This is a genomic window from Vibrio qingdaonensis (assembly GCF_026191675.1).
GTDB classification, from domain to species: Bacteria; Pseudomonadota; Gammaproteobacteria; order Enterobacterales; family Vibrionaceae; genus Vibrio; species Vibrio qingdaonensis.
The window spans coordinates 1-57671 of sequence record NZ_JAKRRY010000006.1 but is presented as its reverse complement, the minus strand read 5'-3'; the positions used below and the strand labels follow the sequence as shown (position 1 = coordinate 57671).

At 43.9% G+C, this 57671-nt stretch carries 44 protein-coding genes and 1 pseudogene (1 of these 45 running past the window's edge); 23 read left to right on the top strand and 22 right to left on the bottom strand.

Annotated elements, in window-relative coordinates; translation table 11 throughout:
- From MD535_RS06720 to MD535_RS06710, 3 genes are all read left to right on the top strand, one after another.
- Window positions 1-363 carry the 3' portion of a curlin subunit CsgB gene (locus MD535_RS06720; protein ID WP_265674113.1) on the top strand. Its footprint begins 300 nt before the window's first position, so the window shows 363 of its 663 coding nt (coding positions 301-663); its start codon lies beyond the left edge, outside the window; the stop codon is at window positions 361-363.
- A 91-nt stretch (window positions 364-454) separates the two neighbouring features.
- Window positions 455-1315 (top strand): hypothetical protein, encoded by an 861-nt coding sequence (locus MD535_RS06715; protein WP_265674112.1) that lies wholly within the window; start codon window positions 455-457, stop codon window positions 1313-1315.
- Between the two features lie 7 nt (window positions 1316-1322).
- Entirely contained in the window at window positions 1323-1649 is a 327-nt protein-coding gene (locus MD535_RS06710) for a hypothetical protein (protein WP_265674111.1), read from the top strand.
- A gap of 54 nt (window positions 1650-1703) precedes the next feature.
- Here MD535_RS06710 and malK read toward each other — a convergent pair whose 3' ends face one another.
- The gene (gene malK / locus MD535_RS06705; protein WP_265674110.1) at window positions 1704-2813 is read right to left on the bottom strand and encodes a maltose/maltodextrin ABC transporter ATP-binding protein MalK; all 1110 of its coding nucleotides are present in this window, start codon (window positions 2811-2813) and stop codon (window positions 1704-1706) included.
- Between the two features lie 728 nt (window positions 2814-3541).
- Here malK and malE (MD535_RS06700) point away from each other — a divergent pair.
- The 4 genes from malE (MD535_RS06700) to MD535_RS06685 all read left to right on the top strand — a co-directional run bounded on the left by malE (MD535_RS06700) (window position 3542) and on the right by MD535_RS06685 (window position 8747).
- Window positions 3542-4723: a maltose/maltodextrin ABC transporter substrate-binding protein MalE gene (malE, locus tag MD535_RS06700; protein WP_265674109.1), complete on the top strand. Its 1182-nt coding sequence runs from the start codon at window positions 3542-3544 to the stop codon at window positions 4721-4723.
- Window positions 4724-4823: 100 nt separating this feature from the next.
- On the top strand, window positions 4824-6395 hold the full coding sequence (gene malF / locus MD535_RS06695; protein WP_265674108.1) for a maltose ABC transporter permease MalF: 1572 nt from the start codon (window positions 4824-4826) through the stop codon (window positions 6393-6395).
- A gap of 11 nt (window positions 6396-6406) precedes the next feature.
- The gene (gene malG / locus MD535_RS06690) at window positions 6407-7297 is read left to right on the top strand and encodes a maltose ABC transporter permease MalG (RefSeq protein ID WP_265674107.1); all 891 of its coding nucleotides are present in this window, start codon (window positions 6407-6409) and stop codon (window positions 7295-7297) included.
- A gap of 523 nt (window positions 7298-7820) precedes the next feature.
- Window positions 7821-8747: a cation transporter gene (locus MD535_RS06685; RefSeq protein ID WP_265674106.1), complete on the top strand. Its 927-nt coding sequence runs from the start codon at window positions 7821-7823 to the stop codon at window positions 8745-8747.
- On the opposite strand, the gene MD535_RS06680 is transcribed toward MD535_RS06685, so the two are convergent.
- A complete protein-coding gene (locus tag MD535_RS06680; protein ID WP_265674105.1) occupies window positions 8725-8976 on the bottom strand; it encodes a hypothetical protein in 252 nt (83 codons plus the stop codon). The two genes, MD535_RS06685 and MD535_RS06680, sit on opposite strands and share 23 nt — an antisense overlap.
- A 100-nt stretch (window positions 8977-9076) precedes the next feature.
- Window positions 9077-9991, bottom strand: coding sequence for a LysR family transcriptional regulator (locus MD535_RS06675; RefSeq protein WP_265674104.1), 915 nt, complete (start codon window positions 9989-9991; stop codon window positions 9077-9079).
- Window positions 9992-10123: 132 nt separating this feature from the next.
- On the opposite strand from MD535_RS06675, the gene MD535_RS06670 reads away from it, so the two are divergent.
- Entirely contained in the window at window positions 10124-11776 is a 1653-nt protein-coding gene (locus MD535_RS06670) for a glycoside hydrolase family 13 protein (RefSeq protein ID WP_265674103.1), read from the top strand.
- Between the two features lie 132 nt (window positions 11777-11908).
- On the opposite strand, the gene MD535_RS06665 is transcribed toward MD535_RS06670, so the two are convergent.
- From MD535_RS06665 to MD535_RS06645, 5 genes are all read right to left on the bottom strand, one after another.
- Window positions 11909-12067, bottom strand: a complete 159-nt coding sequence (locus tag MD535_RS06665) for a hypothetical protein (protein ID WP_265674102.1) — start codon at window positions 12065-12067, stop codon at window positions 11909-11911.
- A 432-nt stretch (window positions 12068-12499) separates the two neighbouring features.
- Window positions 12500-13675 carry a maltose/maltodextrin ABC transporter substrate-binding protein MalE gene (gene malE, locus MD535_RS06660; protein WP_265674101.1) on the bottom strand — a complete coding sequence of 392 codons (1176 nt, stop codon included), beginning with the start codon at window positions 13673-13675 and terminating at the stop codon, window positions 12500-12502.
- Window positions 13676-13883: 208 nt separating this feature from the next.
- Window positions 13884-15662, bottom strand: coding sequence for an alpha-amylase family protein (locus MD535_RS06655; RefSeq protein ID WP_265674100.1), 1779 nt, complete (start codon window positions 15660-15662; stop codon window positions 13884-13886).
- 278 nt (window positions 15663-15940) lie between these two features.
- The gene (locus tag MD535_RS06650; protein ID WP_265674099.1) at window positions 15941-16426 is read right to left on the bottom strand and encodes an acyl-CoA thioesterase; all 486 of its coding nucleotides are present in this window, start codon (window positions 16424-16426) and stop codon (window positions 15941-15943) included.
- Window positions 16427-16683: 257 nt separating this feature from the next.
- Complete coding sequence (locus MD535_RS06645) at window positions 16684-17592, bottom strand: DMT family transporter (protein ID WP_265674098.1); 909 nt, start codon at window positions 17590-17592, stop codon at window positions 16684-16686.
- A gap of 99 nt (window positions 17593-17691) precedes the next feature.
- Between MD535_RS06645 and MD535_RS06640 the strand changes: the two genes are divergently transcribed.
- Window positions 17692-18480 (top strand): AraC family transcriptional regulator, encoded by a 789-nt coding sequence (locus MD535_RS06640; protein WP_265674097.1) that lies wholly within the window; start codon window positions 17692-17694, stop codon window positions 18478-18480.
- 188 nt (window positions 18481-18668) lie between these two features.
- Here the strand turns inward: MD535_RS06640 and MD535_RS06635 are convergent, their stop codons facing one another.
- From MD535_RS06635 to MD535_RS06605, 7 genes are all read right to left on the bottom strand, one after another.
- Window positions 18669-19232: a glucose-6-phosphate isomerase family protein gene (locus tag MD535_RS06635; RefSeq protein WP_265674096.1), complete on the bottom strand. Its 564-nt coding sequence runs from the start codon at window positions 19230-19232 to the stop codon at window positions 18669-18671.
- 1 nt (window position 19233) lies between these two features.
- On the bottom strand, window positions 19234-20361 hold the full coding sequence (locus tag MD535_RS06630; protein ID WP_265674095.1) for an AGE family epimerase/isomerase: 1128 nt from the start codon (window positions 20359-20361) through the stop codon (window positions 19234-19236).
- A 51-nt stretch (window positions 20362-20412) separates the two neighbouring features.
- Window positions 20413-21261, bottom strand: a complete 849-nt coding sequence (locus tag MD535_RS06625) for a PTS system mannose/fructose/sorbose family transporter subunit IID (RefSeq protein WP_265674094.1) — start codon at window positions 21259-21261, stop codon at window positions 20413-20415.
- Window positions 21261-22061 (bottom strand): PTS mannose/fructose/sorbose/N-acetylgalactosamine transporter subunit IIC, encoded by an 801-nt coding sequence (locus MD535_RS06620; RefSeq protein ID WP_265674093.1) that lies wholly within the window; start codon window positions 22059-22061, stop codon window positions 21261-21263. The genes MD535_RS06625 and MD535_RS06620 overlap by 1 nt, the downstream gene beginning before the upstream one ends.
- 81 nt (window positions 22062-22142) lie before the next feature.
- Window positions 22143-22637 carry a PTS system mannose/fructose/N-acetylgalactosamine-transporter subunit IIB gene (locus tag MD535_RS06615; RefSeq protein WP_265674092.1) on the bottom strand — a complete coding sequence of 165 codons (495 nt, stop codon included), beginning with the start codon at window positions 22635-22637 and terminating at the stop codon, window positions 22143-22145.
- Between the two features lie 11 nt (window positions 22638-22648).
- The gene (locus tag MD535_RS06610) at window positions 22649-23077 is read right to left on the bottom strand and encodes a PTS sugar transporter subunit IIA (RefSeq protein WP_265674091.1); all 429 of its coding nucleotides are present in this window, start codon (window positions 23075-23077) and stop codon (window positions 22649-22651) included.
- Between the two features lie 2 nt (window positions 23078-23079).
- Complete coding sequence (locus MD535_RS06605) at window positions 23080-24840, bottom strand: class I mannose-6-phosphate isomerase (protein WP_265674090.1); 1761 nt, start codon at window positions 24838-24840, stop codon at window positions 23080-23082.
- A 242-nt stretch (window positions 24841-25082) separates the two neighbouring features.
- Here MD535_RS06605 and MD535_RS06600 point away from each other — a divergent pair, with 242 nt between their 5' ends.
- Window positions 25083-26093 (top strand): LacI family DNA-binding transcriptional regulator, encoded by a 1011-nt coding sequence (locus MD535_RS06600; protein WP_265674089.1) that lies wholly within the window; start codon window positions 25083-25085, stop codon window positions 26091-26093.
- 400 nt (window positions 26094-26493) lie between these two features.
- Here MD535_RS06600 and MD535_RS06595 read toward each other — a convergent pair whose 3' ends face one another.
- Entirely contained in the window at window positions 26494-26874 is a 381-nt protein-coding gene (locus tag MD535_RS06595; RefSeq protein ID WP_265674088.1) for an MmcQ/YjbR family DNA-binding protein, read from the bottom strand.
- A 240-nt stretch (window positions 26875-27114) separates the two neighbouring features.
- On the opposite strand from MD535_RS06595, the gene MD535_RS06590 reads away from it, so the two are divergent.
- The 3 genes from MD535_RS06590 to MD535_RS06580 all read left to right on the top strand — a co-directional run bounded on the left by MD535_RS06590 (window position 27115) and on the right by MD535_RS06580 (window position 29541).
- A complete protein-coding gene (locus MD535_RS06590; RefSeq protein ID WP_265674087.1) occupies window positions 27115-27543 on the top strand; it encodes a VOC family protein in 429 nt (142 codons plus the stop codon).
- Between the two features lie 482 nt (window positions 27544-28025).
- Window positions 28026-28772, top strand: coding sequence for a hypothetical protein (locus MD535_RS06585; RefSeq protein ID WP_265674086.1), 747 nt, complete (start codon window positions 28026-28028; stop codon window positions 28770-28772).
- Window positions 28756-29541 (top strand): hypothetical protein, encoded by a 786-nt coding sequence (locus MD535_RS06580; protein WP_265674085.1) that lies wholly within the window; start codon window positions 28756-28758, stop codon window positions 29539-29541. The genes MD535_RS06585 and MD535_RS06580 overlap by 17 nt, the downstream gene beginning before the upstream one ends.
- A gap of 84 nt (window positions 29542-29625) precedes the next feature.
- Here the strand turns inward: MD535_RS06580 and MD535_RS06575 are convergent, their stop codons facing one another.
- The 3 genes from MD535_RS06575 to MD535_RS06565 all read right to left on the bottom strand — a co-directional run bounded on the left by MD535_RS06575 (window position 29626) and on the right by MD535_RS06565 (window position 32833).
- Entirely contained in the window at window positions 29626-30528 is a 903-nt protein-coding gene (locus tag MD535_RS06575; RefSeq protein WP_265674084.1) for a DMT family transporter, read from the bottom strand.
- 93 nt (window positions 30529-30621) lie between these two features.
- Window positions 30622-31251: a 3'-5' exonuclease gene (locus MD535_RS06570; protein ID WP_265674083.1), complete on the bottom strand. Its 630-nt coding sequence runs from the start codon at window positions 31249-31251 to the stop codon at window positions 30622-30624.
- Window positions 31252-31402: 151 nt separating this feature from the next.
- Window positions 31403-32833: a sodium-dependent transporter gene (locus MD535_RS06565; protein WP_265674082.1), complete on the bottom strand. Its 1431-nt coding sequence runs from the start codon at window positions 32831-32833 to the stop codon at window positions 31403-31405.
- 680 nt (window positions 32834-33513) lie between these two features.
- Between MD535_RS06565 and MD535_RS06560 the strand changes: the two genes are divergently transcribed.
- Entirely contained in the window at window positions 33514-34086 is a 573-nt protein-coding gene (locus MD535_RS06560; RefSeq protein ID WP_265674081.1) for a hypothetical protein, read from the top strand.
- A gap of 90 nt (window positions 34087-34176) precedes the next feature.
- On the opposite strand, the gene MD535_RS06555 is transcribed toward MD535_RS06560, so the two are convergent.
- Window positions 34177-34596: a universal stress protein gene (locus tag MD535_RS06555; protein WP_265674080.1), complete on the bottom strand. Its 420-nt coding sequence runs from the start codon at window positions 34594-34596 to the stop codon at window positions 34177-34179.
- Between the two features lie 581 nt (window positions 34597-35177).
- Here MD535_RS06555 and MD535_RS06550 point away from each other — a divergent pair.
- From MD535_RS06550 to MD535_RS06540, 3 genes and pseudogenes are all read left to right on the top strand, one after another.
- Window positions 35178-36751: pseudogene (locus MD535_RS06550) on the top strand (ATP-binding cassette domain-containing protein).
- A 487-nt stretch (window positions 36752-37238) separates the two neighbouring features.
- Window positions 37239-38633 (top strand): glutamate decarboxylase, encoded by a 1395-nt coding sequence (locus MD535_RS06545; RefSeq protein ID WP_265674079.1) that lies wholly within the window; start codon window positions 37239-37241, stop codon window positions 38631-38633.
- Window positions 38634-38742: 109 nt separating this feature from the next.
- Window positions 38743-40485, top strand: coding sequence for an aspartate:alanine exchanger family transporter (locus MD535_RS06540; RefSeq protein WP_265674078.1), 1743 nt, complete (start codon window positions 38743-38745; stop codon window positions 40483-40485).
- A gap of 190 nt (window positions 40486-40675) precedes the next feature.
- Here MD535_RS06540 and MD535_RS06535 read toward each other — a convergent pair whose 3' ends face one another.
- Window positions 40676-42118: a sucrose-specific PTS transporter subunit IIBC gene (locus MD535_RS06535; protein WP_265674077.1), complete on the bottom strand. Its 1443-nt coding sequence runs from the start codon at window positions 42116-42118 to the stop codon at window positions 40676-40678.
- A 371-nt stretch (window positions 42119-42489) separates the two neighbouring features.
- On the opposite strand from MD535_RS06535, the gene MD535_RS06530 reads away from it, so the two are divergent.
- From MD535_RS06530 to MD535_RS06510, 5 genes are all read left to right on the top strand, one after another.
- Window positions 42490-43479, top strand: a complete 990-nt coding sequence (locus MD535_RS06530) for a LacI family DNA-binding transcriptional regulator (protein ID WP_265674076.1) — start codon at window positions 42490-42492, stop codon at window positions 43477-43479.
- A 191-nt stretch (window positions 43480-43670) separates the two neighbouring features.
- A complete protein-coding gene (locus tag MD535_RS06525; RefSeq protein ID WP_265674075.1) occupies window positions 43671-45338 on the top strand; it encodes a glycoside hydrolase family 32 protein in 1668 nt (555 codons plus the stop codon).
- Window positions 45338-46261, top strand: coding sequence for an aminoimidazole riboside kinase (locus tag MD535_RS06520; RefSeq protein ID WP_265674074.1), 924 nt, complete (start codon window positions 45338-45340; stop codon window positions 46259-46261). Before MD535_RS06525 ends, MD535_RS06520 begins: the two co-directional genes overlap by 1 nt.
- A 283-nt stretch (window positions 46262-46544) precedes the next feature.
- A complete protein-coding gene (locus MD535_RS06515; protein WP_265674073.1) occupies window positions 46545-46877 on the top strand; it encodes a zinc ribbon domain-containing protein YjdM in 333 nt (110 codons plus the stop codon).
- A gap of 174 nt (window positions 46878-47051) precedes the next feature.
- On the top strand, window positions 47052-48596 hold the full coding sequence (locus MD535_RS06510; protein ID WP_265674072.1) for a glutamate synthase-related protein: 1545 nt from the start codon (window positions 47052-47054) through the stop codon (window positions 48594-48596).
- A gap of 110 nt (window positions 48597-48706) precedes the next feature.
- Here the strand turns inward: MD535_RS06510 and MD535_RS06505 are convergent, their stop codons facing one another.
- Window positions 48707-49687: a peptidoglycan DD-metalloendopeptidase family protein gene (locus tag MD535_RS06505; RefSeq protein WP_265674071.1), complete on the bottom strand. Its 981-nt coding sequence runs from the start codon at window positions 49685-49687 to the stop codon at window positions 48707-48709.
- Window positions 49688-49938: 251 nt separating this feature from the next.
- Here MD535_RS06505 and MD535_RS06500 point away from each other — a divergent pair.
- A partial coding sequence (locus MD535_RS06500) for an Ig-like domain-containing protein (RefSeq protein WP_265674070.1) occupies window positions 49939-57671 on the top strand: 7733 nt, incomplete at its 3' end.

Genomic DNA, 57671 nt, shown 5'->3' with positions numbered 1-57671 from the left:
GGAAATAAGTCGAGTGTTAATCAAGTGGGTGTAAGTAATACTGCTATTGTCGGCCAAATAGGTAGCGGAAATATTGCATATATCAATCAAGAAGGGGATGGAAATGCTGCCGCCATTGGACAGCTGGGTACGCGCAGTGAGGCTTTAATTAATCAAGATGGCAACAATAATCTGGCTGTAATTGGTCAGGCAAACATGCTTTATCCGTCAAGTAAGCTCAGTGTGAATCAAGAGAATGACAATAATATTGCATTTGTTGCTGGTTCCGGTGGTGCTGATTTGGGTATTTCTCAAGATGGAGGAGATGCGGCCATTGTAAACGCGTCGGGAGCGATGAGAATTTATATAAACCAGACTAACTAGTTTCATTTGGTCAGATATTGGTTTAGTAAATGGCTTCTTTTTATAGAAGTCTTAATCGACATGGAAACATAAAAGGAACAAGGATATTGATATGAAATTATTAGCACTATCGGTAGGCTTAGCACTAGTATCTACAGCTGCGTTTTCAGCAGGCCCACCAACAGGAAAAGAGATTAACTTTAATGGCTATGGTCTTTTGTCCGCCGCTGACAAAGACAATAAAAGTGTTGTTAAGCAAGCTAATGACCAAGGTACCGTTGTCAAAGTAACCCAAGGTCAATTGGGGGTATTTGATGGTAACCGTTCTGCGGTGGATATTCGCCTCCAGAGTCCTGGTAATAACAATAATGTAAAGATTACTCAGTCCGGCGATAGAAGTTACAATGACTCGCTGGTGAAGATAGCGGGTACAACAGGCGGTGCTGATGTAGACATTAATCAGCAAGGTCACACTAACGATTCTGTCGTATACATGGCAAACGATGAAGACAACTCTAAAGTTGATGTGATGCAGAATGGAGTTGATCACTGGTCACGAGTTAAATCGACAGGTAAGAGCAAGTTGAACCGCACATTTGTTGCACAAGAAGGCATTCAGAACGACTCTGAAATTAGTTATGCTGACGGTTCGTCTTCAAACTTGGTGAGAGTCACTCAGAAAGGGGCTGACCATGATTCAGACGTTCTGTTGAGCGCTGGCTCGTCTGAAAATAGAGTGTTTGTAGACCAAGGTAAAAATACAACGCGATATAACAATGAATCTATGATCGACTTGTACGCGAGTAATGAGAATACGATTAGAGTGAATCAGCGTGGTAACAATAACTGGTCAAATGTTGATTTAGACAATGCTACCAACAACACTATTAGTGTAACTCAGAGTTGGGGGGATGTCTCGAACGTCGTCCAATCAGGTTCTATGAACTCAACAGTGACAGTACTTCAAAACTAATTAAGGTATGAAGACTAAACTAAAATTCAAGACGGCATTAATTGCCGTCTTTTTGGGACTTCTAAGTATGTTTGCTTCGAGTAATAATCAATTGTTTTTTAATTGTGTAGAAGAAAATACATCAATAGAAATTACTTTTTTGACGGCTAATAAAGAAATGGCTGTGAGTATAAAAACCGCGACTCAGTCGGAGCTATTCGTTGAGCAATCGACAGGTGTTGCTACTTTTACTTTCGATAGAACAAGCTTTCCACTCCAAGTTATAGATAAAACTGGGCAGATATGGTTTGTTGAAAAAAACTGTCATATAGAAAGAATCCCCCAATCTGATTAGGACTGAGGGATTTTTAACAAGCAAAGGTGTTAGATAGGTTGTCTTAGGAGCGACTTATAAACCCGCTTCTTTATACAAACGGCGACACGCACGACCATCACTATGGAAGAGGTGACAGCGATGCGCAGGAATACCGATAGCGAATCTATCGCCTGTTTCAACAGATAGCGTATCAGGTTGACGGAAGATGACGTCCGCGTCTGCGCTTTCAAGATTAAGATAGACTTGAGTTTCGTTGCCAAGTTTTTCAACGATCATCACTTCCCCTTCAACTTTGGCGTCAGCTTCATCCGCGAGAAGAAGATGCTCAGGGCGAATCCCAAGTGACATGCGATCACCACGGTTAACCGTTGTACCATCAACGGGAATCCAGAAGGAATCACCGTCAGATAGCTGAACTTTTACTCGCTCTGGTTCAACATCGTCAATGAATACGCTCATGAAATTCATTTTTGGCGAGCCAATGAAGCCAGCGACAAAACGGTTTTCAGGGTAGTGATACAATTCTAAAGGCTTACCAACTTGAGATACCCAACCGGCGTCCAACACCACAATCTTATCCGCCATGGTCATCGCTTCTACTTGATCGTGTGTCACATAAATCATGGTGCAACCAAGTTGGCGTTGTAGCTTAGTGATTTGCGCACGCATATTGACTCGAAGTGCCGCATCTAGGTTGGATAGCGGTTCGTCGAGTAAGAATAGGTTCGGTTGAGACACCAAAGTTCGGCCGATGGCGACACGTTGACGTTGCCCACCAGACAGTGCCTTAGGCTGGCGCTCTAAAAGGTGACCAAGTTGAAGGATTTCAGCTGCGTGCTCGACACGACGATCAATCTCAGCTTTGTCAGCTTTGGCCAATTTAAGACCGAAAGACATGTTGTCATAAAGATTTAAGTGAGGATAAAGCGCATAAGATTGGAACACCATACCAACGCCACGCTTGGACGGTTCAACGTCATTCATGCGCTCGTCACCAATATACAAATCACCGGACGTGATGTCTTCCAAGCCTGCAATGCAACGTAGTAGCGTTGATTTACCACAGCCAGACGGTCCAACAAAAACAACAAATTCACCTTCGTTGATTTTTAGGTCGATGTTTTTGGAGATCAGTACGTCGCCGTACGCTTTACTAACATTTTTTAACGTGACACTCGCCATGTAGCTCGTCCTCGATTCGTTTTATTTCTTTTTGCCGGTCATTATAGAGATAATTGAACCGCTAATAATAGGAAATTGGTCAGTGAGTGTGGGAAATTTTGTGTTGCCACAGAATAATGCAATGCTTCGTTTTATTGCTCAAAGTCCCTGATGGAAAGAAAAAGGGGTGGCGTCGTACGATAACGCCACCCTCAACGCTAATAAGTCGTCAGTATCCCCCGACTCAGACTGAATGCCTCCCCCGTAAACTAAATTACTTATTGCATTTCAACCTGGGTCTACTTAACGATGCCAGCGATGTAAAACCAGCGCTCTAACCTATATGGCTTTAACCTATATGAGGCTGCTGGAAAGGGTTCTTACCATCCACTCTTGGATGACTGCAGTTTCCTTGAATCTCGTAATCTAGACATCCTCCCGTAAGAAATAATTATAGGGGGAGTAGTAGGGGAGTAGGGGGCTGGGGAGGAGATTCTCTTGATGAGATCTAGTTCAAAAAAATCGTCGTCGCAATAGTGAAATGAGTCGCAAAAGGAGAATGTTTTGTGATGTTGATCTATAGTCGGAGCCGATAGAGATCACGGAAACCATTGCAACTTGATAGGGCGTAGTGATTAGGATGATGAGACCTTGCTGTATTTTTCGGATGATACTCGTCGAAATTAAGGAAATCCTCTGGACGACCCTCTGGATAACCCTGCTATCAAAACTATAAAAAGGATATACACATGAAAAAAGCCCTTAGTACTGTAGCACTAGGCACACTGGTTGCTCTTGGTTCTTTTGGTGCAAATGCTGCTATCGAAGAAGGACAACTCACTATTTGGATTAATGGTGATAAAGGCTATAACGGACTTGCTGAAGTAGGTAAGAAGTTCGAAGAAGATACAGGTATTAAAGTGACTGTCGCTCATCCAGATGGTCTAGAGAGTCGTTTCCCACAAGTTGCCGCGACTGGTGATGGTCCAGACATCATTTTTTGGGCTCACGACCGTTTTGGTGAATACGCGGATGCTGGTCTTCTAGCAGAAGTTAAACCATCTAAAGAAACCAAAGCTGGCATCGTAGATTTCGCTTGGGATGCGGTTCAATATGATGGCAAAACGATTGGTTACCCAATTGCAGTTGAATCACTATCGCTTATTTACAACAAAGATTTAGTGCCTAACCCTCCAAAAACTTGGGAAGAAGTGGAAGCGCTAAATACTAAGCTGGCTAAAGAAGGCAAGTCAGCGATCATGTGGAACCTAAAAGAACCGTATTTCACATGGCCATTAATGGCTGCCGATGGCGGCTATGCCTTTAAGTACACGGGTACTGGCTATGACGTTAAAGACGCTGGTATTGCACAAGACGGCGTGAAAGATGCACTGACTTTCGTTAAATCATTGGTTGAAAAAGGCGTGATTTCAGCAGATATGGATTATTCAGTATCAGAGTCAGCATTTAACCAAGGTCAGACAGCAATGACCATCAATGGTCCTTGGTCTTGGGCAAACGTTGAAAAATCAGGTATTAACTATGGCGTAGCAACGCTGCCTAAATTTAACGGTCAAGCATCAAAACCTTTCGTTGGCGTATTGACGGCTGGTATCAGCACGGCGTCACCTAACCGCGACCTAGCAGTAGAGTTCCTAGAAAACTACCTACTTACTAACGACGGCCTGCGTGAAGTGAACAACGACAAACCATTAGGTGCAGTTGCGCTGACTTCTTTCCAAAAAGAACTCGACTCAGATGCGCGCATTGCAGCAACAATGGATAACGCAATGAACGGCGAAATCATGCCAAACGTGCCACAGATGAGTGCATTCTGGGCATCGGCTAAAAACGCGATCGTTAATGTTGTCGATGGTCGTCAGACTGTCAATGAAGCGGTTGTAGACGCTGAAAAACAAATGACTAAGTAACTGAATTCACGGTTATATGGTTAATTAGTACTACCCTTTTAAGGAGGGGGCAACCTCTCCTTCATTTCTATTTTTTGATTTATCGCTAGCAGGTCCTTTTATGCAGTCAGTTCAAGGTACAGATGCCATGTCAGCGCCAGCCAATGATACGCCGAGCAGCAAGAAAGTATTCCTTAAATGGGGAGCTCTGGGCTCGATCGGTATCCTTAATGGCTACGCTACTATTCTTATGTATTCGCGCGGAGAGCTTGCTTTTGCATTGCTTACTGTGATTCTCACCGCTCTGGCACTTTACATCTTTGGCAGTAAGAAAACATACGCACACCGTTATATCTACCCAGGTATTGCGGGCATGATTTTGTTCATTATTTTCCCTTTAGCGTATACCGTCGGACTCGCTTTTACGAACTACAGTGCTAAAAACCAACTTTCATTAGAACGCACGCAAAGCGTATTAACGCAGCGCACCTTCCAAAGTGGTGATAGCTATTCTTTTGACCTGCATAAGACAAAGAATGGGCATATCATTTATGTCAAAGATGGCGAGCAGCTACTAGCCACACCTGAATTTGATATGGCTAACCCGGCCGCAGAGTATGACCTAAAACTATCCGAAGGAAAAACAGGGGATAAAGAAGCAATCAAAGCGATTATTCAGAGCCGTGCAATACTTAACACGCTCGATCTGAATATGCCAAGTGGTGAAGACATTCGCATGAGTGGTCTGCGCAAATTTGCTTCCGTTCAGCCATTGTATTCTCATATTGAAGGTTCAACGGATCTTCTTAACAACAAAACGGGTGAAATATTTAGAGCCAATATGGAAGTCGGCTTCTATCAACCTATTGATGCGAATGGCGAGTTTACGGGTAGCACGGTATCGCCTGGTTTTGTGGTTGATATCGGTACTCACAACTTTGAGCGAGTCTGGAAAGACGATGGTATCAAAGAGCCATTTATTAGTATCTTTATTTGGACGGTCGTGTTCTCGGTACTGACGGTGGTCTTGACACTGATCATTGGTCTTATCCTTGCCAGTGTTGTGCAGTGGGAAGCGCTAAAAGGCCGTGCGATTTATCGAGTCTTATTGATTTTGCCTTACGCAGTCCCTGCCTTTATCTCTATTCTGATCTTTAAGGGCTTGTTTAACCAAAGCTTTGGTGAAATAAACATGGTGCTTGAGTCTATATTCGGTATTAGCCCGAATTGGTTCTCAGACCCAATTTTAGCGAAATCCATGGTGCTGATAGTGAACACCTGGCTAGGCTTCCCTTACATGATGATCCTGTGTATGGGTCTGCTTAAAGCGATTCCAGACGATCTATATGAAGCGTCAGCCATTGATGGCGCAGGTTTCTTACATAACTTTACTCGTATTACCGTACCGTTGATGATCAAGCCGCTTACGCCGCTATTGATTGCAAGCTTTGCTTTCAACTTCAATAACTTTGTAATGATTCAATTGTTAACGCAAGGTGGTCCAAATATGATCGGCACCTCTGAGCCAGCAGGTTATACCGACCTATTGGTGAGCTATACCTACCGTATTGCGTTTGAAGGTTCAGGTGGTCAAGACTTTGGTCTGGCAAGTGCGATTGCAACACTGATTTTCCTATTGGTTGGCGGATTAGCGCTACTCAACCTACGTTTCACTAAATTGTCTCAAGACTAAGGAATAGAACAATGGCAATGGTACAAGGTAAGTCTTTAAAATACCGTGTATGGGCAACGCATATTGCGCTTTGGGTATTCCTGTCCATGATTATCTTCCCTTTGTTGATGGTCATAGCAATTTCGTTCCGTGAAGGTAACTTTGCATCAGGTAGTTTGATTCCAGATAACCCGTCGCTTGAGCACTGGAAACTGGCGTTGGGTATTGCGGTTGAAAATGCCGATGGTTCGGTAACACCGCCGCCATTCCCTGTGCTGTTGTGGCTTTGGAACTCAATCAAAGTAGCGGGTATCACCTCTATTTTGATTGTTGCTCTGTCGACAACATCGGCTTACGCATTTGCTCGTATGCGTTTTTCGGGTAAGAACACCATCTTGAAAGCGATGATGATCTTCCAAATGTTCCCTGCCGTGTTAGCACTGGTGGCGCTTTATGCACTATTTGACAAGTTAGGTCAGTATATTCCGTTCCTTGGGTTGAATACGCATGGTGGTTTAATCTTCTCTTACTTGGGTGGTATTGCTCTGCATGTATGGACGATTAAAGGTTACTTCGAGACTATAGATAACTCACTTGAAGAAGCGGCAGCACTGGATGGTGCGACACCTTGGCAGGCGTTCAAGCTGGTACTATTGCCATTGTCTGTGCCAATTCTCGCGGTGGTGTTCATCTTGTCATTTATCGGGGTTGTCGGTGAAGTACCAGTAGCGTCGTTACTGCTTTCTGATGTAAACTCGTACACATTAGCGGTAGGTATGCAGCAGTACTTGTATCCTCAGAACTATCTGTGGGGCGATTTTGCAGCAGCAGCGGTATTGTCAGCATTACCTATCACAATCGTATTCTTGCTTGCACAGCGCTGGTTAGTAGGGGGACTTACTTCCGGTGGTGTTAAAGGATAATAACGATAAAGGGTGGTCGTAAGACTGCCCATTTCGCTTTGCTTAACGTCACATTGGTTTGGCCGCCGACTAGTTAAGCAGGCACACTGGTGTTACGCGTAGCTGGCTGTTACCAGGATTCCTTACTATCACGATTAACAGTTTTTGTAACCAATGCCTGAGCTTGCTCAGGCATTTTTCTAGATAACGATATAGCGATATAACGACATAGCGATATAACGACATAGCGATATCCGCTGCCTACCTATATACTTGCCTGTTTTCCCGATTGTCTGATTGTCTTTATCTTGCACGCATTCCCTCTTAACACGGTTGTTGTCTATCGGTAGCAACGACTGACGATGTCGTGACCTATTGTTATTATTAATAATTGTTGTAGAGAAAAGCAGCAAACAGCTTGGGCTGTCATAGGAAGTTGTAAATTCGTGTGTTATAAGTTTGGATAGTACTTATTCTTTGTTAATCCTATATAATCTAACAATATAAAGGATAAACAACGTTTATCTGTGAAAGGGAATACCAGATGATTAAAATTGATGAATCCAAAGCGTTGATTGGCTCGGCAGTAGGTGCGGGCATATTGGCGTTATGGGGCGGTGTGATGGCATTAGTCTCGGAGTCGAGCGCCATTCTTTTAGACGCTTCTTTCAACTTGCTGTCGGCGGTCGTTTCCTTTGCCTCGTTGCGTATTGCTCAACTTGCTCAATCCGGCACTTCCCGACACTATCCTATTGGCTACTATGCTTTTGAACCGTTAATTGTGGTGATAAAAGGCATCACGATTTTGATTTTGATCGCCTTCGCGGTAGGCAGCAATATACCAGTATTACTCGCTGGAGGACGAGAACCAGCAATCGCATTGATGGCCATTTATGTTTTCCCAGCAGTGGCGATTTGCGCCTTTATGTATTGGGTTTGCCACGTTGGATATAATCAGTCTCGGTCAGACATACTAAAAGCGGAAAAGAACGCCTGGTTCATTAATGGGGTAATATCCGGGGCAATTGGGGTAGCATTGATACTGGTGTTGCTACTGCAAGGCACGGCGCTGGGGTTTGTTGACCGTTATATCGATCAAATCTTGGTTGTACTGTTTAGCTTGGCCTTTATTGGTGACCCAATTAAGCTCATTAAAAATGGCATGCGCGAGCTAACCCTTGCCACACCACCGATAGAGCATACCAAGCCTATTTATCGTGGTTTACGTGGTCTTGCGCAAGAGTATGAAATTGAACTGGTCGACATTTTTATCGCTAAGCTTGGTCGAAAAACGTGGGTGAGTATTTATGTTGACCCGAAAAGAGAATCGATGACATTTAAGAGCTATGAGCGCTTTGTCGAAGATGTGAAGCAAAAAATTGATAAGCCTTATGCGACGACGGAAGTGGATGTGATCCTTAAACGCTCTCCATCATCGCCTACGGTGGCTAGAGATTCAGCTCTCGACTAGAAGGCGCACACCCCACGTATTGGAGCAAGACATATAGGCTTTCTTGCTCTAATGCGACTTTTTGGAATAAATCAGCAAATACCCCATCACCACCAAAACAGGTTTGAATGTAGTGATTGATCTCATCACGACGGTAACCTTCCACATACATTGTTCTTACCCATTGATATTCAACGGCCTTTAAGTCACTGAGCGTGCTTTCAGTCAGGGTAATTTCATTTAGGGTCAAGACAATCTCCATTGAATTAGCGCATTAAAACTATGGCGATTACATCAAACTTTAATGAAAGAAAAATGACAGATTGGTGACCTAACCAAGTTCTGACAATTTAGCGCAGGCTTTGAGCGTGTTGTTTTAAACTGGAACAAAAGCGCTCAATGCTGGTTTTGGGTTCGCCCATCTTCGTATAAATACCAATATTGCCCACCTTACTGCGATCGGTACTAATTTGTACCAAGCCTTGAGATGCCAGCCATTCATGAGCATGGTGACTATACGGCATGACTGCTGGGGTTATTTTTAACATATCAATACTCGCGGTAACAGAATCAACGTCATAGACAATGCGTTCTTCTAGAGCACTGTCATGAGGTAAGCCGTGCGCCAGTATTGATTGATGTCGAGGATGACTCGGCGTCACGCGAAGTAGGGGGTACTGGTAAGTGTTATCGATACCTGATTCAGTATGTACGACACCAGTTTGTACGAGAGGGTGCTGAGCGCCCACATATATTGATTCATAATCTTGGAATAAGGGTTCGAATGATACGCGGCAATGCTCGGATAGTTCCAGTACCTCATGACCTACAAATAAATCTATATCACCTTGAACAAGATGATTTAGCAAAGTCAGGTTATTACCAAATTCTAAATGAAAAGAACTGGCGGGATTTTGTTGTTGATAGTCTACAACCGCAGGCTTGACGACATTTTCCCACCATACCTCACCTGTCCCTATTTTGATTTTGCCAAATTGGCGCTGTTGCATATCATTGAACTGATGCTTGAGCGCAAAGTACTGCTCTTGTTGCTCTTGAGCATAGGCTCGAAACTTAATGCCATAAGCGGTTAGCTCAACACCTTTGGATAGCCGATTGAAAAGCGGTGCCCCTAATTCTGCTTCTAATTTCTTTATTGCGGAGGTGAGAGAGGGCTGGCTCAGATAGAGTTCATCGGAAGCTCGCTTGATGTTGCCATGCTTTGCTACAGCTAAAAAGTATTTAATGGATTTGTTGAGCGCCATTGCGTCACCTATAAGGATGAAATTGGTTGTGATATATGTAAAATCTATATGATTATACGTAGATTCTATTTTCTTTCCCAGTGCTGTCTGATTACAGTAAAGGAAAATTTAGACAATGATTAAGGGCTAGTGATGGAACAAAAGTGGTGGCATAACTCGGTGGTGTATCAAATTTATCCAAGAAGCTTTTGTGATTCCAATGGAGATGGAATTGGCGACTTGAATGGTATCCGCTCAAAGTTGGACTATTTGGCAGAGTTAGGTATTGATGTTATTTGGCTTTCACCTGTTTATCAGTCTCCTATGGACGACAATGGTTACGACATTTCAGATTATCAAGCGATCGCGCCAGAGTTTGGCGGCATGGAAGATATGGAAGCGCTTTTGAGCGAGGCAAAATCGCTTGGCATTAGAATCGTCATGGATCTTGTTGTTAATCATACATCGGATGAACACGAGTGGTTTAAACAAGCCTGTCAGTCCAAAGATTCTCCTTATCGTGATTACTACGTGTGGCGAGATGCAAGAGAGGATGGTAGCGCACCTAGTGACATGGGGTCGATTTTTGGTGGCAGTGCTTGGCAATGGCATGAGGAAACACAGCAGTATTACTTGCACATGTTCTCTAAAAAACAGCCTGATCTAAACTGGGAAAACCCGCAAGTTCATCAAGAAGTTCATACCATGATGAACTGGTGGATTGAGAAAGGGATTGGCGGATTTCGCCTAGATGTCATTGATTTGATTGGTAAGGAAATTGATGAAGGAATCACAGGTAATGGCCCTCGCTTGCACCCGCTGTTACGCGAAATGAATCAAGCGACATTTGGCAGTCATGATTTGCTCACCGTGGGAGAAACTTGGGATGCCACACCGGAAATAGCCAAGCTTTATAGTGACCAAGACCGTGAAGAATTATCGATGGTGTTCCAATTTGAACATATCACTTTGACTTGGGATCAAGGCGATAAATGGTCTCCGTTACCTCTCGACCTTCCTGCATTTAAGCAAGTGCTCACTAAGTGGCAATTAGAGCTGGGGGATACGGGGTGGAACTCTCTTTTTTGGAACAACCATGATTTGCCACGAGCCGTCTCGAAATACGGTCATGATGGCGAGTATCGAGTGAAATCGGCACAAATGCTTGCCACAGTTCTTCATTGCCTTAAAGGGACGCCTTATGTGTATCAGGGCGAAGAGATTGGCATGACGAATGTTAAGTTTGATCGCCTTGAGCAATATAAAGATATTGAGTCTTTGAACTTCTATAAAGTGAAAACTGATGCCGGAGTCTCTCATCAAGATATGATGACGGCGTTGGGCGAGAATAGCCGTGATAATGCGCGAACACCAATGCAGTGGAGCGCTGAACCGCAGGCAGGGTTTACAGCGGGGACGCCATGGATTGAGGTTAACTCGAACTATCGTGATATTAATGTCGAGTCTGATCAACGCAGTGAAACATCGATTTTCCAACATTACCAAGCGTTGATTAAGATGCGTCGCGAGCACGAGGTGTTCGTGTATGGCGATTTCATTCCTTTGTTTGCCGACAATAAGCGTGTATTTGCTTATTTACGTCAGAATAATGACCAGAAAGTGCTGGTGGTAGCGAATTTTTCTGCCGAATTAGTGACGTTAGACCTGTCTTCGGAGTTACCACTCAAAGGGTTATCGCTCGGAGCGTTACTGAGTCACAACCACGTGGCTTCTTTAAGCGCGATGGACACGAAGAGCACGATGACATTAAACGCTTACGACTGTTTCGCTATCACATTAGAATAACCCACAATATTGATTAAATACTCTTAGCCACAAACGATAAAGGAGTCATGCTAGTCATGACTCCTTTTTATCGTGTTGCGCCAGTTATGCTTTGGGGTAGCGCTTGTTGAACTCAGGTTATAAATTTGCACACTAATATGGAGAATCTTTATCGGTCTCGACTTCGGCTTCCGACTCGAAGTCATGAAGGTTAGGGGCGTATGAGCAATCACCGATTTGATGTCTTGGGCAGATAGCCTCCGCATCTCGCGTGATCATTGGTGTGCTACACATTGGGCAAGTACGATCCATCTTTGACCTCTCATATTCCATTCAATTAATCCATCCATGTAGGGCGTATTGCTCGTTTATTCCGGATACTGGTTAACACATTCCATTTTCACCAAATGGGCAATGTTTGAACAACGACTAAATTTATAGGTAAGATCGACTCAAAGATCAAACAAGAGAATGTAAGCAAGTAAGACGATGTGATCAGTTGCGTATAAATACAACCTCCTAGTGCTTCAACATCGCATTATGACGAGGACAGTTGATAAGTGACATCTTTTTGTCATATTGGTCGGAATATCATTATTAAAACGCATTGAACTGGGGGGCTTTCTTGGTGTGATGCGATGTAACCTACTGCTTTGTCTAGTTTTCTTTGGTTTGCTTTTGTGTTTTTAACGCCGGCTGTAATGCTGACAGCCGGCTCTTTATTACGCTGAAATGAAGTAGGGATTAGCGGAGTATTTGCTTCTCTGCAGACGCTAGCGCTTCCTGAACGGTTTGTTTCTCGTTGAGTGCATTTTCAATGGCTGCACCTTCAGAAATCCAGTACGTCATCATTTGCGGAATGGCTGGCATGATCTCTCCATTCTCGGCGTTGATCATAGTGGATTTAATCCGAGCATCGGCCTCAAGTTCATTTTGGTACGATTTCAACGTGACTGCACCCAGTGGTTTATCACGATTAACGGTTTGCAGCGCTTCGTCAGTAAAAAGGTAGTTTTCAATAAACTCAACCGCAAGATCTTCATTTGGGCTTGCTGAGCTAATCCCTGCACTCAAAATACCAACAAATGGGTTGGATTGCTGTTTATCCAATGTTGGGAAAGGCGCAACACCATAATTAATTCCTGTTTTGTCTAAGTTACCCCAAGACCAAGGACCATTAATTGTCATGGCAACATCGCCTTTGGCGAACGCTGTTTCAGCATTGGCGTAGTCCATTCCAGGGTCAACAATCCCTTGCTTTTTCATGTCCAATAAAAAGGCTAAATTGTGTTGGGCTTGTTTATTATTGATGCCGAGATTGGAAGCATCATGACCCGTTGGTGTTTTCTTGAATGAATAACTGCCAGCGGAAACCAAAGGCCAAGTGAAGTAAGCATTTTTGACATCCCACATAATGGTTTGCTTACCCAACTTTTGCATATCGGCGTGGATTTTTGGAAGTTGCTCCCAAGAGGTCGGCGGCTCTGGCAGTAAGTCTTTGTTATAAATGAGTGATACAGATTCAATAGCCATCGGGTAACCAATGAGTTTGCCTTCGTAGGCAACAGCGTCCCAACTGAAGGACACTAATTTATCTTTAAACTCTTGGCTTGGTTTAATTTCTTTCAGTAGCCCAGCTTCGGCATAGCCGCCAAAACGATCGTGCGCCCAGAAAATAATATCAGGTCCGTCGCCGGTGGCGGCAACTTGTTGAAATCGCGATTCCAAGGACTCAGGAAACTGCACGCTGACTTTAACGCCTGTATCCTCTTCAAATTGTCGTCCTACTTCAGCGAGTCCATTGTAGCCTTTATCGCTTCCAATCCAAATGAGCAGCTCTCCTTCAGAAATAGCGTAAGCTGGAGAGGCCAGTAGCGTTGCCAGTGATAATGCGGTTAAGGATGTCTTTGGTGTTCTCATTATTTTTACCCTAGTGTTGACGGTTAAACGGATTGTAGAGAAGAATACGACAGGATGAAAATAGAGAAAAACGATTATGTTATAGATTAAAGCTATTTCATGTTTGAGAGCGTGATGCGAGTTCGGGATGGAGTGACGTGTCTAGGTCAGAGAATTAGGAAGCGATAGAACCAAGCTAATCTATCGCTTTGAGGTTGCCCTATATTCGTTATATTTTCAGGAGGTAGGAAGAGAGTGGTTTCAGCGTGAGATTGATGGTGGCGCCTTGCTCGGACACAACGAGTTCAACGTTAGGTGTGTCATTAAGTAAATCATTCAACGGGTAGTGACCCGCTTTTAGCGCCAGCTTACTAAAAGCCAGCTTGCTCAACTGGATGTATTGCGTGGTTTCATTGTCATGACTGAAATTCATTAGGCAAATAACGGTTTCAGAGTGATATTGACGTAAGTAACCATAGAGTTGACCTGCCAGTCCTCCATGTCGTGCGTCGCGTTCAATTTCCAACGAGGTCGTGCTTCCTTGAAACGCTTTATGTTGTAGTACTACCTGCATAAGACGCTGATAATAAGTGCGAAGTTGTTGTTCGCGCTCTGTTGATGCACCACCATCAAATGCGCCATCATTCATCCAGCGTTGATGGGCCGGCACGCCGATATAATCAAAGATGGAAGTACGGGAAGGCTGACCAAAACCAGCCTGCTCAGCGCCAGCTTCTCCTACTTCTTGACCGAAGTACAGCATGGTTGGCGCACTGCTTATTGTCGCGGACAGGGTCATCGCAGGGATGGCGATATGCGCGTCGCCAACAAATTCAGGGGAGGCAATGCGTTGCTCATCGTGATTATCAAGAAAGTGCAGCATGTGTGGTTGAATATCTTTCAGCGCGATCTGAGTCCTCGTAATTTCTTTTGTGTGTTCTTTCCCTTGCATGATGTTCTTGAGTGTATCGTAGAGATCAACTTTGTCATAAAGGGCATCCATCTTACCTAGTTGAATATAGTCACGATACAGGTGTGGTTGGTAAACCTCGGCAATCAAAAAAGCATCGGGATTTTTGGCTTTGATCGATGAGTTCATATAGCTCCAAAACTCGATCGGCACCATTTCTGCCATATCATAGCGAAAGCCATCGACCCCTTGATTTAGCCAATATAGTGCGATATCGCGAAACTTTACCCATGAGTCTGGAATGATTTTATCGCTCCAGAAAGCAAGGTGGTCGTTAGCGCTTTGATTTCGGTAGGAGTCGGGCAGTGTAGCAAAGTCTTTGGTTCCGTCCGGTCGCACGCCGTAATTGATTTTGACCGTTTCGTACCAGTCATCGGCATTGGGTTTAGCGAGGCGCGATCCATTGCCTGTCCACTTGGCCGGGTACTCGGTAAATGGTCTAGATAAAGTAGGATGGTCTTCACCGCCTAGCGGGCGCATAATCTCAGGGAGATCAGGCAGTTCGAAGGCTTGGTTCGGTAGATAGTAGAAGTTATTGTCACGTTGATATTCAAGGCTATCATTATCGTCGCAGCCAAAGTCACTAACACCTTGCGGATTGTTCATCCCTTGATAGTGTCGAGCAACATGATTAGGGACGATATCAATGATGACTTTGAGCCCTGCTTGATGTGTGCGGTGGATTAGCGCTTGGAACTCTTGGTTTCGTTGCGCGGGATCATCGGCGAGGTCGGGGTTTACGGAATAGTAATCTTTTACGGCATAAGGCGAGCCTGCACGACCTTTCACCACTGATGGATGATCGGGACTAATCCCGTAGTTACTATAATCATTGATGACAGCATGGTGGGGGATACCGGTATACCAGACATGAGTCATCCCGAGATCTCGGATGGAGGCAAGGGCAACGTCAGTGATATCGCTGAATTTACCGACTCCGTTCTCTTCAATGCGGCCCCACGGTTGATTTGTGGTGTTCTTGTTACCAAATAATCGCGTGAATATTTGGTAAAGGTGGATCTTATTATGGTGATGCATAGGGTATAGTTCTCTTTAACCGTTGTCTAAATACGACGTTATTGGTGCTTCTTAAACTAGGGATTGTTAATACTGCTGTTATGAATGCTGATATAGTTAAAAGCTATAAGTTAAAGGAAAGTGTAGCTGAATATTCGGTAGGGAAAATCATCCTTTCTCGGATAAGTAAGGGCGTAGACGGTCCCAATCTCACTGTGTGCGAGAGGTCGTGTTGCAGCTTCAATTTAGAGGAGAGTTGAAGCTGCATAAAGAGGACGAAACGCCGCTAATGCGGTAGGCTATTTTAAGTATTTAACGTGCGCTTCCATTTCGTCACCAATTTGTTTACGCATGTTCATCAGTTTAATCGCGGAATCTCTTAGCTCAATGTCTTCTTGTGTTTCTGGGATCCACTCTCGAACCGCGGTCGGTTTACCCAACTCGTCTACTGCAACCATGATAACGATACAATGCGTTGTTAGACGGTTATTGAGCTCTTTTGGATCGCTGGCTTGTACATCGATAGCAATATGCATGGATGATGTACCAGTATAGATAACCCGCGCCGTGACTTCGACAAGGTTACCCACGTGAATTGGCGCGACAAAGCGAATTCCGCCAGCATACGCGGTAATACAATATTTACCACTCCACGCTGCCGAGCAGGCATAAGCAGCCAAATCAATCCATTTCATTACGGCGCCACCGTGTACTTTTCCGCCAAAATTGACGTCTCCGGGCTCAGCAAGAAAGCGCAGAGTAATCTCTCGTTTGCCACTACTCATTATAAAATCCTTGTTATCATTGGGCAAAAATTGAGTATGACAAAAATGTTAACAACAAGCTATCGAGATATGACTCGAATATTTAATGAGTGCGCATTGCCTCTTTTTTGAGTTGGACTCGTAAATGGGTGAAAGTTAAATCCGTGGCGGGATTTTAGCGATAGAAAGGTAGAGGCATAAAAACCAACACCGAGATGTTGGTTTTTTTTGTGAGTGACAAAACGCTAGGTGCTAGGTGCTAGGTGCTAGAGCGAACATTACTGCTTATCGATGGTGAGCTCACTATCCACAATGGTGGCAACGGCTTTACGACGTTTTATCTGCGATAAAATCACACCAGAAATTACCATTAAGCCACCAATTAGGTGGAACTCTGTAATCGTCTCACCGAGTAAAGAAGCGGCGAGGGCGACAGCAATTACCGGTAGTAAGTTCATAAACATAGCACTGTTTTCGGCACCAATTAAGTCAATGGCTTTCACCCAGCATAGCGGTGCAATTAACGAGGCAAATAACCCCGCATAAGCGATGAGAGGCAACGACGCCTGAGTTGGCATAATATGTTCACTGCTGAGTAACAGAGGCAACAGTAGGATGACCGCGAAAACGGCTTGCGTGTATATCAATATCAAACTGGATAGGTTCATTTTCCATCGTTTAAGCAGCACGCAGTAAGTCGCGTAAATGACGGCAGCCATCGCCATCAAACCATCGCCTTGTGTGATACCCTGATTGATGAAGAACGCCAGATCGCCTTGACCAAGCATAAAGGCTAGGCCTGCGAGAGAAATAACGCCCCCGACAACACTTAGCATTGAGATTCGTTTGTGCAGTAACGGCACAGAGATAAACACACTAATGAGGGGGACCAATGAGGTAATGAGAGCCATATTTGACGCCGTTGTTGTCAATGCAGCGTAATAACCAAGCGATTGGTTAAGCACCATGCCTAGTAGGGCTAAGAAGGCAAGCTTGCCGCTGTTTTTGCGGATCTCAGGCCAGTAACGTTTTACCTTAGGCAAGCAAAATGGCGTCATGATGAGGGCAGCAAGAAACCAGCGGTAAAAGCTCATTGCACTTGGTTCAATCGTTTCTGCAGCCAGTTTATTTATAATGGCATTCCCGCCCCAAATGAGTACGGTAATAAAAGGAAGTAAATAAACCACTGTGAACCTCGTCGCATTATGTGTGTTGAGGTATAGTGTGACAGGTCGTTATAAATATAAATATCTCTATTAGGACATTAATCGCGATAGGAAGACAACTTGAAAAAAAATACTAGAAATCTACATCCTTCACTGTCGATCGAGAAGATGCCGTCGGACGTATTCATGAATTTTGATGCGTTTTTATCGAACACAGAAACGCGAGTGCATTGTCATCCTTGGGGGCAAGTTCAGTTAATCAGTGGTGGGATTTTAGAAATGGAAGCGCAAGGTACACGTTTTCTCGCGCCACCCCATTTGGCTATTTGGGTACCAGCCGGCGTGATGCATTGCAGTTATAACCGCAGACCATTGGAGTACTGCTCTTTGAACATCGCCCATGAACTCACAGCCACCTTCCCACAAAACACTAGCTTGATTAAGGTGACGCCTATTGTATCGGCGATCATTGAAGACTTTCGCCATCGGGAAGTGAATATTGGTGATTCAGAAAAAGATCGGCGCTTAGTTCAGGTATTACTGGATCAACTGAGTGAGCAAGAAGAGCAGCATCACTTTTTGCCAAGTAGTCATCATAAGTACTTAGCGCCAATTTTAAGCGCCATTGAGGAAGATCCGACGAACGATATCTCTCTTAATGATTGGGCAGGGCGCGTGCACACCACCGAACGAACGCTCGCTCGCTATTGCCAAAGCGAATTAGGGATGAGCTTTACGGAGTGGCGATTACGAGTTCGCTACTTGTACTCAATGGATTTGTTACGAAGTGGTCAATCGGTAAAAGAAGTCGCATTTACCTTGGGATATAACCAAGCAAGCCCATTCATTAGTATGTTTAAAAAGTATGCCGGGCAAACACCCGAGCAGTATAAGAGTAAACTATTGTGAGTGATCGTTTGATCTTGACCGCAGGAGGCGATGAATCAATGCCCTTCGAAGATTTGTCTTTCAGACATTTAGGTTGCCGACGCCTGGTTTGAAGTCGACAACCTAGTTCTAGTGGGAGCGTATAAATTAGCCGTCTTAGGTAATGAGCAACAGTCTTACAGTGCTATTCGTTAGAATCTTAAAACGTTCTAATCAACGGCGTCGTTGGACACGATTTTATAACCTGTTGATGATTTTAATACACGGACATTGAATCCTACGTCTTTGAGAAAGTCGTAATTATGACCCGCGATAGCTGGCCAAACCGCCAGTGCAGATAATCGAGTGTTACCCGTATTGATCAATCGATGGGCGACAAACCCCGGAATATGATGCACGCTGCCCGGAAAGACTTTCTCAATGGATACGTCTCCTTGCTCTGTTTGCATGAGTAGTAAGCCTTCACCTTGCGATCCGAAATAAAACTCTGCTTGTTCTTTACGTTGGTGAATATGCCCTCTGGTCATGTGGAATTCTTCGCCGATCAATCCCGGTTCGATATGTGACACCCCGAAGTTCAGCTCACCTTCTGCATGTTGAGCAGGAAGCATTTCTACTCGGTAAATGATGTTGTCTTGTGCGCTTTCAGCCCGTTTCACTTCGTCAGCGAATACACCTTCAAGCGCGCCAAGTGTGGTCTCTTTAGCGATGACGTTGTCAGCATCAATATGACCAGTTAGGTAATTGACGGTAGGGGGAATAGATAAATGCATGTTAGTCCTCGTTGCCTAATCTGAGTAATTCAGAGAACGCTAAAAATAGATGATAAAAACTGCTCGCCGGAGAGTCTTCGTTTATGGGGTGCCCCATTTCATCCACTTGGTCGACCCATAAGCCAGATTTGGCGGGATTTAAGTAATGGATAAAGATCTGTTCGACGGCTTGACTGATGGCCGCTCGATTCGCGTCGCTAGGGTCTCGTTCCCATAGCACGATGCAGGCTTTTAAGTATTCGGTTTGACACCAAAGGCGCGACGTGGAACGTAAAGGCTGACCACTTGCGTATATTTCGTCTCTAACTAGGCCATTGGTATTGTGACCGTGTTGCTGGGTAAAGTTAAACAAGGTGTTAATCGCATTGTTTACGTTAACGCCAGTGAGCTTTTCATAGTGATTGAGTAGCCATATCCATTCGTAATGATGGCCGGGGTCAATATGCGTGCCCGTTTTAGGGTCAAGGGAAAAGTCTGCTTGAAAGAATTCCGCTAGGTGATCGCCTTGAAGGAATCGAGTGCACAAGAGCTGATAGATTTGCGTTGCTCGCTCTAACCAAATTGAATTGTCGGTGTGTTCGTAGCTGACCATCAGTGCTTCGAACAGGTGCATATGTGGGTTTTGCCCTTTGCTTAAGGTGTGACCTTTAGTGAGAAAGAACCCGCCGTGTTCTGCATCCCAGAGTTGTGTTGCTAAATGCTGATAGGTGGCCTCCATAGACGTTAAAGAATCTTCATTAGCCGTTAATTTATAATGCCAAGCAAACCCTAGGAGTGCGAAAGCTTGTTCGTACAAGTTAATCGATCTACTGCACTCGTCATCATTGGTGGTAATAGCGAAACGGTAACCTAGTGCTTCTGAGCCAAAGTTCGGAAAACCAGTTTCAATAGCGGTGCAGACTTGCTCTCGACCGTCGATAAATCCTAGTTCGGTAGCGTGGGCAAAAACGTAGACTTGTCTAGGTTGAACGCGAAATCTAAGGAGATCGTGATTAAACTCTCGTCCGTCAGAAAGTAAGCCTTCGGCGAAAATACCCGTTTGATTCGATTGCGTTTTGATCCATCGAGGTAGGGCATGTTGAGTGAGCCAATGTTGGCAGCGAGCGATTTGAAAGGTAAGGGAGTCCATGGTTTGCTCCAAAAAGTAGGGCACTCAATGAGTGCCCTGGATATTGAGTGGTTAGAAGAGGCCGATAGCGACACCGACAAATGATAGGACGACGAGAGAGAGCATCGCTTTCACTGGGCTTAGGCCTTTTTTAGCCATAGCGAACCAGGTGCCTAATACCACAACCAGTGGTAGCAATTTAGGGAAAATGCCGTCTAGCATCATTTGTACGTTAATATCGACGCCGTCTTTGGTCGCGAACTCAAGTCCTGTGCCTAGGTTGACGTAACTGGCGGCGACCCCCCCCATAACAAATACACCCAATAACGACAGTGCTTCACGAATTTTCGTTGAACGGTGGCTGACCAGCATCTCGACTGAGCCCGCGCCCATCTTGTAGCCTTTCATAAAGAGCTGGTACGAGCCGATGATAGCAATAGCGTTAAAGGCAACAATGTAGAAGATAGGGCCTAACACGCTACCACCAGCGGCAAGCGCCATACCTATACTGAGTAGAATGGGTACTAACATTCCCGGAATCATCGAATCCCCGATCCCCGCGACTGGCCCCATTAAACCAACTTTCAGTGTGTTGATGGTTTCACCGTCAATTGGCTCGCCATTCGCTTTTTTCTCTTCCATACCTACAGCCATACCATTGATGATGGCGCCTAACTGTGGCTCCGTGTTGTAGAAAGAGGCATGGCGTTTCATCGCTTCTTTGCGGTCTTCGGCATTAGGGTAGAGTTTTTTTAGAGCTGGCATCATACCTAGGCAAAAACCAAATGATTCCAAGCGTTCAAAACTCATTGATGACAGGTTGTACATCATCCATGCGCGCCAGCATTTCGTTAGATCTTTTTTGTCGAGTGCGACTTTTGGTTCGATCTCAGTCGCCATTTTGTTGTGTTGTACCGTCATTAGAATTCATCCTCATCATCAGCCTGTTGAACTGGTGCAGCGTTAGCCGTTTGTGGTTCTGGTTTGTAGTTGTAATGAAGTAGAGCGAACAGTGCGCCAATCATGACCAAACCCACCATGTTGAGGTTTAGGAATACGATGCCAACAAAACCCACTAAGAAGTAGATGAGCATCGTTGATTCTTTGATGATTTGCTTTAATAGGATAGCGATACCGACAGCAGGTAAAATGCCACCCAGAACGGTCATGGTATCGAGCACCATATCCGGAAGACTGGCCATAAACCCTTCGATGTATTGATTACCGAAGTAAACGGCAATGAAGGTAGGAATAAAGCGCATCAAGAAGTTGGTGACTTGAGGGTAGATGGCGGAGTTCATGTACACGCCTTTCTCGTCACCGGCTTGAATAGACAAATCTGCTTTGTGGTTCCAGTAAGAGTTAATGACCATCATAAAGTTAAAAATAATGGTGCCAGCGATACCGATAGTGGCAGCAATCGCAACGGCTACTTCCACACCCTGTCCAGACATGATGCCTAACGCTACCGCAGGGTAGGCCACAAAGTTAAGGTCGGCTGGCATAGAACCGCCAGGCGTAACCATAGCGATATAGACTGCTTGTACGGCCACACCTACCATGATGCCAGTTTGAATATCACCTAAAATGATACCGACTAACATACCAGATACGAGTGGTCGAGTAATGGTGTACCAACCACCGGTTAACCCTAGTAACCAGGGGGTGGACAGGGCACCGAGATAGCAGAGTATCCCGATAAATACTGCTTCTATAAACATAATGTAATCCTTTAGCTCACGTATTGGTTTCCCCTACTTTTGATTCTGATTAGCGTGCCAAAAGCTGGGGTAGTCTTGTTGTTATTTCAGTTTTTGTAGTGCGTCTTGCCAGGTGTAGGAACTGGCATCAGGTACCAGCCTGAAGTCGATATGATGACCGTCTTCAGAGAGGTAATTGAATGCAGATATTTCTTCTTGGTTGACGCATTGATTGCCGCCAATGGTCGTAGTGCCTTCACGAGCGCTCATTGGCCCTACGTTGATTTTCTGATTGAGGTTTTCAAGGCTAATCCCTGCTTCGCGAATTCGGCGTAGCGTGACTGGGGATTTTGCGATGACGAAATATTTCTTATCACTCGCGATAACCTTAGGCAGCTTGCTTACAGCGGTCGCGGTATCAAATAGCCAAACCTTAACGTCGGTAACGGCACCAGTCATGACTTGTGACAGCAGAGGGTCAGCCGCGACAGCATCATCAATGGCGACGATGCCATCACAAGGTAGCTCTTTAGCCCAGCGCGTCATTAACTGTCCATGGATAACGCGGTCGTCGATACGCACAAATGAAATAGTCATAGTGTTTCTCCTTAAAAATCGTCTTCTTGTGCCAGCTCTACTGGCTTGGCAACGACAACCGTTTTTAGCGCTTCCTGCTGCAAAGTATTTGCAACGATGGAAGCGTCTTTGTCTTCAACAAAGTCTGCCGTCATTAAAAGTGTCGGGAAATTCACCCCAGTTACCACTTCAACCTTTGGATTGAAATCTGGGTTGAATGCATAGGTGCAGGCAACGTTATACGGTGTACCGCACTCCAAATCGCATAACACGACAATGCCGTCGACATTGGGTGCTATTGCGGTGATTTCACGGTGAAAATCTTGTTTAAATTGCTCGATGCCGCCTTCTTCTGTGAGACACACCGCCGTGGTGTTGCTAAGTTCGCCAAACACCATGTTGGCACTGCTGATAAGAGCAGTAGCAAATGGACCGTGACTGGCTATGATAAAATGGAGCATGGTTAACCTCTTACGAATGCTTTAATAGTGGCAATTTCGTTACCTTCGCTTTCGCCGTATGGCTGGATGACATAGGCGTCTACGTGAGCAGGGATGACGAAAGTCTCCGCATAATGAACAACAAATGGCTCAAATTTATTGTCTGGACTCAAGACTATTGCCTCTTTACCTTCGACTAAGTTCAGAACATTGACCGTACCCTCAGTTTTATGCAGAACAGGCTTGCTGAACCAGTGGCGTCGGGTCTCAATGAACTCGCGTTCGTGTAGCCCTGTTTTCTCTTCCCTCCAGCCATCGCCTTCAGTGATCGGTGTGATAGCATTGACTAAGTGCTCTTGGCACCATTCGGTGTTGCGCTCCCACTGTATAACTTCTTTCCCATGGTCTAGATGGACAGGACGTGGCACACCATCAAGCCCTAAACGATCCCAGTCCCACAATTTGAAAGTAAAAATGTACGGGGTCGCACTAATCTCTAGCACCATAGAATCGGAGCCAGAACAGTGGATAGTGCCCGCAGGAATTAAGAAATGATCATGTTTTTTCGCTGGGAACTGATTGATAAAGCGTTCATCATCGAAGGACTTTTCACCGCGCTGTGCGGCATAAAGGTTATCCATCATTTCATCAGGGTCGATATCAGTTTTGGTACCAAGATAAACACTGGCTTTGTCACCCACATCTAACATGTAGTAACTTTCATCTTGGGTGTAATGCATGCCAAACTCGTTCTGAATGTACTCAGTCAGAGGGTGCACTTGAAGACTCAAATGTTGACCTTCCATCGTGTCTAGGAAGTCGAATCGGATCGGGAATTCTGCGCCAAATCGTGCGTGGACGCTGTCACCCAATAGTGCCCTAGGCTGAGTTAATACGAGATTTTGAGAGGGAACCTCTACGACGATGTCACCGTATTTGAGTAGTAAGCTGTTCTCTTCCGGAACGCAGTCAAAACACCAGGCGTAATTCGGTTTGTCTTGTTCAAGGTCGCAGACTTCTTTCATCCATTGACCTCCCCAAACACCTGGGTCAAAGAAGGGAACGAGCCTGAATGGTTGCGTCGTGGCTTGTTTAAGACCTGCGTTGAAGGCTTCACCGGAGACTAACTTTGGATCAAAGGCGGTGTTGGTATCCAACAGAAAGTCTATGTCGGCTAGTAGCTTCGTTTTATAACGGTCGAAGACACGCCATTCGATAAAGAATGAACGCTTGTACTTACGAAGCACATCTTCGTTGTAGTTTTCAGCACCCCAGTTACCGAGTTCACCTCGGCGAAAACGCTGTTGAATTTCCCAGCGAGCCAAATCGGCGTAGACAAAGCTATCGCCGTCGGCGATCAATCTTGCACCGTGCCCAATAACAACAATCAGACCAGAGTTGGCTTCGGCGACGGTTTGCTTTAGAGATTGTAGCTTGTCGGCATCAAAGAATTCGTCCAATTTATGAGGCGCGATAACACCAAATACTCGGTCATCGGTAATATTGCGCTCCAACATGGCGAAGATATGTTCTTCAGAGTGTTTGGTATCATCCGTCGATACCACTAGAGTAGGAGACAGTGGCGCAATAAGTTGCTCGAGTAGTTCGTTATGATTGACGCCGTGATAGGTGTCGATCACCAAAACATGTTTATCTTGGCCTTGAATACGTTGCTTAATAGTTTCAACGATACAGTCCCAACCGCGAACGGCATCTTGTTCAAAGCCCTTCACTTCTATATTGGGGAACTTGTCATAATTGGATCGACCAGATAGGTACTTCATATATCACCTTGAGTTAATCATTTGATTACAGTGTAATCACTCAGTTAATCAACCAACAAGCTGGTTAATTCGGTTAACCACGCATTTAGCAGTTGTTAACCACGAAATGAACGGGCAATTTTGTAGTTAATCACATAATCATGACGATAAATGCCGGTTATTTAGGTTAATCGATTAACCATGTTTTAATCAGATGAGAAAGTCGTTATAACTGATGTTAATTTCACTTTTTGGAGCTCAACATGGCGAAGGCAACCATTGCTGATGTGGCTAAGTATTGCGGTGTTTCCACGGCTACTGTGTCCATGGTATTAACCAATAAAGGGCGAATATCAGTGACCACACGAGAGCGTGTGTTAGAGGCGGTTAAAGAACTGGGTTATGTTTATAATCAAGCCGCTGCAAATCTGCGTCATAAACGAAGTAACTTAGTTGGACTCGTGACACCCGATATTACCAACCCGTTCTTTTCTGAAATGATTGCAGGGCTGAGTCATTACCTCGAAGAGCAAGACTCGTTGCTTTTTCTTGCTAACGCGGAAGAGAGTGTGGAAAGGCAAAGTAAGTTCATTGATTCGTTATTGAGCCAGAATGCTGGTGGTGTTGTGATGTGCCCGGCGATGGAAACGAATCTTGACTTCTTGGAGACGGTGCAAAGCCGAGGATTTCCGATCGTGTTAGCGGTAAGGCCTATTGGCGAAGAGCAATTTGACTTCGTCGGTACGAATAACTTTATGGGTTTGCAGCTGGCGACCGAACATCTGATTAAGAAAGGTCACAAGCATATTGCGTTTGTAGGGGGATTGGAGATCTCGAAAACTCGTTCCCATCGTCTTGGAGGCTATATGTCAAAGTTGATGGAGCACGGGATACCATTTAATGAGCGATACATTCGCAGTTGTTCGGCGAGTCGCTCTGAAGGGGCGAAGGTGACCAAGGAGTTACTGGACCAACATCCCGAAATCACGGCGATTATTGGCTATCAGGACATTGTGGCTTTCGGTGTAATGCGAGCGATCAAAGATCAGGGGAAAATCGTAGGTAAAGATATCGCCGTCGTTGGGTTTGATGATGTGGCGGAGTCGGCGGATACCAATCCTGCTCTTACGTCAATTTCGGTATCAGCAAGAGAAATAGGGCGTGCGGCAGGAGAGATAATTCTTGCGCGAATGGACGGTGACAAGCAACCTTGTAAGAGTGTTGTCTTTCCGCCAAAATTGGTGGTTAGAAGTTCATGTGGTGAAGGTAAATAATCAAGGCTAAGGTGGGGAAGCGAATCTAGTTTAAGGGCGATGGAACGACGTTCTTAATGCTGCGTTATTATGGGTACCCGACTTCATAGATTTGTTCGGATCTCTATCTATTTTTGATGAACTACAACAGGTTCTCAAATGGCGAGAAGATAAAATCATGATGTTTGGTAAATGGGTCTCCATTCCACGATTGAAAGTGTGGTTTGGCGATGCGAGCTATCAATACACTAACTTGACGTTGGAACCCTTTTAATCATGGCGGATGACATACAACGCGTCATGTTGAGCCGCGGTTCAACCTAACGTACAGGTACGTCTATTCATAATAGTACCTTCTTCGAGTAGTAGAAAGACACACACCAAAAGTATGAAATGAATCCGTTGGCAATAATCGCTCTAACTATTGATTCAGACCCAAGTCGCGTTGCTTTTTCTTGGTGAGTCCTAATGAAACGATCCGATAGGACTCTTTGAGATAATAAGCCGTCTCTTCATCCAACTCGCCGCCACTTTCTACGCATTGAATCCACTTCATCCCTCTAGAAGCGAAGTAGGGCGCAGGGATATAACCGGGTTGATCGCTTAAAAAATCAAAATTGAGATCAGACGCTTTAAAGGTAATAGACAGTGACGTTGCATGACTGCGCTCATGCTTGCTCCCCAGTCCACCAATCGCAAACACTTTGCCCCCTACCTTCCATACGTGAGAGTTGTTCCATTGAACCACATATGTGGTGGCGGGTAGGCTTTTACAAAATTGATTGAATTCTTCGTTGGTCATAGTAGGTTCCCAAAATAGGTGGAATAGCTGTGGTCAAGTCTATCGGGATCTCGCACGTAATCACCACCGCTCTTTCTATGCGTATCATGCCATCTTAGCAGTCTTAAGAAATAATTGAAAAAAGCACTTTACCTCAAGTTAACTTGAGGTATTAGAGTGTGTTCTAAGCCAACCAAGAGACAGCAATAAGCTTGTGAAAGGCGTTGGGTAGACACTATTAACAAACAAAAGGATGACGTTATGAACAGTTACGTAGAGCACGCTAATATAGCCGTAATAGACCCAAAGAAGACCGTTCGCTTTCTAATGGCGGCACTTCCAGAATGGCAAATACGTGGTCAGGGAGAGTATCAAGATGCACTAGGTCATAAAGTGGAATGGTTTCATGTTGGTACCGATGATTCTTATCTTGCTTTAGCTTCCAACGGCAAAGGGCAAGCGCCCGACTGGCAAACAAATTACACGGGTGTAAAGCATGTCGGCATAGCGGTGCCGGATCTTGATTCACTTGAAAAGCGATTGGAAAATGTCGGTTACGCATTGGATCATCGCGGTGCCGATCATCCCCATCGTAAAAACGCCTACTATATGGAAGACCATAACCTTCAATTTGAGTTTATCGAGTATTTATCTCAGCGACCTTCCGAGAAAAATGACTACCGCTTATGAAGCGGAGCAATAGTTAGCGGATATCGGTAGGTTTATCAACAATACTACGGCATATCAAGGAGACCGTGGTGTATCAACGAGACAGTCGCTTATCGCGATATTCGGATTGTTTTTGGCACGGGTGTTGGTACCGATTTTTAGGTTTAGGCCTACCGTTAGACCTAAAAATCAAACGTATAATCCATGCCGTAAATATATTTATATATAATGGTATGGTTATCTCTTTGTATAGAAAACTCTTCGCTATCACTATATATGTCGTTTTAGCAAAGAAAAATGGAGAAAAATGAGTTGGTTGGTTATGTAAAATGGAGTGAGTTGTTGAAAGTTGATGGTTACTATCACTTGCATTTCTGCTAGTAATGTATTTATTGCGCTGAATTAAAGAATGCTCATGAAATATTGGTATAAAAGAAGTCAATGACAAATTGATGCAAATATTTATGCCGATTAAAAAGACACTCTTCAATGTTTTTCTGATTATGATTTACACTTGGCTGCTTGGTTCTATTTATCATTTTATGACATTTCGAGATAACTTGAGTGACGATGTAGAGCGCATTGTGGCAAAAATTGATGCCCACCTGTCGACGGTTGAACAAGAGTTGCGACAATTGCCGATATTAGAGCAATGTGATTCGACATACATGACGCTACTTCGCGACCGAGTGTTTAATAGCGTGACATTACGTGGCCTAATCGTTGGCGATCCTCTAGGCAAGTTCCCTAATTTGTGCAGCAATTTTGGTCTATATGGTCGACATGTCGATGAGAAGGATTGGGATTATTCATCACGGGGCGATCTGTTGTTTGGTAAAGTGAAATTTTCAAAGTATCGTCGTGACAGCTCTTTTGCACTAGCGATCAGAAGAGAAGATGGATTGCTAATTGGCTTAGTCAACCCAAAGGCGATCTTGGGCTGGTGGATTGGTCCAGACAATAAAAAATCGAACATCACGCTTTCGTTTACCGATGAAGAAAACATTCGATTAGAGCTATTCGGTTTTTCACAAAGTGATTCGATATCGACCTATTCGTTTAGTTTATCGTCACAGGTATTCCCCTATCAAATTTCGGTGCATAGGTCATCAAAAGAATTTTTTTATCAGTTAATGACATTTTCATACCGTTTAATAGGGGTATTCACTGCGATATACGGCGTGTTATTAGGGGGCTTATTCGTGCTGAGACATCGTAACCGGAGAGATAATCTTGAAACATCCAGTTAGTAAATTGGCATTGATACCATTAATGATATTTGTCGTTGCGATAATAAGTTTTTTACATGCAAGTATGATTGTAAAAAAAGAGATGCAACACAGTGCAGAATACAGTGTAAAAAAAATAGAGACTCATATTAAGAGTATTTACGATGCCATTATTGCGCTTCCTTATAATTCTAGCTGTCCTTTGTCTGTGCAGAAAGAATATGTAAACCTGACTTATGAAAATGAGGAAGTTAGAGCGTTAGGGGTAATGGAAGCACAATCTGATTCATGGTCAGTTTGTAGTATTTTTGGCGCGACTAACAATGATGAACACTATTGGCAAGGCGACAAGTTAGCTGACCTTTTCTTAGGATGGTCGATGCACACTGACTATTTTCCGGAAACATCGTTTGTCATCGCGACTCAAGAGGAAGGGCGTCAGTCGTTTGCTTATGTTAATCCTCGAAGGATTGTAGGCTCTTGGATAGCACCGCGATTGGATTTTGCTGAATATGAAATGAGGCTATCACATCACGGTGAACATCGTGCTTTTATGGCACGTAAAAACGACAAGCTGACTTGGTTTGGCGGATTATTACGTCGGCAGGCGGCATCCCAAGTTTATGGTTTTGAAATGACGCTCACCACTTCTTATAGCACCGTTATCCTGAGAGCCTGTGTTTACTTCTTGCGAGGTCTTTTGTTAGCCACGTTCATCTGGTTCACGATTTGGATGTTGAGTACGCCCTATGCGCTATTGAAAGCAAAGAGCATACGTGATCAATTGTAGCGATTGGGGGCGGCCCTTTCGAACGGTCGACGTTGAGTCGTTCCTTAAGTTAATACTCGCTTGAGTGCTAACCAACGATCAGCATCACGACTTAAGTACACGGGGTGATTTAAGGTTTTTGCCAAATACATTGATCATCGCGCCCATAACAATCAAGGTGCCACCGACATAGGTCCAGAAAGACGGCGTTTCATTAAAGAAAATAACACCAAGAACGATGGAAAAGACAATTTGCACATATGCATAGGCGGAAGCTTTACCTGCCGCTTGCGTCTGCATGGCTTTAGTTAAGCCTAATTGCCCTATTTGTGTAAATATTCCTACTAAGACTAGCAAAAAGGTTAGCGTTAGATCTGGCATTACAAAGTCATCACCAATTAGGAGTAAGGACAGGGGGAGTGCAACCAGTGGGAAGTAAAAAATGATAACCGAACTGTTTTCCGTCACACTTAACTTTTTGACGATGACATAAGATACGGCACTCCCAAATGCGCCTAAAATCGCGATGCCGACGTTAAATAACGGCAGTTCACTGACACCATTTGAGCCGAGAGTGGGGTACACCATCACGTAGAGACCCAGTAGGCATAACAAAATGCATAGAATGGTAGAGAACTGAACACGCTCTTTCAAAAAAATGAAGGCTAAAAAAGCGGTAAACACTGGGTGGGTGTATTGCAAAATTGTCGCCTCAGCCAGAGGTAGCGTGGTGATGGAGTAATACACACACATCAGAGCCATCGTGCCTGTTGCACCGCGTGCGAGAAGGAGTTTCTTATTATTGCCCCACACTGAAATCTTCTTACGCTTTACATCACCGTAGCTAATGATCAATGACACGAGTGCGCGGGCAGCGACAATCTCAAACACAGGTAGCCCAAACGTGCTGACGTACTTTACGCACGCCGACATGAAGGCGAAGCCCAGTGCAGAGAGCAGCATAAAGCGCACACCAACAGGGAATAATTCAGTAAGACGAGAGTTCATAGGGCGCTCATAGTTTGAAATACACGTTGGGTTGAGGGCGTATTCAGTGTGATAAATAATTCGTGTTAACCAAAGTCGTCACTGTAACGTGAATTAACCTTGCGTCGCAGCGTATTTACGTAAGAAATTGTCAACCGACGCTTTAGGCGTTTTAGATAGCTTTTGGATGAGCTCAAAACTCGGCGCGCTGACTTGGTGCTGTTGCTGCAACGTATTGAGCAATACCATCCATAATGACGCGGTGACTTCGGCATCGGCTAACGCACGGTGAAACACCCCATCGTTTTCAATATGATGGTAACGGACGAGATCACCCAGTTTATGGGAAGGTGCGTCTTGCGTTAATCGACGTGACGCCAGTAGCGAGCAGGCAAACGTACCATTATAACGGGCTTGAATTCTGTCAAGCTCAGCGTCCAAGAAGCGTTGATCAAATGATGCGTTATGCGCGACTAGGTTGCTATTTTGGATCCAACATGAAAACTCACTCATGACTTCTTCACAGCTTGGCGCATTTGCCAACATGTGGTTGCTGATTCCAGTGTAATTCTCAATAAAACCACTGATCCTAAAGCCTGGGTTCATCAATGATTGAAAGCGATCAACAGCGACGCCATTCTCTAGCTTTACTGCGCCGATTTCTATGGCTCTATCGCCTTGATTTGGGGATAACCCGGTGGTTTCAAAATCGAGAACAATAACGGAATGGGCAGGAGAAGACATCAACTAATCTCTAATAAACAAGCAAGGTGGCAAAGTCTAACTTGAAGTGTGCAGTAGGGGAATATGTTAGCGTGGAATTCTGACATAAAAAAAGAGGAATCTGCTGATTCCTCTTAAATGATTATATCGAACTTATCTTAGCCGCAATGGCTTACAGTTTCTTAGAAAGGAAACCTGTCAAAGCAATGATACCGATACCCATTAACATGATTGGACCTTTACCACTGTCAAAGCCGCTTGAAATACCAGCAAATGCCACGATTGCTACCGCGACTGGGATAACGTATTTAACCAGGTTGTACCAAAGACCAAATAGTGGGAATTTTACTTCGCCATCGTTGGTGATCTCTTTCTCTAGCTCTTCGCGAGTCAGTCTCCAACCTGCAAAGATACACACCAACATACCGCCAACCGCTAGGAAGATTTTGTCCGTAAGCAAGTCGAAGATATCAAAGGCACCTGTATCGAATAGCGTTGGACCTAAGCCACCTAATGATAGGGAAGCGAAGATACATAGCACAGCCATTACCGCCGCTGCAGAAAGTACTGCAGTGATACGTTTAAAGCCTTTCTCATCGATAAGGTAAGACACGACCACTTCTAATAGTGAAACTGAAGAAGTCAGCGCTGCTACAGACAAGCCAATGAAGAAGAGCAGTGCGAATACCACACCGACGCCACCCATTTCAGCAAACAGCTGAGGAACAACAACGAATACTAGGCCTGGACCTGCAGCAGGTTCCATGCCAAGCGCAAACATCGCAGGGAACATTGCGATACCAGCAAGGATAGCAACACCAGTATCCATTGCAGTAACCATCGCCGTAGTTTGAACTAGGTTCTCTTTCTTCTTAAGGTAGCTACCGTAAGTGATCATACAGCCCATGCCAAGGCTTAATGAGAAGAAGGCTTGACCAAGCGCGGCTAAAACCACACCACTATCTACTTTCGAGAAGTCAGGGCTAAATAGGAATTCAACACCCGCCATCGCGCCAGGAAGCATCAGACCTTTTACTGATACGATGATCAGAATGAGGAACAGGATTGGCATTAGAACCTTACCTGCTTTTTCGATACCACCAGAGATGCCGCGACTTACAATGATGACGTTAAGGAGTAGATAGCCGCCCATCCACATCAGTGGTTGGATTGGGTTAGTGATGAAGCCACCAAAGCTGTCACCAATCGCTTCTGGCGTGCTTAGAAGACCAGTAGACACTTTCTGAACGTAAGCCAGTGCCCAACCACCTACCACAGGGTAGAAACCCATGATTAACAAGCCACTTAGGACGCCGATTACCCCAACGAACGTCCAACGACCATCTGTTGACTTAAAAGCACCAACGGCACTACGACCAGTCTTACGACCTACCGCAAATTCCGTTAGCATTACGCTAAAGCCAATAAAAATAACAAAGGCAAGGTAGATTGCGATGAAAGCACCACCACCGTTTTCACCTGCCGTATAAGGGAATTTCCAAATGTTCCCTAAACCTACAGCAGAACCTGCTGCTGCCATAACGAAGCCTAGCTTCGATCCCCAATTATCGCGGGGCGCTGTGTTTGTATTGCTCGTTGCCACGGTAACTCCAAAATTTTTCTGTTGTGTTTGTTTATACTAGGCGCCGAAAAATGTGATGTAATTTTTTATATACACTTTCTAAAGTTTTACTAGGCGCTGTAATCGTGACAAGTAAAGCAGTTTGTGGTTATAGATGGAAGTGTGAATAGTGCATTTTTCTAACATTTGTCATCAAAATGTTGTTAACTGCTGTTTTTTTGCTCTCATTTTGTCTGGGAGTCTGTTTTTTGAACCATAACTAGAACCTTTAGTGGTCGGACTTTACTCGTTAAGGTGCATACTTGTTACGTTGCACTCATAGAGCATAGATATCTAATTGTTAGGCATGATTAAAGTACTCATGACATGGTCGTCTAGGCGGCACATGGCTTTTTATGAGGGTTGTATAATATATGCACGTGCAAATTATACATTTTGCGTAAATTGTTAACGAATAATGGCGAATGGTTGATTTATGTTGCTGGTTTTGTTGTGAGATTTGCCAATGTCCATTCGTCAATAGTTAAGTGCTGTTTCGGGGGCGGAGTGGGGTGTAAGGTTTTGTTGTCAGTTGTGATGGTGACTAACAGACTCGTAGTGTGAGCAATCTTCAAAACGCGTTGACAAAATCTAGAGAACTAGAGACGCTTACTGTCAGTCAAAATATTAAGTGACACCTGTACTTTAAGAAGATAGATGAAATGACCGATCTTACCGAAGACCAAGAACACGCACTCGCCACATTCAAAGCTGCCCTTCACCTTCCTAAAGGTGGGTTTCATGTCCTAATTGTTGAGTTGTGTAAACAGTATCAACTGCCATTTCAAACGTGCCGAGCGGTGTTAAAAAAAACGCAAAAGTCGATAGAGTTGAAGGTACGCCTGAATTTCCAAAATGTTGAACCTAGCGATCTGACTCAGGAGCATTGGTTGCGATTAATTCATGAAACCCTGGCCAATTTAGCAAAAGACAACAAACCATTAATGGAAAGCATGACCAGCGGCGAGCGTTATTGCCAATTGATCAGTGACATGCAGCAATCTTTTGATGCAAGCGATCGTGAGATGCAACTGGACAAACTCCTGACGATTTATGAGCAAGAGGTCTACAAATCTTTGGGGGCGATGCTGCATACGTCTGCCCTTTATTGGGAGTTGAGGGATGATTTATTTGCAATGAGTGATGAGCAATTGGCAAAGTTTGCCGATTATCCGCAGCATGTGGATGCCATTAAGCATTTGCAACAGTTGTCACTGCAGATAGAAAGCAACTAAGCCGGTGATGAATATCTTGAACAGTCAATAAGCAGCACTATCACTCGCGCTGCTTATTTTTTTATTACGCTATGCGTCGTTCAACCAAACTTAGATTGGTACCACTAGAATATCGATAGGTGATTTATTAATAAGGTGTCTGGAGTAAGACACAATGCGGCTCCAGAAATCATGGTGATGCCCGCAGATAAGCAGGTCAACTTCGTTCTCAGCGATAGTGTCTTTTAGCTTGTCACCTAAATCCCCAGTGCCGACTAAGAATCGTTTGATAGGGAAGTCAGTATACTGTTGAAAGGCGACGAGCTTTTCATTTGAGGTGGCGTTGAGCGGCTGGCGTTCAGGCTCAGCTTGAATATCTACTAAATCCGGGTAGATCTCACCGTGGCTACCGTCAATGTGAATAAATGACACTTCAGCACCCATGAGCTTGGCAAAGGATACCGCCTTATCAATGACCACATGACTGTCATCTGACAGCTCTAACGCTACTAAGATATGCTTATATTTCATCACAGTGCCCTCATGTTTTTGCGCTTACCTTAAGGATAGTTTTGGATTCATATAAATACTGTCTAAGCGGTCGCAGAACTCATAAAATGATATTAACTTTGCTTCGTAGCGAAGGCTTTGCCGTGATTACGTTGCAATTGTGGCTAGGTAACCGTTGTTTTGCGAGCTAACACCTTAACGGCTTGTTGTCTTTTTTGTCTATTTGGGTTTAAAATTTAGCCATCATATCAAGAGGAGCTAACGCCATAATGAAGTACTAATATCCTGACAGCCATTTTATATCTAATTAATTGGACTCTCGGGGTTAGTGGGCGTTGCTTCGTCACCTCTATCTTGCATCAACGTACTATCGTTGGCTTTAGCCAAGCCAAGTTGCAGCCATTACCGCTGTATTTGCTGTTGTTTCGATGCCTTATCTTTAGGGCTTAGAAACTCCGCAATTTAAACGATGGTACCGTTAACTTGGATCTTGTGATCATTCGATAAAAGTAACGTTTAGCCATTCATTCAGAATGGCGCAACCCCTTTTGCATTCGTAGTAAAAGGAGGCGTATATGCCTGCACGTAATACACATCAACAACTGACACACACATCATCCCCATTATCAACGTTAGCTTCGTCATCGAGACCGTTATTGGCAGCCCAACAATTGTCATTCCAACTTGATACTGGTGAATGGCTATTTAAAAACATAAATTTTTCATTGGCAGATCGGTTTACCGGGCTGGTGGGAAGAAATGGTGTGGGTAAATCGGTATTGCTGTCGTTACTATTGGGACAGAGGCGACCGACAGAAGGTCATGTGATACGACATGGGCAGTTTGCGTCTTATTCTCAACAACCTTCGGCACTGTTAAATAGTGACGTTACGATTGCCGAATTTCTAGGTATTTCAGAAAAACGTGCGGCGTTAAGTGCGATTAACCAAGGGGAATGTGAGCAACATTACTTTGATATCCTTGGTGAGGATTGGTCATTGGAGCGTGATACCCAAGAAGTATTAAAATCACTTCGAATAGAGCCTGACTTAGACGCGTATTGCCACTCATTAAGTGGTGGACAAATCGCAAAATTGCAGCTGCACCAGTGTTTTCATTCTGACGCCGATCTGCTTTTGTTGGATGAGCCATCAAATCACCTAGATGAGGAAGGTCGGCAGTGGCTGATTGAACAGTGTCATCATTTTAGTGGTCAGATACTGGTGGTTACCCATGACCGACATTTGCTTAATCAGGTGGATGCGGTCGTACAAATGACCCATTTAGGGATTGGTTATTTCAAAGGGAATTATGATTCTTATTGGGTGCAGTCGACACTACAGACGACGGCGCTCATCAAGCGCAGCGCAGCCAAGAAAAAGCTCAGCAGCGTGCGGCAACAGGAAACCGAGTAAGGCGATCAGGGAGTCAGCCCAAAATCCTGTTAGATGCCATGAAAGATAAAGCGGGACAAAGTCAAAGTAGCGCCGTCAAACAGCAAAGAAATCAGCAGGCGCATAATGCGGCTAAGCTGCTGTCCCTACGAAAGAAGCAGGTGAGCCTCGATCCTCAAGCGTTCTATTTCTCCTCGTTAGCGTCCACTAAGAAAAGGACCTTACTCAGCATAGAAAATTGTGCGTTTGAGTATGGCTGTCGTGGGCGATATTCCTTTGCGATAAAACAGGGTGAACGCTATCACTTGCAAGGCCGAAACGGGAGTGGAAAGTCGACGTTGCTAAAGGCTCTACATGGAATTCATCATCGTTTTTTGGGGACAGTTACTCGTCACGTTGAAACGGTATATCTTGACCAACATTTCAGTCTATTAAATGAACAACAGTCAATTCTGGAAAGTTTGCTCACATGTATTAGCGGCATGACGTTTGGCGAGGCGAGAACGCTTCTCGCAGGAATTGGGTTTCGTCGAGAGCTGGTTCACCGCAAAGTCGCGCACCTAAGTGGTGGAGAGAAAATGAAACTTTCCATGTTGATTGTGACACATAATGACGATGACACGGTTTTGTTACTGGATGAACCCGATAATCATTTAGATATTGATTCGAAGAATTTACTGGCGAACGCACTTAAAGAATATAAAGGGGCATTTATTCTAGTCAGCCATGACTCAAGCTTTGTTCTGGATGTGAATGTTAATACCGTCATTACCATGGAATAAAAGTTGGTGATAAACACAAGTTAAATTAATCAAGCCTTAGTGACAATAGAGTGAATAATTGCTTTAAAAGTAGGATTATAACCTTAATTAAATAGTGGGTTAAACCTGGTTGAGGCATTGATCAAAATAATCATCGGTCACGACAAAAAATACTTGTCATAGTTAAGCGGTTCTAAATGACACTGATATGTCGGTACTTTACCAATATTAATACTAAATTATGTCTAGTGTGAGTTTGTTTTAAAGTTAATTAAATCAGTATCTTGAGTTGATTTTTTGAGGTTTTATACACGCAGAGATAATGCCTTCATAAGGCGCTATTGTCAGCTTAATCTTACGCTATCGCGTCATTTACGAGATGTTATGTTCGGTGTGTGTATGTTGCTGACCTCATAAGGGTGATCTATCTTTGTTTTGTCTCATATAAGAAATATCAATTAAGACATTCAGGTAAATCAAAGATGTTTACTATTAGGAGTAACGAATAATGCCTCTTCATGCCAAAGATTCAGTAAGAAATGATCTGTTAGATGATATCTACTCGTCACGCGACCTATCACTTTCTATGCCTAAATATAAAATACCAGAGCAGGAGCACGCTCCAAAGCATGCGTATCAAGTGGTTCATGATGAGTTATTTATGGACGGTAACTCGCGTCAAAATTTAGCCACGTTCTGCCAAACTTGGCTTGAAGATGAAATTCATCAACTAATGGATGAATGCATCGATAAAAATATGATCGACAAAGATGAGTACCCGCAAACGGCAGAAATTGAAGCGCGATGTGTTCATATGTTAGCTGACTTGTGGAATTCACCCGACGCAGAGAATACGTTGGGCTGCTCAACGACGGGGTCGAGTGAAGCGGCAATGCTAGGCGGCATGGCACTAAAATGGGCATGGCGTGACAAAATGAAAAAATTAGGTAAACCAACGGATAAACCTAATTTAATTTGTGGTCCAGTGCAGGTCTGTTGGCACAAGTTTGCGCGTTATTGGGATATTGAATTACGAGAAATTCCGATGGAAGGCGACCGTTTAATCATGTCTCCTGAAGAAGTCATTAAACGTTGTGATGAAAATACCATTGGCGTGGTGCCAACTCTTGGTGTGACGTTCACTTGCCAATATGAACCAGTGAAAGATGTACACGATGCACTTGATAAGCTGCAAGAAGATACGGGCCTTGATATTCCTATGCATGTTGATGGGGCAAGTGGTGGCTTTCTAGCGCCATTCTGTGATCCAGACTTGGTGTGGGACTTCCGCCTACCACGAGTGAAGTCTATCAACGCTTCTGGGCATAAATTTGGCTTGAGTCCACTCGGTGTGGGCTGGATTGTTTGGCGCGATGCCAGTGCATTGCACGAAGATCTTATCTTTAATGTGAATTACCTTGGTGGCAACATGCCTACCTTTGCCTTGAATTTCTCAAGACCTGGTGGACAGATTGTTTCCCAGTACTACAACTTCTTGCGCTTGGGTAAAGAAGGTTATCGAAAAATCCATCAAGCATGTTATGACACGGCAACATACTTGTCAGATGAAATCGAGAAGCTCGGTATCTTTGATATTATTTATGATGGGCGTGGCGGAATTCCTGCGATGAGTTGGTCATTGAAAGAGGGTATTGATCCAGGTTTTAACCTCTTTGATCTGTCTGATCGTATACGTTCACGTGGCTGGCAAATTGCTGCTTACGCGATGCCGCCGAAACGTGAAGACCTTGTGATCATGCGAATTCTCGTTCGCCATGGTTTCAGCCGCGACCAAGCTGATATGCTTGTATCGGATCTAAAACATTGCGTCGAGTTCTTCGCACAGCATCCAATCAGTCACGGCAGTGATGCGAAGGAGTCAGCAGGCTTTAATCACGGTTAACCTCATTAAGAAACCGTCCAAGGGGCGGTTTCTTTGCTAGTCTTTTGAGAGTATCAATTTACATAGTGCTCTCCACTTCGACGTTGTCTCATTTTACGGGAACGTGAGTATGAATATTTCAGATATACCATTTTCGATCATTCACTATATTGCTGAAAACCCATTTGTGTTTTTGTTTTTGTCTATTGGGATAGGGTATCCGTTAGGGAAACTTTCGGTTAAAGGCGTTAGCTTAGGGTCCACAGCGGGCACATTGATCGTAGGTATTGCGATCGCACTGACGGCATACTCTGCCTATGGGCTTCACATCAATGAGCCGGGATTAGTTTCCGACATCTTTTTGATGATGTTTATGTATGCCATCGGTATGAAAGTTGGACCGCAGTTTTTTTCCGGTTTAGCGCGAGGGGGAGTAGATTTTGTTGTTATTGGGCTGATTGTCGTGTGCAGTAACTTCGTCATTGTTTATTTCGGCTCCAAGCTTCTTGGTTTAGCTCCGGGTTATGCTGCGGGGATCATCTCAGGAAGCTATACAGTGACGGCGGTGATGGGGGTGGCACAGTCTGCGATTACGTCTGGGGCATTTAAAGCGCCAGAAGGAATGACGCTTGATCAAGTGAGTGCCAATATTGCAGCAGGCTATGCGATTAGTTACGTTCTCTCTACCGTGTTTATTATTTTACTTATTAAATACCTACCTGCGCTGTTTAAAATCGACCCGGTCAAAGCCGCAAAAGAGGCGGAAGCCGAGTTTGGTGCTGGTGGCGATGCAGAGCCTCTTCCAAGTACCAGCGGCTTTTCAAATCTTGGCGTCTTACCGTTGGATATTCGCGCCTATCAAGTCCAGCATGAAGAGTTAGTTGGGCAAGATGTTCAAGCTCTTTTTCATCAATTTCCCCATGCCGCAATTCTGAAAGTGGTACGAGGTGAAGAGGTCTTTGATGCGTCTGAAAACCCAACACTTCAATTGGGCGATATCATTGGGGTAAGAGGGAGTTATCATGCGCTTATCGCCGGGGGCAATGCGGAGGTTGGCATTGAAGTTGACGAGCCGCGTGCCAGAAATGTTGATATAGAAGTGGCTGATCTTCATCTTGGTAAGTCTAAATATATTGGTCAGACATTAGAAGAAGTGGGCACCGAGGTGGGCTTTGGTATTTATATTAAAGCGCTGTTTAGACAAGGCCATCAAATGCCGCTGCTTGCTAAAACTGTGATAGAAGCAGGTGATGTACTTCGAGTGGCGGGCTCTGACTGGTGTGTTCAGCAAACGGCTAAGAAATTGAATAGTGCGCCGATTGTAGAAAGCACCATAACGGAAACTTTTTACCTGGCGATTGCTTTGTTAATTGGTTATGTGTGTGGTCACTTTAGTGTGACGCTAGGAGGCATTCCATTTGCTTTAGGTACCTCGGCTGGCTGTATGCTCACAGGGATTATTTTCTCTTTCCTACGTACAAGAAACCCGACCTTTGGCGGGCCGATGAGTGAAGGCGCTCGTAGTTTCTTGCAAGATATTGGTCTAAGCCTATTTGTGGCGGTACTGGCCGCAACCGTAGGACCGAAAATACTCGCGTCGTTCCAAGGTATCGTAGTGGTTAAAATCGCGGTATTGGGCTTGATTGCCGCATTACTTCCGCCATTATTGGCGTGGTTGTACGGTCTGTATATTCGTAAGATGAACCCAGCTATTCTCGCTGGGGCATGTGCGGGTGGACGGAATAGTACCCCTGCGATGAAAGGGGCTCAGGATGCCGCTCAGAGTGCAATACCTGCGGTTGGGTATCCGGTTCCATACGCGCTTACCTCCATGCTAGTCCTAATTTTTGGTTATTTAGCGATGGTGATTTAGCTAGGGTGATTGAGTAACGGTTATCTAACGAGAGGTCTTTCCCGACGTTTGGATTTTAGATACTGGTTTGTCATCGTCTTTAAATACAACGTAATAAGCCCATAGGTCAGGACCTATGGGCTTTTTTATGGGTGGTGCCCCGTTACTGTGACACGCCGTATCTTTTACGTCGCGTGTATTTGGATTCGCACTAAGCCGCTACGGGGGTATTTTCTACTTTGGCATTGTGGCGGGCGCCCAGAATAATCGTTAGCGCAAACGCGACAACAAAAGCGATCAGCATCCCAATGACGTAGTACATAATATCGTTTGGACGAATGGAGATAATGCCAGGTAACCCAGCCGCGCCTAACGCAGAGGCTTTGACGTTAAACATAGTGACAAAGGCACTAGAAACGGCCGCAGCACAAATAGCAGCAATGAATGGATAGCGTAGTTTTAAATTCACCCCAAACATTGCCGGCTCAGTAATGCCAAGTAATGCGGTGACACCCGATGGCATGGCAATCCCTTTTGTTTTGGTATCTTTTGTTGTGAAGGCAACGGCGAGTGCAGCGCCGCCCTGGGCAATATTCGACATTGCTGCGATAGGGAAGATAAAGGTTCCTCCTGTAATTGCGATATCGGCGAGTAATTGTGTTTCAATAGCAATAAAGCTGTGGTGCATACCTGTGATCACAAACGGTGCGTAAATAAAACCAAATAAAGCCCCGCCGATAAAACCTGCTGAATCGTAGAGCCAATTTAGGCTGTCGCCCAGTAAGAAACCAATATCACGAGTGAAAGGACCGACGATGGTAAAGGTTAGGAAGCCAGTAATAAAAATGGCGAGCATCGGCGTAAGTAAGTTATCAAGCACCGATGGGATAATTTGACGTAAGCCGTTTTCTACTTTAGCCAGAATAAAGGCAGAAACTAAAACGGGCAATACGGAACCTTGGTAGCCCACTTTTTGAATCTCGAAGCCAAAAATATTCCAAGTCGGGATCGTACCAGAGACGCTTGCGCCACCAAATCCCCAGCCGTTCAACAGATCAGGGTGAACCATTAGCATTCCCAGTGCTGCGCCAAGGAAGGGGTTACCACCAAATTTTTTAGAAGCTGAAAATGCCAGTAACACAGGTAAATAAACAAAAGGGGCATTGGCAAATGTGTTGATCATCCCTGCTAAATCAGCCATGCCAGGGTAGGCTTCAATAAGTGACAGCCCGTCAATAAATAGCCCTTTAGCCGTAAGAAGGTTGAACACACCCATTAATAGACCACCAGCCACAATGGCTGGGATAATTGGCACGAATATATCCGAGAGTCCTTTGACCGCCTTTTGGACGACATTTTGTTTTTCGGCACCAGCAGAAGCAACTTCACTGGTCGACATGTCGCTCATCCCCGTCAGCTTCGCCATTTCAGCGTAGACTTGATTGACAATACCAGAGCCGAAAATGACTTGGTATTGACCTGCCACTTTAAATTGGCCTTTTACGCCATCAAGATTATCGATTGCTTCTTCTTGAAGTAAGGCCTCGTCTTTAACGGCAAGGCGTAAACGTGTCGCGCAATGGGCGAGTGCGGCGAGGTTTTCTTTACCTCCAATGAGTACTAAGAGTTCTTTTGCTATAGCAGGGTAGTTCATAACGGGCTCCGGATATTTCTGGTATATCCCATGACGATAGAGAGGCTGGCGTTGATCACCTCAATGAACAGGGCGGTGCGCTGTTCAAAAGGGTATGGATGTTACCAGTATCAGTTCTTCGAATCGCTGGGTATCGTAATGACTATTTCTTATTGTATTAGGAATAGACTGTTAATTATTGGGAACGTTTGCAAAATGGATTTTTCGGCAAAAAGAGTCTTTAGTCAAAATTTAATGCAGAAAAGTATGACAATGATCGACTTATTTAGCCGGATCTGGCGCTTAATGTGATCATAAAGCACTATCTTTCATGATTATTAGTTGTCAAACTTGCAAACAATTGCAGAAAAGAACAAAAGGCTGAATATAGCATGGCAAGTTTGCATGACGTCGCGAAGCTCGCAGGGGTTTCAAAGTCTACCGTGTCTCGCGTTGTTAATGATGAGTACGGAGTAAAAGAAAGCACCAAGGTCAAGGTCAGAAAGGCGATTGAAGAGTGCGGTTACTTTGTTAATCAAGTCGCTAAGGATCTAAAATTACAGCAGACCAACTTGATTGGAGTCATTGTGCCAACTGTCTCTTCAGGCGCCGTTTCACAAGGGGCGGACGGTCTAAGTCGGGTGTTTGAGCAAGCAGGGAAATACGTACTATTGGCCAATAGCCAGCATAACAATGACAAAGAAGTTGAGTTTATTCGGTTGTTCAATCAAAAACGGGTCGAAGGCATTATTCTCTATGCGACTCACCTTGATAAGGCGTTGGTTAAAGTGATTGGGCAGTCCGACGTGCCAGTTGTGCTGGTGGGGCAAGATGGTTCTTTGTTTGATATACCAAGCGTGATTCATGATGACAGCCGAGTTGGGTTTGTTGCCGGCCAAAGGTTGGTTGAGGCTGGCGCAAAAAAAATCGGCTTTATTGGCGTAAATAGCCAGGATATCGCTGTAGATTCAATGCGTTATCAAGGATTGCTTCAGGCCACAGAATTCGCGGGACTCGGTGAACCTTTGTTCCATAGCCGAGGAGAATTTTCTATTGAATCGGGCTTTGAGCAGATGACGGAACTCCTCAATACTTACCCAGACGTTGACGGCGTATTCTGTGCAACCGATCGTATTGCTGTTGGCGCAATTAATGCCATTAAGTGTGCTGGAAAATTGCCTGGCAAAGAGATAAAAATTCTAGGAGTCGGTGATGATGAGCTGGGTAGCGTGTGTTCACCTTCGCTGTCGACATTTCATTATTCATTTGATTCAGCCGGAGAGACGTCGGCACAAGTGTTGTTAGATTTAATTAATGGAAAACAACAGCATATGAGCAAAATGGTACTTGGTTTTAAGAGCGTAGCTAGAGAAACCTGCTAATTATGTAGTACTTGGTGTGGGTGTCGCTGACGAAACTTCGGCGTAACGCGCCGCTTGTTGATTGCGCACTTATGTCATTATTTACTGGTGCGCTCACAGATTTTCGGTTGATGCGCGATTCTAACTTGAATTTTAAGATAGGCTCCTCTAGAGTTGCAAACGTTCCCAAAATATTAACTGTGAGAGTGACTATGTCGTTAGCCTGTTTTATTGCAGACTGTGGTGGAATCCAGAATGTAACCCGTGTACTTATTCCTGATGATGATCTTGTATTTGAAGTTAGGGATATTGATTTAGTGACAGGGACACCACCTTCAATGGATGACGTTGATGGGCAAACATGTGTGGGCATTGATCGAGCACTAGGACAAGTCCGTTACAAAAAGCCAGCGACGTTAACAAGTGCCGACCTGCTTGCTGTTGGTAAGCAGATAGCAAACCAACAGCGTGGAATGGCGCAAACGCGTGAAGTGGCAACAGAGTGTGAGTTTCGTCCACAGTGGCATGTTGCGCCACCGCAGGGTCTGCTTAATGATCCTAATGGTTTCGTCTTTCACAATGGACAGTACCATTTGTTCTACCAATGGTCGCCGTATTCCTGTGAACATAAGGACAAATACTGGGCGCATTTAGTGAGCAAAGATATGCTTGATTGGCAGGGACAACCTATCGCCCTGACACCCTCTGACTGGTTTGACTCTCATGGGGTGTTTTCCGGACATGCTGTAAGTCACGGTGATGAGTTGATGCTGTTTTATACGGGTAATACACGGATTGGCGAGCAACGAGATCGTCATACGACTCAATGTCTTGCCGTGTCAGCCGACGGTGTCAGCTTTGATAAAAAAGGCCCGGTTGTCGCAACCCTTCCTCCTCAAGTCACGCCACATTGCCGCGATCCTAAAGTGTTTTACCATAACAACGAATGGTTCATGTTGCTCGGCGCACAGCGAGAGGACTTGCAAGGACGTCTCGCGGTCTATAAATCGAACAATCTTCATGATTGGGTGTATCACGGCTTGTATGGTGAAGAGATGGGGAATTTCGGTTACATGTGGGAATGCCCAGATATGTTCCAACTTAATGGTCGCTGGGTTGCGCTTATCGGCCCGCAGGGAATTGCGTCAACAAGCCCGCATCATACAGTGCCTCATCATAATGGCTATGTTGATGTTGAATTATCCGATGAACAAGGCATAACATTTTCTGGCTTTAAGAATCTTGATCATGGCTTTGACTTTTATGCACCACAGACGTTAGCAACACCAGATGGTCGGCGTGTACTGGTTGGATGGATGGGATTGCCAGATGAAATTAATCAACCCAGTATTGATAATGGCTGGATACATCAACTCACAGGCTTGCGTGAATTGACGTATCAAGACGAGCGCCTAATACAGCGTCCGCTGCAAGAGCTGAAATCAATGAGAAGTCCTGTTGAAGTATTTGAGCTTAACCATTCGTCAAGAGACTTAGGCACAAAATCGTTTGAGTTACAGGTGGAACTTGAGTGGGGCAGTGAATTCGCGTTATTCAAAGACAGCCATCATGAGCTCAAGATAGTTCTAGACGCGGACACTCGCACGCTATTGCTAGACCGAAGCCAAACCTTAATAAGAGAAGGTGACCAAGTAAGGGATCTGTCTCTCTCTAGTTCCACGGTAACACTGCAAATTTTGGCGGATTCATCGTCGGTAGAGATTTTTATTAATGATGGTGAATATGTCATGACTAGCCGCGTGTTTACCCCGCTTAACGCGACCAGCATAACGCTGTCTGGCTGCGCGACGTTTTCATTTTGGAGGTTGGCTTTACCAAAGTTGAACTCTGCAAGTAGTAACCAAGAAGGGTGTGAGTAATGAACAGAGTATGGTTGTCTGGTGATGCGGTTGTTGACTTAATTCCTGAAGGGGATGTGAATTATCTGAAGTGTCCAGGTGGCGCGCCAGCCAATGTTGCAGTCGCCATCGCTCGTTTAGGTGGAGACTGCGCTTTCTTTGGCCGTGTAGGTGACGATCCACTTGGGCGATTCATGAAGCAAACGCTAAGTGATGAAGGGGTGGATACCAAGCACATGGTATTGGATGCGGCGCAGCGTACCTCTACCGTTATCGTTGATCTTGATGCTCAAGGAGAGCGAAGCTTTACCTTTATGGTAAAACCTAGCGCCGATCAGTTTCTTACCCAAGGCGATATACCACGATTTCAGGCTAAACAGTGGCTTCATTGCTGTTCCATTGCTTTAGCTAATGAACCGAGCCGAAGTAGCACGATGGCGGCGATGCAGAATATCAAAGCCGCTGGTGGTTTTGTGAGTTTTGATCCAAATCTTCGTGAAGAAGTGTGGGCAAACCCGGGTGAGATTCGAGTGGTGGTACTTAATGCGATTGAAATGGCCGATGTGGTTAAATTTTCCGATGATGAATTGTTGTATTTGACTAATACCAACACGTTGGAAGAGGGGTTAGCCTATATTGCCCCCCTTAATATCCCTCTGGTTCTCGTGACTCAAGGGGCAAAAGGCGCTGTGATTATCTATCAAGGGTGTCAGCAGTTGATCGCTGGTCAAAAAATGCAACCAATCGATACAACAGGAGCAGGAGATGCGTTTGTTGGCGGGCTACTGACACGTCTGGCGCAAAGCGATGAATGGGACAGTATCGCGACCATCATGGAAGCCGTTCAGTGGGCTAACGGCTGTGGCGCGCTAGCGACAACTAAAAAAGGAGCAATGACCGCGCTACCAACTGAGCCTGAATTAATGGCGTTTATTCATCAGTAATCGTAGCAATTCAGTCGCGTTGGAGTGAATAAACCACTGTGGGAACAACGAAGCCGAGTAGGAACGATTCTCATGGTAGGAGATGGTTTTTTATTGCAAGATCTCGCTTCTTATTGTTGAAATAGGTTCCTATCGCCAATTGCTAAGCTTAGTTAGCGGTTATGCTGTACTCACAGCGCCAGTTGCCATTGTGCGCTGTGATTCATTTATTGAAAAGTTACTCGCTAACGCAGAAAGGACCCATTACCATACCAGGCAGTTTTACTAACAGAAGTATCATAATATGCCATTACCTCCTTGCCTTGCATGCCAATCCAACTATGTTTATCAAGACCAAAATCAGCTCATTTGCCCTGAATGTGCGTATGAGTGGAACCCCCAGCAATTATTGGATGAACGGTTTGTTGTCCATGATGTAAATGGCGCGCTGCTGGAACAAGGGGATAAGATCACAGCCATCAAAGATCTCAAAGTAAAAGGTAGCTCTATGGTTGTTAAGATAGGTACAAAGGCGGTGATTAAGCGAATTATCGAGGGTAAAGATCATCAGCTTGACTGCAAGGTCGATGGTGGGGTTGAAATTTTAGTTACCGCGAAGTATGTCAAGAAAGCATAATAAGGAACCGAACTATTACGGGAAATGGTCATTACTGGAAGTCCTATAAAAGCGTTTGGCATCGTTCTCGACTAAGCTCATCTAAGTCTCTTATAACAATGAGCGTTTGATTAAGCGTGAAGCTTTTCATTAAAAAGCGCCTGACCATAATACACATGGAACAAAGGATGGACTATGAGCAAGCCGATTATCTCCAATAACGTACCAATCAAAACCGATCTGACCAAAGACAAAGAATACTATTACTGCACGTGTGGTCGTTCATCTAATCAACCTTTTTGCGATGGTTCTCACGCGGGGACTGAGTTTAAACCGAAGAGTTTTGTTGCGGCTGAAAGTGGTGATGCGTATTTATGTCGTTGTAAACATACTCAGAATCCACCGTATTGTGATGGTTCTCATAAACAATTTACCCAGCAGCAAGTTGGGCAAGAAGGACCAGGAGTTCAAATACAATCGCCAGATAGTATGCCAATCGCAACCGTCACAATAGAAGAGCCTACCGTCGAATTTATCCACCAATTGGCTCGAGATGGTTTAAAAAAAGTCGGTCATCATGGACCGATGACGTCGATGGGAGTACCGCGGCATCTGTTGCCACATTGGGATGACTTACAAGTGATGGTGGCACAAATGGCGACGAAGCCATTACTGGAGGATGTATCAGTTGCAACGGAACTTGTGATTGGCCCTATGGCGAAGAAACCCCTATCGCTAAAAATCCCCTTATTTGTGTCCGATATGAGTTTTGGAGCGTTGTCCGAAGAAGCCAAAGTCTCTCTTGCGACAGGCGCGGAGTTGGCTGGCACAGGTATTTGTTCTGGTGAGGGTGGAATGTTACCGGAAGAACAAGCGGCAAACTCGCGCTATTTTTATGAACTCGCGAGTGCGGGTTTCGGTTATGACGAATCAAAATTGAAAAACGTCCAAGCGTTTCATTTTAAAGGTGGACAGGGCGCAAAAACAGGAACGGGTGGGCATCTTCCAGGCAGTAAGAATATAGGAAAAATTGCCCAAGTTCGTGGCATTGAAGCAGGCACAGCTGCTGTCTCGCCACCGACGTTTAAAGATCTTCACACCGCAGAAGACTTTAAGCATTTCGCCGATCGAGTTCGAGAAATCACGGGAGGGATCCCCATTGGCTTTAAATTAAGTGCCAATCATATAGAGGAGGACATTCAGTTCGCGCTCGATGCCAGTGCAGATTACATCATTCTCGATGGGCGAGGTGGAGGAACCGGAGCTGCGCCAGCAATGTTTAGGGACCACATTAGTGTGCCGACAATCCCCGCCCTAGCACGTGCCCGAGCGTATTTAGATAAGCAAGGCGTCAGCGGAAAGGTAACCTTAATCGTGACAGGTGGTTTGCGAGTGCCAATGGATTTTGTGAAGGCTATGGCGTTAGGTGCCGATGGCGTCGCGATATCGAATAGTGCAATGCAATCTATTGGTTGTGTGGCCGCTAGAATGTGTAATACCAATAATTGTCCAGCAGGTATTGCGACTCAAAAGGCCGATCTACGACAACGGCTTAATGTCGACAAAGCCTCAAAGCAACTTAATAATTTCTTTGACGCGTCAACCGAACTGATGCAAGTGATGGCGAGAGCCTGTGGCCATAATGCGCTAAGCCAGTTTAATCAACATGATTTGGCTACTTGGAGTAGAGAGATGGCACAGTTATCTGGAGTGCGGTATTCGGGGGTAACGTCTTTGTAGCGCCAACTCGAGCTAAAGATTGTTACGTAGCTTAGATAAAGAGTGATTCGTGCACTTTATCTAAGCTACCAATATAGTGATATGTCTAAAAATAAGGGGGGTGAGCGTAATCATATATGTGTGGTTTTTGTTTTAGTTAGTTTGTTTAGTTTTTTAATCAACTCTGCTCGTTCAATCTTCGCTTTGACCTTCATTTCTTGACTGGGGAAGTGGCGGGAGTTCTGTATATAACGTTCATAATTTACAGGTCTTCCTTCAACAAAAAGCTCAAGATGTAGGTGCGGCCCCGTTGTCCTTCCACTGTTACCAGTGAGTCCAATCAGTTCCCCTTTTAAGACTTTATCACCAACGTTAACATTGCGTTTAGAAAGATGCAGATATCGAGACAATGAACCGTTGGAATGACGTATATTAATAAAATCTCCGGCAAATTGATTATATTTTGACTTCACAACTATGCCATCAGCGATGCTGAATAATTTTGTGCCGATAGGGGATGCGTAGTCAGTGCCAAAATGTGGCGTTACTTTTTTTGTTGTTGGGTGTTTGCGCTTCAAGTTGAATGATGAACTAACACGGAAGTACTCACTTAGTGGATGAGTATAAAATGGCTCACCACTTAATTTGTATCCATTTCTGTTGTAGGTATTGTAATTTTCATCTTGAAGGATAAAAAAGTCGAATTTTCTACCAGTATAGTAAAAAGAACTAATATATCTATCGTTATCACTATTCGTTTGATACTTAATGGCAAACTTATCGCCATTTTGGACAGAGCTGATTATATCAAAATGTTTCTCAATTATACTGATTAGTGACTTGATTTCCTTTTGAGATAACCCAGAGTTTATAACCGATGTTATGAAAGAGTAGTCGATGATACCACTAATTATTTTAGTTCTCTGAAAATGTTTGTCATATAGTTCTTTAAAGTGTCTATCAGTAACAGAGTTTACGTTTTGAACACTTGGTTTTTCCTCGCTAGACGAGAGGTGATAAGTCATCGAACTAATAGTTACAGCAAGGGATGTGGAGAGAATAATAGGGAGTAATCGTTGGTAGTTGACGTGAGGTAGTGTGAAACTTGTCATTATAGTTGGTTCATCAAGAGGAACGTAAATTTTGGGATAGTATAATATTTTAAATTAAATCTTACACTGAGAAGCAGTTAATTCCTTTGTTTTAACTAAGTAAATGATTATAGATGCAAGAATAAAGTGGATTACAATATGAAAAGTCATTGATTACTTAGTTGTTTTGATTAAAGTACTGGTGATTTCGTCACGTTGAGAAATTTCACATTAAGAATATAATCTCGGAAAATTTTAATTTTCGATTTGCTATGTTTAATAAAAATACTTTATATATCACATTGATTTCAATTCTTACCTCCATAATTTTAGCCGCTTGCGGGGGGGAAAGTGGAGGAAGCAGTAGTGCTCCGGCAGCAAGGAAAAGCGGCACCATTTTTGGTACCGTCTTTGACGCGCCGGTGTATGGCGCAAGCGTATCGGTGTGGGAGTATGAAAATGAGCAAATCGGTCGTCAGCTTGGGCTGAGTCATACAGATGCGTTTGGTAACTACTCAATTCAAGTTGTATCTTCTTCTCGGCCGCTTTTAGTTAGAGCCGAAGGAGGAAGTTATACCGATCCTCTAACTAAGGAAATAATATCGGTTAGTAATGGTAAGATACTTAAACTAGATAGTGTGATTAATTATTCTGAAGGTTTGAGTCAAAGCCTTATGATTACGCCGTTAACCAACATTACGGCAGGTCTGGCTAAATACAAGCAGAGTAAGGGAGCATCGACAGAAAACGCGATTAATGGCGCGTTAGATACAGTTAACTCTATGTATGGATTTGATGTCAATAGGACTGAGCCAATTGATATCACTAACGGCGGTCAAAGCAGCTTTGCAACGCCTGGACACAAATATGGCGCATTGTTAACAGCATACTCCTCTTACTCTAATGATTTAATCGAGAAGTATGGGAATTCAAGTAATGTCTATACATCAATGAATCTTGCAGACATACAATACAGAGATATCGTGTCCGATGGATATTTAGATGGAAAGGAAATACTAGAAACGGGAGGCGGGGTAACACCGATCTCATTCGGTCGAAGAGAAGTTTCTAGTGATGTTTATACTAACCATTTAGCTCAACACCTTTTGATAGTAGTGAACGATCCTACTCTTAATATTTCGGGAACGAAAGCCAGTGACTACCAGAGCTTTAGTAATAAAGTTAATGAGCTAGGGACTCAAGGGGATGAACTAAGTATGATTCCCCCCCGAAATAAAATTGATATAGACACTGAGGCTCCAGTTGTTACTAGAACAGATAGTGATGTTCTTTCAGGGATTGATATCGTTGATATCAAGCTAACCGATGAAATTGGAGTACAAGATGTATCTGTGTATCTGCAGTTTGAATTGAACGGTAGTTGGTCGGATGAATACCGTTGTAATGAATCGGATACTACAAGTAATTACTTTTGCGCAGTGAATTATTCCGCTTTTGAAAAAGGAAAACGCGAAACATCTGTGAAAGTAATGGTAAATACAGTTGAAGTTGATGAAATCGATACTGATTCAGATACAGGGTTCTCCAATGTAACCGCCGCACGTATAGTGTTGTACCCGACGGATGTTTTAGGGAATACTTTAGTTCAAGGGACCCCAATTGATTTTATATGGGATAACAAAGCCCCCGTCATTGATGTAACGTCTTCTAGCACAGTGAATAACAAGCTTACGGATTATGTTTTAAAAGGCATTATAAAAGAAGATTATCAAGATATTGAATCCTCGTCAGTATCATTTAATGGCGGTATTACAGAGGATCTAGAATGTACCCCTGTTATCTCTGAATCTGGAAGTGCTTGCAAATTTGAAAAAAGCTATAAGACCGAAGAGTTTTCATCATCAACTCTATTTGAGATAACGGCGACAGACACTCAGGGGAATGTTGGAATATTTCTACATACAGTTAGCAAAGATGATCAATCGCCTACTCAGATCGTAACATACCCACAAACCACCCCAATGACGTTTGTTAATGTAAGTGATGAAGGCGAGCGAATTACCTCTGATGCTCCTTATACTCGGGATACTTACACTGCCAATAATGTAGCTTCGTCGAAAGATTATTTGAAAATTGATTTCCTTTACGCAAGTTCAGGAATAAAAGCGATGTTTAATAATGAGGCGGACTTCGAGAACTTCAACGTTAATTTATTAAAGCAAAATAAAATCCCTTATCTTAAAGTGATCGTATCTGATCCTCAAAACGAGACGATTATTGGCTCAAGTGCCGACAAACTTAAACTTATCGTAGAGTATTCAGTTAGCCAGAATAATGATGGAAATTACGTGTTACAGCACACGACGGATACTGTCGCTTCTTCTGGTGAATATTCTGCGGAGATACCACACGAAACAATAAATTACATTAACGACCGTGCCAGTCAAGTGACTTACTATATCCCTTACGTAAAAGAGATTCTTGGCGATAACTTTCGCAATGTTGCCGAGAGCAGTGCTCAGCGACTCGTGATTAAAACGATGGATGAGTCGGAAAATACGAGTGTAGTCGAGGAAGTCTATTTTCGAAGCAGCTTTGATCTCCCGACTATTTCAGTCGTAACCCCGTTTATCGGTGCTCAAGTTCAGCTTGAGGGCTTAACCGAAAATGGTGATTTCACTTCATTGGGAAACTGTACTTCGAGTCAAACGAATGAGCCAAATTCTGGGCAAAAAGCTTGGGATGTAGCAACATGCCCAACGACGACGGATCTGGTTAATTATGATTTTATGCGGATTCGAGTCTTGAGTTCAGCAGGTTCTAACCAACCCTATTATTATCAGTGGGAAGACCACTCTGGCTCCAAAACATATGTAGATTTAACTAAGGCAAATATTGGTGCATATTTTAAGCTAAATGGCTCGCAAACTTTTTACATTACCGAACTTGCTACTTATCACACAGGGCTGTTTGATTTTCTTTGGAATAAAGTTGTTGCAGGTGAAAAAACTGCGGTAAAAGGGCTGGAAATTTTACAACAAGTACAATCGGCGTTAGCGGGGCGAAACAGTCATTCATTCTTTGGTTTTGATCCGACTCTAATTTCCTATGCAACAAACGAAATGCTGCGTTTAGAAGCGGTTCCAGAACCACCCACTAACGAATACCTACATAGGTTTTTGCTTGAAGCGATTAACGAGTTATCGTCTAAAACACCAAGAAACAGTTCAGTGGGCTTTGCCTCTTCAATGTATGACGACTTTAGTTACGATGGCAAAGCAAATGGCATAGGGGCGAATGGGAATCAAATAAACCTTGATGGCTATGACTTTGGTTCGCATACGTATCGGCGTGATCTTGCGCAAGCACTTTATAATGTTATGACGATCAATTATGGCGTCGCTACGCATATAGCCCAATTATATGCGGATGAAATTTCGACTGCCAATCCAACGTTAGATGGCGAAGCAATCATTGAAGGCGACGGAGAGAGTATAGATAATTTACCGCCGGAACCGACGGTAGAAATAGAAACTGGCGATGTCGTTACTGCAAATAACAAGGATTATATTACCGGTGAAATTACCGCAAAGATCAACCTAAAAGATGCATCCGGTATAGATGAAACGCCAGAATATAAGCCTAGTTTTTCAACCATGTGGTTTAAAGTAGAGCAAGACAGTATACCAACTCCTTTAGAGGTGGAAATTGTCGAAGATATCGAGAGTAGCGACAAATACCAAAAGAACTATCGATTTTCCTTGGATACACAATCATCAAGTCTCCCTGATATTGTGGAGTTTGCAATCGAAATTAGCGCTAAAGACAGACACGGAAATGCATATGGGTATGATGGCAGTGAGCCGTATGTAAAAAGTTATTACATTGATAATGATTACCCGAATATTTCCTATTTACCACCAAAGGATGTAACTGGTAACACGCTCTCAGAAGAGGTCTACCTTAACGCTAGTAATGTTCATGAGCTCACTTTTATCGTTGAGGATTTAGTTGGGGATAAGCTAAGTGAGCGCCAATTGGTATTCTCGCTCCCGGATGGAAAGAAAGTCCCCTACGATCCTAGTAAGTTTACCGTAAATACAGCCTCTGGGTTCAAGGTAAAGCTCTGTACGGGTACATCTTGTTCAGACCAAGGTACAACAATTGATCCTGGAAATGGGGACTGGACTGTTGGTGTTCGTGCTGAAGACAATCTAGGGAATGTGGTGTCAGAGTTAACGAGCACTGCACCTAAATTTAAGGTCCGGATTGACTCAATTGCACCAATTGTGAAAGGAGAAGATCTTGCCAATCGGCTTGGAGGGAATTCTATTTGGAAGCCGAATATTGACTGGGGAACTTTGAGCAAAGGTGACCATGTGAATATTGATTTAAGGCGCGGATCCGGTCAAACAATGACACTTACTAGTTGCGAGCCTGAAGACGAGTTATGTAAAGAGCAGCCGCACATTATTGGAACCCAACCCGAAGTCCAAGTACAGTTAGTCGCAAATGCGTTTGAATTTGATGCATTGAACCAATTTTATATTACTGCGACAGACAGTGCTTACCCCGCAAATGTGAGCAATACTGGTACTATTACATTTAAAGTCGATAACCAAGGTCCGAAGATCGAACTAAATACGCCTTGGGCTACTCCTTGCGTCTCAGATGAATGTTTTGTGTTAGGCGAAGCATTTGATGTTCGCTTTAAATCAGTGATTGATGAGTCAGGTGTTAGAGATATCTTACTTTATCAGGTCGGAGAAAGTGAGCCGATCAAGAGCTTTTTACCGTCGGATACCAATTCAGAGTTTGTTATCCCATTGACGAAAGCAGATACCAGTAAAATTAGAATAGTAGAAGAAGGAGAAATCACAGAGATCTATGCTCAGGCTATCGATATCCATGGCTTTACGTCAAATTCAAATACACGAAGCTTTATCCTTGATCGAACTGGGCCATTATTAGGATTGAATGGCTATAGCAGTGATGCATTTTACCTTTCTAATTATCAGTTTAATATTACTGCCCAAGATTTCAATGCGAATGGTGTCCCGTCAATTGATGGCGTGGATAAAGAAAGTATTAAGTTTTGGTCTTTCACCGACACTCCGCCGCTCCCGGGTGTACCAGGACAAAAGCCGGATGAAAATCTAACAGTTGAACTAACGGGCCTATCTGACGGTATAAATAATATTCGTATAGAGGCGCTGGATCTAAGAGGCAATAAAACGACACAGGACTTCCCGATACAGATACGAAATGCCAAACCACAGATTTCCTCAGTTCAATTCAGTTATGAGAATGGTGATCCCATTGAAGGGGCGATCACTCGAGATGAGAGTATTGTTATATCGATGGAAGTTGAGGACCCGAGTGGGATTGAGGATGTAGTCGCGACATACAAGCATTCTGAACAAAGCAGTTCCAACCCTCTTACTTTTAATCGGGGTGAAGGTAATCGTTGGTTCACGACACTACTTCCAACCCAACTATCAGATGATGGCACATATGCTTTTGCTATCAAAGTATACAACAAAGTACGTTATATCAATGAGGCAGATAGAAGGTATGGTGAACTCAATAAGTACATTAGTGTTCAAAGGCAAGGGGTAGAACTTTCAATCGCAGAGCCACTTAATTTTCAAAATCATATTGCAGGGAAAGTGCTTACAGTGAATTTTGATGTCGTTGGTGAGGTGAAGGCTAAAACACTAGAGTGCTGGATTCGCGAGGATTATACCTCAGAAGATGCCCCCTCTGATGACGAGCTGTTTGCTTATTCTGGAGTCATCAACGTCTCTCAAAATAAACACAGTTGTACAGTGATTTCTGATCGTAATATGTCAAAAGCACCGGTTGCATTGATTACTCGGGTACTAGGTACCAATGGTAAAGTATCAATAGACAAATATAACTTTTCCATGGCGGATATCGATGCGCCGATTGTGATGGATGGTGAAGCTTATTACCTAAAGGGTAATGATGTTTGGTTTGATGATGAAAGTAATAAAATGCTTACATTTGACTTAACGTTTTATGATGAGTTATCCGGGGTGAATACATCGACTGATGATGTATATCCAAAATTAGTTAAAAAACAGCAGGGTAATCGAGCGTTTGTTCCGAAGAGTTGTTCTGGGGGGGAGGGCGAAATTAAGTGTACCTACTCTGAGCTATACTCCTCAATTATTAGTGGATTAAGTACTAAGCAAGAATACTCAATTAAGAACTTATCCGACATAGCTGGAAACGTGACCGCTGAACATGATTTATTATTGCAAATGCCTCAGGGGGATATTGATGTTGATATTATCAGCCCAGAGACGAGCAGTACTATTAATGGTCAGCAGCTTGTTGTTCAATTTAGAGTCAAGATATACGAAAACTCTCGCCTGGATAATGTAACCGCAAGGTTTGGCGTAGAAACGTATAACTATAAGGAACATCCTGAAAAGTTTTCTCAATTCGAAGATTGTATTGATGATCCAACGTATAAATGTTCTACGTTTACCAGTGACCTACCAGATGGTTCAGATGGTAAGTCTTTAACCGCCAAAATTATTGCCACTGACGTGTGGGCGAAGTCCGGTGAGCAAAGCGTTACTGTCTATGTCGACAATACACCTCCTAAGATCGGTCAATCGGTAAGTGTGACAACGCCTGATCCATTGACAAACATGGTGAGATTTAGGTTCGACATTACCGATGCGGTTAGTGGTTTAGAAAAAGTGAAGTATTCGTTATTTAAACCTCGTTACGAAGAAGAAAAACTCCAAGATGATGATGGCTCTGCAACTTACTTTGAGTTGAACAAAGACGACTTAATTAATCTCAATACAATTAGTGTTGATATAACCGCGACCGATAAAGTAGGTTTGCAAAGTAACGAGAGAATAGAGGTTAATATTAAGGTTCCAGAAATTTCGTTGAGTTTTGAAAGTGGTGCCGAAATTATTGATGGGAAATTGATATTCAAGAAAGAAAGTCAAGCATTTACACTTGATTCAATCGAAGGGGACAAAGTTAACGCGCAGCAATACACGTTGGACTACGAATCGATTGAACTTGATAATCTAAAGAAAACGGGGCAATTTTCACAATCGTCAGTGAATGATACGATTAATTTTACGGCGGATGAGCAGGGGCTATATCAAATAAAATTGGGCGTCATAGATTCGATAGGTCGAGAAATTACGAATTTTGAGTTGAATGGTAAGAAGTATGATTCTCAGGGTTTACAAGCGATAGTGGATTATCAAAAACCTCAGATATCGAATTTAACAGGAACCCAACTGTCAATGACGCCGGAAAATGGCCGATATAGATTCCAAGTTATGGCAATGGTTTCTGATAAAAACCTTAACCTTGTGACCAGTAATGCCATAGATGGTCAAGCGGTTGAATTTACCCCTGAGTCTATCACTAAACCAGAGAATGCTAACGAACCACATACGCTGGAATACTTACTTTCCCCAGGGGGTTACGCTGTCACTATTGTGGCGGATGATTTGGCGGGCCATGAGGTTAGAAATTCTATAAATATAGTCGTAAAGGAAGCGACAGTCCCTACGCTAAATATTATACCAATTGGCGATAATCCATTGGCTGGAGGTAAAGAACTAGACGTAAAATTTATTTTTTCCGAAGAAGTTGTGAACTTTGATGTGGGAGATATAAAAATAGTTGCTAGTGATAATGGAGAGAAAGGGAGCTTAGTCGAGAATAGCCTGACTTCAAGTGACAATATTACTTGGATAGCCAAATATAAAAGCCCCGAAAATAAAAATAAAAATATTACCGTGACCGTTGATGATGACAGTTACGAGAGTATAAATACTATTCCCGGTAAAGGAGCCAGCGCTGTTATCGAGGTTAAAGGAGTATTGCCAACATTGAGTAAGGCGACGTTTAACCCCACGCATCAAGCGATTGGTGAAAGTGTAGAAGTGACCTTGACGTTTGATAGTGAGATGGAGTCGGCGACGGCGACATTAGGGGGCCAACCGATCAGCACCTTAGCGGCCACAGCAGAGCGCAC

Coding starts and splice junctions, on each gene's coding strand:
- malE (WP_265674109.1), top strand. CDS start 3,542: ATGAAAAAAGCCCTTAGTACTGTAGCACTAGGCACACTGGTTGCTCTT.
- MD535_RS06650 (WP_265674099.1), bottom strand. CDS start 16,426: ATGAGTAGTGGCAAACGAGAGATTACTCTGCGCTTTCTTGCTGAGCCC.
- MD535_RS06610 (WP_265674091.1), bottom strand. CDS start 23,077: ATGCTCCATTTTATCATAGCCAGTCACGGTCCATTTGCTACTGCTCTT.
- MD535_RS06625 (WP_265674094.1), bottom strand. CDS start 21,261: ATGACGGTACAACACAACAAAATGGCGACTGAGATCGAACCAAAAGTC.
- MD535_RS06665 (WP_265674102.1), bottom strand. CDS start 12,067: ATGGATCGTACTTGCCCAATGTGTAGCACACCAATGATCACGCGAGAT.
- MD535_RS06570 (WP_265674083.1), bottom strand. CDS start 31,251: ATGTCTTCTCCTGCCCATTCCGTTATTGTTCTCGATTTTGAAACCACC.
- MD535_RS06670 (WP_265674103.1), top strand. CDS start 10,124: ATGGAACAAAAGTGGTGGCATAACTCGGTGGTGTATCAAATTTATCCA.
- MD535_RS06675 (WP_265674104.1), bottom strand. CDS start 9,991: ATGGCGCTCAACAAATCCATTAAATACTTTTTAGCTGTAGCAAAGCAT.
- MD535_RS06600 (WP_265674089.1), top strand. CDS start 25,083: ATGGCGAAGGCAACCATTGCTGATGTGGCTAAGTATTGCGGTGTTTCC.
- MD535_RS06710 (WP_265674111.1), top strand. CDS start 1,323: ATGAAGACTAAACTAAAATTCAAGACGGCATTAATTGCCGTCTTTTTG.
- malK (WP_265674110.1), bottom strand. CDS start 2,813: ATGGCGAGTGTCACGTTAAAAAATGTTAGTAAAGCGTACGGCGACGTA.
- MD535_RS06525 (WP_265674075.1), top strand. CDS start 43,671: ATGTCGTTAGCCTGTTTTATTGCAGACTGTGGTGGAATCCAGAATGTA.
- MD535_RS06715 (WP_265674112.1), top strand. CDS start 455: ATGAAATTATTAGCACTATCGGTAGGCTTAGCACTAGTATCTACAGCT.
- MD535_RS06510 (WP_265674072.1), top strand. CDS start 47,052: ATGAGCAAGCCGATTATCTCCAATAACGTACCAATCAAAACCGATCTG.
- MD535_RS06590 (WP_265674087.1), top strand. CDS start 27,115: ATGAACAGTTACGTAGAGCACGCTAATATAGCCGTAATAGACCCAAAG.
- malG (WP_265674107.1), top strand. CDS start 6,407: ATGGCAATGGTACAAGGTAAGTCTTTAAAATACCGTGTATGGGCAACG.
- MD535_RS06515 (WP_265674073.1), top strand. CDS start 46,545: ATGCCATTACCTCCTTGCCTTGCATGCCAATCCAACTATGTTTATCAA.
- MD535_RS06685 (WP_265674106.1), top strand. CDS start 7,821: ATGATTAAAATTGATGAATCCAAAGCGTTGATTGGCTCGGCAGTAGGT.
- MD535_RS06605 (WP_265674090.1), bottom strand. CDS start 24,840: ATGAAGTACCTATCTGGTCGATCCAATTATGACAAGTTCCCCAATATA.
- MD535_RS06595 (WP_265674088.1), bottom strand. CDS start 26,874: ATGACCAACGAAGAATTCAATCAATTTTGTAAAAGCCTACCCGCCACC.
- MD535_RS06630 (WP_265674095.1), bottom strand. CDS start 20,361: ATGGACTCCCTTACCTTTCAAATCGCTCGCTGCCAACATTGGCTCACT.
- MD535_RS06520 (WP_265674074.1), top strand. CDS start 45,338: ATGAACAGAGTATGGTTGTCTGGTGATGCGGTTGTTGACTTAATTCCT.
- MD535_RS06505 (WP_265674071.1), bottom strand. CDS start 49,687: ATGACAAGTTTCACACTACCTCACGTCAACTACCAACGATTACTCCCT.
- MD535_RS06585 (WP_265674086.1), top strand. CDS start 28,026: ATGATTTACACTTGGCTGCTTGGTTCTATTTATCATTTTATGACATTT.
- malE (WP_265674101.1), bottom strand. CDS start 13,675: ATGAGAACACCAAAGACATCCTTAACCGCATTATCACTGGCAACGCTA.
- MD535_RS06615 (WP_265674092.1), bottom strand. CDS start 22,637: ATGACTATTTCATTTGTGCGTATCGACGACCGCGTTATCCATGGACAG.
- MD535_RS06620 (WP_265674093.1), bottom strand. CDS start 22,061: ATGTTTATAGAAGCAGTATTTATCGGGATACTCTGCTATCTCGGTGCC.
- MD535_RS06575 (WP_265674084.1), bottom strand. CDS start 30,528: ATGAACTCTCGTCTTACTGAATTATTCCCTGTTGGTGTGCGCTTTATG.
- MD535_RS06560 (WP_265674081.1), top strand. CDS start 33,514: ATGACCGATCTTACCGAAGACCAAGAACACGCACTCGCCACATTCAAA.
- MD535_RS06635 (WP_265674096.1), bottom strand. CDS start 19,232: ATGCATTTATCTATTCCCCCTACCGTCAATTACCTAACTGGTCATATT.
- MD535_RS06555 (WP_265674080.1), bottom strand. CDS start 34,596: ATGAAATATAAGCATATCTTAGTAGCGTTAGAGCTGTCAGATGACAGT.
- MD535_RS06545 (WP_265674079.1), top strand. CDS start 37,239: ATGCCTCTTCATGCCAAAGATTCAGTAAGAAATGATCTGTTAGATGAT.
- MD535_RS06530 (WP_265674076.1), top strand. CDS start 42,490: ATGGCAAGTTTGCATGACGTCGCGAAGCTCGCAGGGGTTTCAAAGTCT.
- MD535_RS06540 (WP_265674078.1), top strand. CDS start 38,743: ATGAATATTTCAGATATACCATTTTCGATCATTCACTATATTGCTGAA.
- MD535_RS06535 (WP_265674077.1), bottom strand. CDS start 42,118: ATGAACTACCCTGCTATAGCAAAAGAACTCTTAGTACTCATTGGAGGT.
- MD535_RS06655 (WP_265674100.1), bottom strand. CDS start 15,662: ATGCATCACCATAATAAGATCCACCTTTACCAAATATTCACGCGATTA.
- malF (WP_265674108.1), top strand. CDS start 4,824: ATGCAGTCAGTTCAAGGTACAGATGCCATGTCAGCGCCAGCCAATGAT.